This is a genomic window from Mycobacterium sp. TH-M116 (genome assembly GCF_057473685.1).
Genome location: NZ_JBYCLC010000286.1, coordinates 1 through 55,124, shown reverse-complemented (window position 1 = coordinate 55,124; position 55,124 = coordinate 1). Strand labels below are relative to the sequence as shown.

58 protein-coding genes and 3 pseudogenes (1 of these 61 running past the window's edge) are annotated in these 55,124 nt (G+C 70.0%); 34 read left to right on the top strand and 27 right to left on the bottom strand.

Features of this window, described 5'->3' with window-relative positions; genetic code table 11:
* From AC2VOK_RS14700 to trmD, 5 genes are all read left to right on the top strand, one after another.
* On the top strand, positions 1 to 394 hold the 3' portion of the coding sequence (locus tag AC2VOK_RS14700) for a nuclear transport factor 2 family protein (RefSeq protein ID WP_428901140.1). The gene continues 26 nt to the left of window position 1, outside the view; only the last 394 of its 420 coding nucleotides appear in the window; its start codon lies off the left edge, out of view; its stop codon occupies positions 392 to 394.
* A gap of 180 nt (positions 395 to 574) precedes the next feature.
* Positions 575 to 1,084 carry a 30S ribosomal protein S16 gene (gene rpsP, locus AC2VOK_RS14695; protein ID WP_428901139.1) on the top strand — a complete coding sequence of 170 codons (510 nt, stop codon included), beginning with the start codon at positions 575 to 577 and terminating at the stop codon, positions 1,082 to 1,084.
* A 5-nt stretch (positions 1,085 to 1,089) separates the two neighbouring features.
* Positions 1,090 to 1,332, top strand: a complete 243-nt coding sequence (locus AC2VOK_RS14690) for an RNA-binding protein (protein WP_369739544.1) — start codon at positions 1,090 to 1,092, stop codon at positions 1,330 to 1,332.
* A gap of 19 nt (positions 1,333 to 1,351) precedes the next feature.
* Positions 1,352 to 1,897, top strand: a complete 546-nt coding sequence (gene rimM, locus AC2VOK_RS14685; protein ID WP_428901138.1) for a ribosome maturation factor RimM — start codon at positions 1,352 to 1,354, stop codon at positions 1,895 to 1,897.
* Positions 1,894 to 2,601, top strand: a complete 708-nt coding sequence (gene trmD, locus AC2VOK_RS14680) for a tRNA (guanosine(37)-N1)-methyltransferase TrmD (protein ID WP_428901137.1) — start codon at positions 1,894 to 1,896, stop codon at positions 2,599 to 2,601. The genes rimM and trmD overlap by 4 nt, the downstream gene beginning before the upstream one ends.
* On the opposite strand, the gene AC2VOK_RS14675 is transcribed toward trmD, so the two are convergent.
* Positions 2,598 to 3,572: a serine hydrolase gene (locus AC2VOK_RS14675; protein ID WP_428901136.1), complete on the bottom strand. Its 975-nt coding sequence runs from the start codon at positions 3,570 to 3,572 to the stop codon at positions 2,598 to 2,600. The genes trmD and AC2VOK_RS14675 overlap by 4 nt on opposite strands.
* A gap of 245 nt (positions 3,573 to 3,817) precedes the next feature.
* Between AC2VOK_RS14675 and rplS the strand changes: the two genes are divergently transcribed.
* Genes rplS through AC2VOK_RS14655 form a run of 4 tightly spaced genes read left to right on the top strand, consistent with a single transcriptional unit; the run spans position 3,818 to position 6,209 of the window.
* Positions 3,818 to 4,159: a 50S ribosomal protein L19 gene (gene rplS, locus AC2VOK_RS14670; protein ID WP_428901135.1), complete on the top strand. Its 342-nt coding sequence runs from the start codon at positions 3,818 to 3,820 to the stop codon at positions 4,157 to 4,159.
* Between the two features lie 57 nt (positions 4,160 to 4,216).
* Entirely contained in the window at positions 4,217 to 5,107 is an 891-nt protein-coding gene (lepB, locus tag AC2VOK_RS14665) for a signal peptidase I (RefSeq protein WP_428901134.1), read from the top strand.
* 13 nt (positions 5,108 to 5,120) lie between these two features.
* On the top strand, positions 5,121 to 5,849 hold the full coding sequence (locus tag AC2VOK_RS14660) for a ribonuclease HII (RefSeq protein WP_428901133.1): 729 nt from the start codon (positions 5,121 to 5,123) through the stop codon (positions 5,847 to 5,849).
* 54 nt (positions 5,850 to 5,903) lie between these two features.
* The gene (locus AC2VOK_RS14655) at positions 5,904 to 6,209 is read left to right on the top strand and encodes a DUF2469 domain-containing protein (protein WP_007171389.1); all 306 of its coding nucleotides are present in this window, start codon (positions 5,904 to 5,906) and stop codon (positions 6,207 to 6,209) included.
* 43 nt (positions 6,210 to 6,252) lie between these two features.
* Here AC2VOK_RS14655 and AC2VOK_RS14650 read toward each other — a convergent pair whose 3' ends face one another.
* A complete protein-coding gene (locus tag AC2VOK_RS14650) occupies positions 6,253 to 6,984 on the bottom strand; it encodes a GAF and ANTAR domain-containing protein (protein WP_428901132.1) in 732 nt (243 codons plus the stop codon).
* Positions 6,985 to 7,510: 526 nt separating this feature from the next.
* On the opposite strand from AC2VOK_RS14650, the gene fdhD reads away from it, so the two are divergent.
* The 7 genes from fdhD to AC2VOK_RS14615 all read left to right on the top strand — a co-directional run bounded on the left by fdhD (position 7,511) and on the right by AC2VOK_RS14615 (position 14,587).
* On the top strand, positions 7,511 to 8,365 hold the full coding sequence (fdhD, locus tag AC2VOK_RS14645) for a formate dehydrogenase accessory sulfurtransferase FdhD (protein WP_428901131.1): 855 nt from the start codon (positions 7,511 to 7,513) through the stop codon (positions 8,363 to 8,365).
* Between the two features lie 117 nt (positions 8,366 to 8,482).
* On the top strand, positions 8,483 to 8,869 hold the full coding sequence (locus tag AC2VOK_RS14640; protein ID WP_428901130.1) for a YraN family protein: 387 nt from the start codon (positions 8,483 to 8,485) through the stop codon (positions 8,867 to 8,869).
* Positions 8,869 to 10,380, top strand: a complete 1,512-nt coding sequence (locus tag AC2VOK_RS14635; protein WP_428901129.1) for a YifB family Mg chelatase-like AAA ATPase — start codon at positions 8,869 to 8,871, stop codon at positions 10,378 to 10,380. The genes AC2VOK_RS14640 and AC2VOK_RS14635 overlap by 1 nt, the downstream gene beginning before the upstream one ends.
* Entirely contained in the window at positions 10,377 to 11,546 is a 1,170-nt protein-coding gene (gene dprA, locus AC2VOK_RS14630) for a DNA-processing protein DprA (protein ID WP_428901128.1), read from the top strand. Before AC2VOK_RS14635 ends, dprA begins: the two co-directional genes overlap by 4 nt.
* Positions 11,547 to 11,578: 32 nt before the next feature.
* Entirely contained in the window at positions 11,579 to 12,442 is an 864-nt protein-coding gene (locus AC2VOK_RS14625) for a siderophore-interacting protein (protein WP_428901127.1), read from the top strand.
* A gap of 42 nt (positions 12,443 to 12,484) precedes the next feature.
* On the top strand, positions 12,485 to 13,648 hold the full coding sequence (locus AC2VOK_RS14620) for a lactate 2-monooxygenase (RefSeq protein WP_428901126.1): 1,164 nt from the start codon (positions 12,485 to 12,487) through the stop codon (positions 13,646 to 13,648).
* Positions 13,649 to 13,681: 33 nt separating this feature from the next.
* Positions 13,682 to 14,587 (top strand): tyrosine recombinase XerC, encoded by a 906-nt coding sequence (locus AC2VOK_RS14615; protein WP_421529783.1) that lies wholly within the window; start codon positions 13,682 to 13,684, stop codon positions 14,585 to 14,587.
* Between the two features lie 28 nt (positions 14,588 to 14,615).
* On the opposite strand, the pseudogene AC2VOK_RS14610 reads toward AC2VOK_RS14615, so the two are convergent.
* Positions 14,616 to 15,071: pseudogene (locus tag AC2VOK_RS14610) on the bottom strand (M23 family metallopeptidase); the annotation flags it as partial.
* A gap of 342 nt (positions 15,072 to 15,413) precedes the next feature.
* On the opposite strand from AC2VOK_RS14610, the gene rpsB reads away from it, so the two are divergent.
* The 3 genes from rpsB to AC2VOK_RS14595 are packed head-to-tail and all read left to right on the top strand — an operon-like array spanning position 15,414 to position 18,568.
* Positions 15,414 to 16,283 (top strand): 30S ribosomal protein S2, encoded by an 870-nt coding sequence (rpsB, locus tag AC2VOK_RS14605; protein ID WP_428901125.1) that lies wholly within the window; start codon positions 15,414 to 15,416, stop codon positions 16,281 to 16,283.
* 10 nt (positions 16,284 to 16,293) lie between these two features.
* A complete protein-coding gene (gene tsf / locus AC2VOK_RS14600) occupies positions 16,294 to 17,136 on the top strand; it encodes a translation elongation factor Ts (protein ID WP_428901124.1) in 843 nt (280 codons plus the stop codon).
* A gap of 13 nt (positions 17,137 to 17,149) precedes the next feature.
* On the top strand, positions 17,150 to 18,568 hold the full coding sequence (locus tag AC2VOK_RS14595; RefSeq protein ID WP_428901123.1) for an amidase: 1,419 nt from the start codon (positions 17,150 to 17,152) through the stop codon (positions 18,566 to 18,568).
* 79 nt (positions 18,569 to 18,647) lie between these two features.
* On the opposite strand, the pseudogene AC2VOK_RS14590 reads toward AC2VOK_RS14595, so the two are convergent.
* Positions 18,648 to 19,061: pseudogene (locus AC2VOK_RS14590) on the bottom strand (MarR family winged helix-turn-helix transcriptional regulator); the annotation flags it as partial.
* Positions 19,062 to 19,535: 474 nt separating this feature from the next.
* Between AC2VOK_RS14590 and AC2VOK_RS14585 the strand changes: the two are divergent.
* Positions 19,536 to 20,489, top strand: coding sequence for an esterase family protein (locus tag AC2VOK_RS14585; RefSeq protein WP_428901122.1), 954 nt, complete (start codon positions 19,536 to 19,538; stop codon positions 20,487 to 20,489).
* A 132-nt stretch (positions 20,490 to 20,621) separates the two neighbouring features.
* On the opposite strand, the gene AC2VOK_RS14580 is transcribed toward AC2VOK_RS14585, so the two are convergent.
* Positions 20,622 to 21,356: a winged helix-turn-helix domain-containing protein gene (locus AC2VOK_RS14580; protein WP_428901121.1), complete on the bottom strand. Its 735-nt coding sequence runs from the start codon at positions 21,354 to 21,356 to the stop codon at positions 20,622 to 20,624.
* Positions 21,357 to 21,592: 236 nt separating this feature from the next.
* Positions 21,593 to 21,832 (bottom strand): microaggregate-binding protein 1, encoded by a 240-nt coding sequence (gene mbp1 / locus AC2VOK_RS14575; RefSeq protein WP_428901120.1) that lies wholly within the window; start codon positions 21,830 to 21,832, stop codon positions 21,593 to 21,595.
* A gap of 306 nt (positions 21,833 to 22,138) precedes the next feature.
* Here mbp1 and pyrH point away from each other — a divergent pair.
* From pyrH to rlmN, 4 genes and pseudogenes are all read left to right on the top strand, one after another.
* Positions 22,139 to 22,887 (top strand): annotated as a pseudogene (pyrH, locus tag AC2VOK_RS14570) (UMP kinase).
* Between the two features lie 118 nt (positions 22,888 to 23,005).
* Complete coding sequence (gene frr, locus AC2VOK_RS14565) at positions 23,006 to 23,563, top strand: ribosome recycling factor (RefSeq protein ID WP_428901119.1); 558 nt, start codon at positions 23,006 to 23,008, stop codon at positions 23,561 to 23,563.
* Between the two features lie 145 nt (positions 23,564 to 23,708).
* Positions 23,709 to 24,530, top strand: coding sequence for a phosphatidate cytidylyltransferase (locus AC2VOK_RS14560; protein ID WP_428901146.1), 822 nt, complete (start codon positions 23,709 to 23,711; stop codon positions 24,528 to 24,530).
* Between the two features lie 68 nt (positions 24,531 to 24,598).
* Positions 24,599 to 25,702: a dual-specificity RNA methyltransferase RlmN gene (rlmN, locus tag AC2VOK_RS14555; protein ID WP_428901118.1), complete on the top strand. Its 1,104-nt coding sequence runs from the start codon at positions 24,599 to 24,601 to the stop codon at positions 25,700 to 25,702.
* An 11-nt stretch (positions 25,703 to 25,713) separates the two neighbouring features.
* Here the strand turns inward: rlmN and AC2VOK_RS14550 are convergent, their stop codons facing one another.
* Positions 25,714 to 25,980 (bottom strand): DUF2631 domain-containing protein, encoded by a 267-nt coding sequence (locus tag AC2VOK_RS14550; protein ID WP_428901117.1) that lies wholly within the window; start codon positions 25,978 to 25,980, stop codon positions 25,714 to 25,716.
* A gap of 194 nt (positions 25,981 to 26,174) precedes the next feature.
* On the opposite strand from AC2VOK_RS14550, the gene dxr reads away from it, so the two are divergent.
* From dxr to AC2VOK_RS14505, 9 genes are all read left to right on the top strand, one after another.
* Positions 26,175 to 27,389: a 1-deoxy-D-xylulose-5-phosphate reductoisomerase gene (gene dxr / locus AC2VOK_RS14545; RefSeq protein WP_428901145.1), complete on the top strand. Its 1,215-nt coding sequence runs from the start codon at positions 26,175 to 26,177 to the stop codon at positions 27,387 to 27,389.
* A gap of 19 nt (positions 27,390 to 27,408) precedes the next feature.
* Positions 27,409 to 28,632: a M50 family metallopeptidase gene (locus AC2VOK_RS14540; RefSeq protein WP_428901116.1), complete on the top strand. Its 1,224-nt coding sequence runs from the start codon at positions 27,409 to 27,411 to the stop codon at positions 28,630 to 28,632.
* A gap of 22 nt (positions 28,633 to 28,654) precedes the next feature.
* Positions 28,655 to 29,851, top strand: coding sequence for a flavodoxin-dependent (E)-4-hydroxy-3-methylbut-2-enyl-diphosphate synthase (gene ispG / locus AC2VOK_RS14535; RefSeq protein ID WP_428901115.1), 1,197 nt, complete (start codon positions 28,655 to 28,657; stop codon positions 29,849 to 29,851).
* A 56-nt stretch (positions 29,852 to 29,907) separates the two neighbouring features.
* Complete coding sequence (locus AC2VOK_RS14530; protein WP_428901144.1) at positions 29,908 to 30,762, top strand: GNAT family N-acetyltransferase; 855 nt, start codon at positions 29,908 to 29,910, stop codon at positions 30,760 to 30,762.
* 137 nt (positions 30,763 to 30,899) lie between these two features.
* Entirely contained in the window at positions 30,900 to 32,726 is a 1,827-nt protein-coding gene (locus AC2VOK_RS14525; protein ID WP_428901114.1) for a penicillin-binding transpeptidase domain-containing protein, read from the top strand.
* A 204-nt stretch (positions 32,727 to 32,930) separates the two neighbouring features.
* A complete protein-coding gene (gene map / locus AC2VOK_RS14520) occupies positions 32,931 to 33,788 on the top strand; it encodes a type I methionyl aminopeptidase (protein ID WP_428901113.1) in 858 nt (285 codons plus the stop codon).
* Positions 33,789 to 33,813: 25 nt separating this feature from the next.
* Positions 33,814 to 35,313 (top strand): cobyric acid synthase, encoded by a 1,500-nt coding sequence (locus AC2VOK_RS14515; protein WP_428901112.1) that lies wholly within the window; start codon positions 33,814 to 33,816, stop codon positions 35,311 to 35,313.
* Positions 35,314 to 35,385: 72 nt separating this feature from the next.
* Positions 35,386 to 35,937, top strand: coding sequence for an alpha/beta hydrolase (locus AC2VOK_RS14510; protein WP_428901143.1), 552 nt, complete (start codon positions 35,386 to 35,388; stop codon positions 35,935 to 35,937).
* Positions 35,938 to 36,038: 101 nt separating this feature from the next.
* Positions 36,039 to 36,779 (top strand): gamma-glutamyl-gamma-aminobutyrate hydrolase family protein, encoded by a 741-nt coding sequence (locus tag AC2VOK_RS14505; protein ID WP_428901111.1) that lies wholly within the window; start codon positions 36,039 to 36,041, stop codon positions 36,777 to 36,779.
* Positions 36,780 to 36,796: 17 nt separating this feature from the next.
* Here AC2VOK_RS14505 and AC2VOK_RS14500 read toward each other — a convergent pair whose 3' ends face one another.
* The 4 genes from AC2VOK_RS14500 to AC2VOK_RS14485 form a co-directional block, all read right to left on the bottom strand.
* Entirely contained in the window at positions 36,797 to 37,780 is a 984-nt protein-coding gene (locus AC2VOK_RS14500; RefSeq protein ID WP_428901110.1) for a PPE family protein, read from the bottom strand.
* Between the two features lie 256 nt (positions 37,781 to 38,036).
* Positions 38,037 to 38,477 carry a hypothetical protein gene (locus AC2VOK_RS14495; RefSeq protein ID WP_428901109.1) on the bottom strand — a complete coding sequence of 147 codons (441 nt, stop codon included), beginning with the start codon at positions 38,475 to 38,477 and terminating at the stop codon, positions 38,037 to 38,039.
* Positions 38,478 to 38,694: 217 nt separating this feature from the next.
* Positions 38,695 to 39,978, bottom strand: coding sequence for a PPE family protein (locus AC2VOK_RS14490; protein WP_428901108.1), 1,284 nt, complete (start codon positions 39,976 to 39,978; stop codon positions 38,695 to 38,697).
* 2 nt (positions 39,979 to 39,980) lie between these two features.
* Positions 39,981 to 40,127: a hypothetical protein gene (locus tag AC2VOK_RS14485; RefSeq protein WP_428901107.1), complete on the bottom strand. Its 147-nt coding sequence runs from the start codon at positions 40,125 to 40,127 to the stop codon at positions 39,981 to 39,983.
* A 216-nt stretch (positions 40,128 to 40,343) separates the two neighbouring features.
* Here AC2VOK_RS14485 and AC2VOK_RS14480 point away from each other — a divergent pair, with 216 nt between their 5' ends.
* Complete coding sequence (locus AC2VOK_RS14480; protein ID WP_428901106.1) at positions 40,344 to 41,012, top strand: transglutaminase-like domain-containing protein; 669 nt, start codon at positions 40,344 to 40,346, stop codon at positions 41,010 to 41,012.
* Positions 41,013 to 41,082: 70 nt separating this feature from the next.
* Here the strand turns inward: AC2VOK_RS14480 and AC2VOK_RS14475 are convergent, their stop codons facing one another.
* From AC2VOK_RS14475 to AC2VOK_RS14400, 16 genes are all read right to left on the bottom strand, one after another.
* Positions 41,083 to 42,207 carry an alkaline phosphatase family protein gene (locus AC2VOK_RS14475; RefSeq protein ID WP_428901105.1) on the bottom strand — a complete coding sequence of 375 codons (1,125 nt, stop codon included), beginning with the start codon at positions 42,205 to 42,207 and terminating at the stop codon, positions 41,083 to 41,085.
* A gap of 10 nt (positions 42,208 to 42,217) precedes the next feature.
* A complete protein-coding gene (locus tag AC2VOK_RS14470; protein ID WP_428901142.1) occupies positions 42,218 to 42,961 on the bottom strand; it encodes a DUF6390 family protein in 744 nt (247 codons plus the stop codon).
* Between the two features lie 5 nt (positions 42,962 to 42,966).
* Complete coding sequence (gene hypD / locus AC2VOK_RS14465; protein WP_428901104.1) at positions 42,967 to 44,103, bottom strand: hydrogenase formation protein HypD; 1,137 nt, start codon at positions 44,101 to 44,103, stop codon at positions 42,967 to 42,969.
* Positions 44,104 to 44,112: 9 nt separating this feature from the next.
* A complete protein-coding gene (locus AC2VOK_RS14460) occupies positions 44,113 to 44,385 on the bottom strand; it encodes a HypC/HybG/HupF family hydrogenase formation chaperone (RefSeq protein WP_428901103.1) in 273 nt (90 codons plus the stop codon).
* A 30-nt stretch (positions 44,386 to 44,415) separates the two neighbouring features.
* The gene (hypE, locus tag AC2VOK_RS14455) at positions 44,416 to 45,531 is read right to left on the bottom strand and encodes a hydrogenase expression/formation protein HypE (protein WP_428901102.1); all 1,116 of its coding nucleotides are present in this window, start codon (positions 45,529 to 45,531) and stop codon (positions 44,416 to 44,418) included.
* Positions 45,528 to 46,214, bottom strand: coding sequence for a D-sedoheptulose-7-phosphate isomerase (locus AC2VOK_RS14450; RefSeq protein WP_428901101.1), 687 nt, complete (start codon positions 46,212 to 46,214; stop codon positions 45,528 to 45,530). Before AC2VOK_RS14450 ends, hypE begins: the two co-directional genes overlap by 4 nt.
* Complete coding sequence (locus tag AC2VOK_RS14445; protein WP_428901100.1) at positions 46,207 to 46,950, bottom strand: HypC/HybG/HupF family hydrogenase formation chaperone; 744 nt, start codon at positions 46,948 to 46,950, stop codon at positions 46,207 to 46,209. The genes AC2VOK_RS14450 and AC2VOK_RS14445 overlap by 8 nt, the downstream gene beginning before the upstream one ends.
* The gene (hypF, locus tag AC2VOK_RS14440; RefSeq protein WP_428901099.1) at positions 46,947 to 49,325 is read right to left on the bottom strand and encodes a carbamoyltransferase HypF; all 2,379 of its coding nucleotides are present in this window, start codon (positions 49,323 to 49,325) and stop codon (positions 46,947 to 46,949) included. The genes AC2VOK_RS14445 and hypF overlap by 4 nt, the downstream gene beginning before the upstream one ends.
* A 1-nt stretch (position 49,326) precedes the next feature.
* On the bottom strand, positions 49,327 to 49,593 hold the full coding sequence (locus tag AC2VOK_RS14435; RefSeq protein ID WP_421528980.1) for a HypC/HybG/HupF family hydrogenase formation chaperone: 267 nt from the start codon (positions 49,591 to 49,593) through the stop codon (positions 49,327 to 49,329).
* 2 nt (positions 49,594 to 49,595) lie between these two features.
* Positions 49,596 to 50,090, bottom strand: coding sequence for a hydrogenase maturation protease (locus AC2VOK_RS14430; protein WP_428901098.1), 495 nt, complete (start codon positions 50,088 to 50,090; stop codon positions 49,596 to 49,598).
* Positions 50,091 to 50,106: 16 nt separating this feature from the next.
* The gene (locus AC2VOK_RS14425) at positions 50,107 to 50,226 is read right to left on the bottom strand and encodes a DUF6893 family small protein (RefSeq protein WP_428901097.1); all 120 of its coding nucleotides are present in this window, start codon (positions 50,224 to 50,226) and stop codon (positions 50,107 to 50,109) included.
* Entirely contained in the window at positions 50,214 to 51,563 is a 1,350-nt protein-coding gene (locus AC2VOK_RS14420; RefSeq protein ID WP_428901096.1) for a hypothetical protein, read from the bottom strand. Before AC2VOK_RS14420 ends, AC2VOK_RS14425 begins: the two co-directional genes overlap by 13 nt.
* On the bottom strand, positions 51,560 to 52,225 hold the full coding sequence (locus AC2VOK_RS14415) for a DUF6084 family protein (protein WP_428901095.1): 666 nt from the start codon (positions 52,223 to 52,225) through the stop codon (positions 51,560 to 51,562). Before AC2VOK_RS14415 ends, AC2VOK_RS14420 begins: the two co-directional genes overlap by 4 nt.
* Positions 52,222 to 52,857 (bottom strand): DUF5947 family protein, encoded by a 636-nt coding sequence (locus AC2VOK_RS14410; RefSeq protein WP_428901094.1) that lies wholly within the window; start codon positions 52,855 to 52,857, stop codon positions 52,222 to 52,224. Before AC2VOK_RS14410 ends, AC2VOK_RS14415 begins: the two co-directional genes overlap by 4 nt.
* The gene (locus tag AC2VOK_RS14405; protein ID WP_428901093.1) at positions 52,854 to 53,756 is read right to left on the bottom strand and encodes a NifU family protein; all 903 of its coding nucleotides are present in this window, start codon (positions 53,754 to 53,756) and stop codon (positions 52,854 to 52,856) included. Before AC2VOK_RS14405 ends, AC2VOK_RS14410 begins: the two co-directional genes overlap by 4 nt.
* A gap of 9 nt (positions 53,757 to 53,765) precedes the next feature.
* Positions 53,766 to 55,124 (bottom strand): nickel-dependent hydrogenase large subunit (locus AC2VOK_RS14400; protein WP_428901092.1); only part of this gene is annotated, 1,359 nt, incomplete at its 5' end.

Below are 55,124 nucleotides of genomic sequence, written 5' to 3'. Positions count from 1 at the left end.
CCGCCTCGAGATCCAGCAACTTCTGGTGGACTATTCCACCGCCATCGACAACCGCCGTTTCGACGATCTGGATCGCGTGTTCACCCCCGACGCCTACATCGACTACCGGGCGCTGGGCGGTATCGACGGCCGCTACCCCGAGGTCAAGAAGTGGCTGTCGGAAGTGCTGCCGAACTTCCCGGTGTACGCCCACATGCTCGGCAACTTCTCGGTCCGCGTCGACGGTGACACCGCGTCGTCGCGGGTGATCTGCTTCAATCCGATGGTGCTGGGCGGCGAGAGCGATCAGGTGCTGTTCTGCGGGCTCTGGTACGACGACGAGTTCGCCCGCACCCCTGAGGGCTGGCGGATGAACCGCCGGGTCGAGACGAAGGTGTTCCAGAAAGTGATGTGAGCCTCCTCGGACGAATTTCCGGTCGCGGCTCCCGCTCTGGCACAATGGCCTGTTGTCCCTCGTGCGACCCACCCCGACGGGGTGCTCGCGCGCGGGTCACACACGCGAGGCAAAACCGGATCCGGGCGACCCGCCCCGATCGCCGAATTGCAGCGTGACACACCCAGGAGCGCGTAACACATGGCTGTCAAGATCAAGCTCACCCGGCTCGGCAAGATCCGTAACCCCCAGTACCGCATCGCCGTCGCCGACGCCCGCACGCGGCGCGACGGCCGTTCGATCGAGGTCATCGGCCGCTACCACCCCAAGGAGGAGCCGAGCCTGATCGAGGTCGACTCCGAGCGCGCCCAGTACTGGCTGTCCGTGGGCGCCCAGCCCACCGAACCGGTCCTCAAGCTGCTGAAGATCACCGGCGACTGGCAGAAGTTCAAGGGTCTTCCGGGCGCCGAGGGCACCCTGAAGGTCAAGCCCCCCAAGCCCAGCAAGCTCGAGCTGTTCAACGCCGCGCTGGCCGAGGCCGAGGGCGGCCCCACCACCGAGGCCGCCAAGCCGAAGAAGAAGGCCCCCGCCAAGAAGGCGGCCAAGGCCGAGGCCGCCGGAGAGAAACCGGCCGAGGCGCCCGCCGAAGCCGCCGACGCCGCCGCCGAGGGTGACCAGCCCGAGCCGGCCCAGCCCGCCGCGGAAAGCTGACCGGCGTGGGCACTGTCGTCGTCGACGCTGTCGAGCACCTGGTCCGCGGGATCGTCGACAACCCCGACGACGTCCGGGTGGACATGGTGACCAGCCGGCGCGGGCGCACTGTCGAGGTCCACGTCCATCCCGACGACCTGGGCAAGGTGATCGGTCGCGGCGGCCGCACCGCCACCGCGCTGCGCACGCTGGTCGCCGGCATCGGCGGGCGGGGCATCCGCGTCGACGTCGTGGACACCGACCAGTAGCACCGTTCATGGAACTCCCGTGGAGTTGACCGTCGGGCGCGTGGTGAAAGCACACGGGATCGGCGGCGAGGTGATCGTCGAGGTCCGCACCGACGACCCCGCCGCGCGGTTCGCTCCGGGCACCGCGCTGCGGGCCAGAGACGCCCGCCGCGGCGGGCCGGAGCGACGTTACGTCGTCGACAGCGCGCGCGAGCACGGCGGGCGGCTGCTGGTGCGGTTGGCCGGGGTCGCCGACCGGGTCGCCGCCGACGCGTTGCGGGGAAATCTGTTCGTCGTCGACTCCGCGGACCTGCCGCCGATCGACCCGATCGACGAGCCGGACACCTACTACGACCATCAGCTCGAGGGCCTGCGCGTGCGCACGACGACGGGCGCCGACGTCGGCGTCGTCGCCGAGGTGCTGCACACCGCGGCCGGCGAGTTGCTGTCCGTGCGGCCGCAGCCCGCCGACGGGGCGGGTGGGGAGGTGCTGGTGCCGTTCGTCGGCGCGATCGTCACGTCGGTGTCGCTGCAGGATGGCGTCATCGAGATCGATCCGCCCGAGGGTCTGCTCGATCTGGCATGAGAATCGACGTCGTCACGATCTTCCCTGCCTATCTGGACCCCCTGCGGCAGTCGTTGCCGGGCAAGGCCATCGAGTCGGGTGTGGTCGACCTGCGTGTGCACGACCTGCGGCGCTGGACGCGCGACGTGCATCACTCGGTCGATGACGCGCCCTACGGCGGGGGACCCGGGATGGTGATGAAGGCGCCCGTATGGGGTGAGGCGCTGGACGATGTCTGTTCCGGCGATACACTGTTGGTCGTCCCCACTCCCGCCGGCGCACTGTTCACGCAGGCCACGGCCCAGCGCTGGAGCGCCGAGACGCACCTGGTGTTCGCCTGCGGCCGCTACGAGGGCATCGACCAACGGGTCGTCACCGACGCCGCCCGCCGGATGCGGGTCGAGGAAGTCTCGATCGGCGACTACGTGCTGCCGGGCGGGGAGTCGGCGGCGGTCGTGATGATCGAGGCGGTGCTGCGGCTGCTGGACGGTGTCCTGGGCAACCCCGCGTCGCACCGCGACGACTCGCACTCGCCGGGCCTGGACCGGTTGCTGGAGGGGCCCAGCTACACCCGGCCGCCCAGCTGGCGGGGACTCGACGTCCCGGCCGTGCTGTTGTCCGGAGACCACGCCCGGGTCGTCGCCTGGCGGCGGGAACTCTCCCTGCGGCGCACCCGGGAACGCCGCCCCGACCTGTGCCCGCCGGGTGATCCGCGCGGGAGCTAGTCGAACGCGGGACCGACGCGGCCGCCGGGGAAAATCGTTGCGACCGCCCGGGTGATCGTGTCGCGGGCGGTCGCGTCGTCGGAGGGCTGCAACGACTGCACCACCATGATGTAACGCTGGTCGGCGCCGACCAGCCCGGTCGACAAGTGCATCCAGTCGCTGCCGACGCAGCACATCCAGCCCTGCTTGACCGCCACCGGTTCGGCGTAGAGGCCGTCGGGGATGCCGAATCGCTGCGGGTAGCCGTCGACGCCGTTGGGTGTGAACCGGTTCAGGTCGTCCAGGATGATCTTCGCCTGGTCGACGGGCAATCCGCCGGACCCGTCGACCAGCTTCACGTAGTAGCGGATCAGGTCGGTCGCCGAACTGATCGTGTTCCACCAGCGCCCGTCGGGCGGCGACGTGGTCGACGCCAGTCCATACCGGCTCGCGACCGCGGTGATGATGCCGTTTTCCCCGCCCTGACCCCAGAACCGCTCGGCCGCGCCGTCGTCGGAGGACTGCAACATCAGGTCCAAGGTCTGGCGGTCGTCGGGGGTCAGCGCGGTCTGGGCCGCCGCGTCCCGCATCAGCAGGTCGTCGGCGATGAAGAGCTTGGCCACCGACGCCGTCCCCGCGATCCGGTCGTTGCCGTTGGAGACCAGCCGGTTGGTGGCGCGATCCAGCACGGCGACCGACAGCGTGGCGCCGGCTGCGGCGGCCGCGTCGGTCGCCTGCTGCACCCGGGCCTGCAGCAGGCCGAACCCCGTGCCGGGCAGTGCCCGCTCGGGCGGAGGCGGCGGCGCGGCCACCGTGAGCAGATCGGCGAACTGCTGCGGCGACGGGGGCGGCGCCGAGTGGGGCGGCGGGGCCAGCGGGGCGTCGAACACCCTCGCCTGTACCTGCGTGTGCAACTGGGCCACACAGGCCGTCGCGGCGACCAACGTGACCGCCGCCAGGGCGGCCAGCGGCGTCAGGGGCCGTAATCGCATGCCGTCATATCTACCATTGACCTGCGTAGTTGGCCCGCCGGACGGCACAGTCGTTCCCTGTGATTTTCACTGCACGCCAGGTGTCTGGCACAATTGACCAGTTGTCTCCAGCGGTCGTCGGCCGGGCCGGGCCGCTCACCGCCTGCTGCGAGACGCATCGCAACGCTCGAACCCATCGGCTCGGTGACCTCTTCGCACCTGCGTAAGGCAGCCGTGAGCCGCGACTGCAAGGAAGTGTCTTTCGCATGAACAGGCTGGACTTCGTCGACCAGGCGTCGCTACGCGACGACATTCCGGCCTTCGGTCCGGGCGACACGATCAATGTGTACGTCAAGGTCATCGAAGGCGCCAAGGAGCGCATCCAGGTGTTCAAGGGCGTCGTCATCCGCCGGCAGGGCGGGGGCGTCAGCGAGACCTTCACCGTGCGCAAGGAAAGCTACGGCGTTGGCGTCGAGCGCACGTTTCCGGTGCATTCACCCAACATCGACCACATCGAGGTGGTGACCCGTGGCGATGTCCGCCGCGCCAAGCTGTACTACTTGCGCGAGCTCCGCGGCAAGAAAGCCAAGATCAAGGAGAAGCGCTGACGGCCTACCGGCCCGGCGTTCCACCGGGGCGCACATCGCGCTGACTACGCTGATCTCGTGACCGACAGCACGGACTCACCCGAGCCCCGGCCCGACGCTGGTCAATCGGAGCCCAAGGTTTCCACCCGCGACCCGGGCGGCACCGACGACACGGCGACCGCGCAGCCAGGGGCCGCGACGAGCGAACCGCCGGACGCGGCGGAGCCCACGCGCAGCAAGCGGTCCGCCCTGCGCGAGTTCGCGATCCTCGTGGTCGTCGCGGTGGGGCTCTACTACGTCATGCTCACGTTCGTCGCGCGGCCCTACCTGATTCCGTCCGAGTCGATGGAGCCCACACTGCACGGATGTCCCGGCTGCGTCGGCGACCGGATCATGGTGGACAAGGTGACCTACGACTTCGGCGTCCCGCACCCCGGCGACGTCGTCGTCTTCAAGGGGCCGCCGGCGTGGAACATCGGATACAAGTCGATCCGTTCCAACAACACCGCGCTGCGCTGGGCCCAGAACGCGCTGTCCTTCGTCGGCTTCGTGCCGCCCGACGAGAACGACCTGGTCAAGCGGGTCATCGCGGTCGGCGGTCAGACGGTGCAGTGTCGCAACGACACGGGTCTGACGGTCGACGGCAAGCGGCTTCACGAGCCGTATCTGGATCCGGCCACCATGATGGCCAACCCGACGGCATACCCCTGCCTGGGCCCCGAGTTCGGGCCGGTCACCGTGCCCGCGGGACGTCTGTGGGTGATGGGCGACAACCGGACGCATTCGGCGGATTCGCGCGCCCACTGCACGAGCACCCCGACCGACGTGCTGAAGGGCATTCTGTGCACCGGCGATCCGATGTCGGGCACGGTGCCGGTCTCCAACGTCATCGGCAAGGCCAGGTTCATCGTGTGGCCGCCGGGGCGTTGGGGCGTCGTGGATTCGGTGAACCCCCAGCAACATCGGTAGCCATGGCTTTGGCATGAGGGGGTCCTGGCCGCCGCGGACGGTGATCCGCAAGTCAGGGGGTTCGCGGGGGCTGCGGACCCTGGAGTCCGCGCTGTACCGCAGCGGCCTGGGGCCGGTGGCCGGGGTCGACGAGGTGGGTCGCGGCGCCTGCGCGGGCCCGCTGGTGGTGGCCGCCTGCGTGCTCGGTCCGGGGAGGTTGGAAAGCCTCGCCGCACTGGATGATTCGAAGAAATTGACCGGCAAGGAGCGGGAGCGGCTGTTTCCCCTGATCCGCCGTTACGCGTCGGCCTACCACGTGGTGTTCATCCCGTCGACCGAGGTGGATCGGCGCGGCGTGCACGTCGCCAACATCGAGGGCATGCGCCGTGCGGTGGCTGGTCTGGCGGTACGGCCCGGCTACGTGCTGACCGACGGTTTCCGGGTGCCCGGCCTGCCGATGCCCTCGCTGCCGGTGGTGGGTGGAGACGCGGCCGCGGCCTGCATCGCCGCTGCCAGCGTGCTGGCCAAAGTCAGCCGGGACCGGCTGATGGTCGCCCTGGACGCCGCCCACCCCGGCTACGGATTCGCCGACCACAAGGGCTACAGCACTCCCGCGCACAGCACGGCGCTGGCCCGGTTCGGCCCGTGCGCCGAACACCGCTATTCGTTCGTCAACGTCCGGCGCGTGGCGACCGGCGCACAGACCCAGGTGGTGGCCGACTGCGATCCGGACCCTCCGGATGGGCAGGACCAATACCGTTGAGGAAAGATGGGACCCGTTGGCAACAAGAAGGATGTCTGACCAGATGAGTGACAGATGAGTGCAGAGGATCTCGAGAAGTACGAAACCGAGATGGAGCTCTCGCTGTACCGCGAATACAAGGACATCGTCGGTCAGTTCAGTTACGTCGTCGAAACCGAGCGGCGCTTCTACCTGGCCAACAGCGTGGAGATGGTGCCCCGCAACGCAGACGGCGAGGTGTATTTCGAGCTGCGCCTGTCCGACGCGTGGGTATGGGACATGTACCGGCCGGCGCGGTTCGTCAAGCAGGTGCGCGTCGTCACCTTCAAGGACGTCAACATCGAAGAGGTCGAAAAGCCCGAGTTGCGCCTGCCCGAATAGCCGGCCCACCCGGCCGGTCAGGCTCACCCCGGCCGACCGGGAGTTAATCCTCGCCGTCGAGAGGCAGGCGGCCCCGCCGCTCGATGACCGTCCGCGCCACGTCGGCGAGCTTGATGTTGAGGCTCTGCGAATGGTGGCGCAGCAGGTCGAATGCCTGGTTTTCGCTCATGTCGTGCAGCAGCATCAGCATGCCGACCGCTTTGCCGATCTCGCGGTTGCTGAGCAGTCCCCGCCGCAGGCTCGCGGCGTCTTCCCCTTTGGCCGTGGCGTTGATGGCCACGCTGGCGAACGAGGCCAGTACCGCGGCCGCACCGGCCGACTCGGCGTCGAACAGGTTGGGCGTGTCGCTGAACAGGTTGAGCGCGGCGGCCTTGCGTTTGTCGATCAACAGGCGAAACCCCATGGCTCCGCGCACCGGCGTCTCCGCGACCAGGACGGCCGCCAGCCGGGGCCACAGGGAAGGCGAGGTGAGGTCCGTGTCGATCTGCGGAGTCTCCTCCTCGATGGCATCGATACAGGGGCCGTCACCGGTGCGTCGTTCCAGTTCGTCGATCATCTGCGCCAGCCGGTCGCTGGAGCCGACCGTGACATAACGGCCGTTCTCCCGCAGCATCAGGCTGGCGTGGTCGCAGCCGCGCACCGTGAGGGTCGCGGCGATACAGATGGCCGAGTACATCTCACCCGGGTCCGAGCCCTGGTAGATGATCTCGGCGAGTGCGGCGAAAACCGTCGCCGGGTCGGACCTCTCGCCCCCGGTGTTCACGTCGTTTACCACGTTGCGCCTCCCTCAGGGCGGTGTCCGAGCGTTTTCCGGCCCGCCTTCTGGCCGTAGATTATCGGTCGGCAACGTGGCGCACATAGCGTGCGCTGCAGTTGCCGGCTCGTCAGCCAGTCGCTGCGCCGTGAGCCCACGGCGCGCGGGCGGAAATTCCGGCCGTGATCGGTGTACCCGTTTCGGCTGCGCTCCCGCAGGCCAGGACGGTGCCCGTGACGGCTCGGCAGCGCGAGCTCGCGTCCGGCGACCTCGGCGAAGATTCCCTCATCGAGGTGTTCACCCCGGGGCCATGCCTTGTGGCCGGGCACACTGCGCCAGCCCCTGGCCGACATGGTTCCGTGGAACCCCTTGCCGTGCACGGCAAGGTCCCGTCGGTGTTGTCCCCGGTGCTGTCCCCGGTGCTGTCCCCGGTGTTGTCCCCGGTGTTGTCCCCGGTGTTGTGAGGCACGCCGATGTAGTTTGATCCAATGGGGTCCGAGAGCTGCGCCGCGCCCGGCGGCGTCCATGCCGGCGGCGTCAGCACCCGGTGGGGCGCGTAACGGCGCGTCGGCGGGTCCAGCGCCTCACCGCCGACACGTCGACCACCCGGTCGGACACCCTCGTCGTCGAGGAGCCGCTGGAGATCCGGGTCAACGGCGCGGCGGTCACGGTGACGATGCGTACCCCCGGCGCGGACGTCGAACTCGCGCAGGGATTCCTGTTCACCGAGGGGGTGATCGCAGGCCGCGCGGACGTGCGCGGTATCCGGTACTGCGGCGGCCGGGACGCCCGTGGCGACGGCGGCGTCAACAACTACGTCAACAACTACAACGTGCTCGAGGTGACCCTGGCGCCCGGCGTCGCGCCGCCGGGTCTCGACGTCACGCGCAACTTCTACACGACCTCGTCGTGCGGGGTATGTGGCAAGGCGTCCCTGGACGCGGTCCGGCTGGCCAGCCGGTTCGCCCCTGGTGCCGACGGCGCCACCGTCGCCGCGGCCACGCTGCACGCGATGCCCCGCCGACTGCGCGCCGCGCAGAAGGTCTTCCACAGCACCGGGGGGCTGCACGCTGCGGCACTGTTCGCGGCTGACGGCGCGACGTTGGCCGTGCGGGAGGACATCGGCCGCCACAATGCCGTCGACAAGGTCATCGGCTGGGCGCTGGAGCACGAGCGGGTGCCGCTGGAAGCGTCGGTGTTGCTGGTCAGCGGGCGCGCGTCGTTCGAGCTGACCCAGAAGGCCGTGATGGCCGGGATCCCCGTGCTGGCCGCGGTGTCCGCGCCGTCGTCGCTGGCGGTCTCGCTCGCCGAGGAATCCGGGGTCACACTCGTCGCTTTCCTGCGCGGGGACTCGATGAACGTCTACACCCGCGCCGACCGGATCACCCGGGGCAGGTCCTAGCCGGCCCGGCCACCCGGTTGTGGATACGCGCGCGACTGGGGATAACCGGCCGCCGATGCCGCGATTCGCGGCCGGCCGTCACACATTCTGTCGGGGCGGGCGAGCAGGGTGGCCGGTGTGACGACAGACAAGACCATGACCCGGATCGAGCTGGGCGCGATGGGCGAGGCGCTCGCCGTGGACCACCTGACCCGGACGGGATTTCGGATCGTGGACCGCAACTGGCGATGCCGCTACGGGGAACTCGACGTGATAGCCGCCGACGACGCCACCCGCACGGTGGTGTTCGTCGAGGTGAAAACGCGCAGCGGCGACGGGTACGGTGGGCTGCCGCACGCGGTCACCCCGCGCAAAGTCGGTCGGGTGCGCCGGCTTGCCGGGCTGTGGTTGGCCGGGCAGGACGCGCACTGGGCCGCCGTGCGCATCGACGTGATCGGCGTGCGGGTCGGGCCCAGAAATTCAGGCCGCACCCCCGAGATCACCCACCTGCGGGGGATCGGCTGATGGCGCTGGGACGGGCGTTCGCGGTCGCCGTGCGCGGGCTGGACGGGGAGATCGTGGAGATCGAGGCCGACATCAGCTCGGGCCTGCCGGGCGTGCACCTGGTGGGGCTGCCCGATGTTGCGCTGCAGGAGTCCCGCGACCGGGTGCGGGCGGCGGTCACCAACTGCGGCAACAGCTGGCCCCAGGCCCGGCTCACGCTCGCGCTGTCGCCGGCGACGCTGCCCAAGATGGGCTCGGTCTACGACATCGCCCTGGCGGCAGCGGTGCTCTCGGCGCAGCGGAAAACCCCGTGGGAGCTCCTGGACAAGACGGTCCTGTTGGGCGAGCTGTCGCTGGACGGGCGGGTCCGGCCGGTGCGCGGGGTGCTGCCCGCCGTGCTCGCTGCCAAGCGCGAGGGCTGGCCGGTGGTCGTGGTCCCGGTGGACAACCTGGCCGAGGCCAGCCTGGTCGACGGCATCGACGTCTGGGGAGTGCGCACCCTGGGGCAGTTGCAGAGCTGGCTGTCCGGGTCGGCCCGCCTGAGCGAACGGGTCCGTGCGGCCACCACCGGTTCGGGGCCCTCGTCCGACCTCGCCGACGTGTTGGGCCAGGCGCAGGCGCGCTTCGCAGTGGAGGTCGCGGCCGCCGGTGCGCATCATCTGATGCTGACCGGGCCGCCGGGGGTCGGAAAAACGATGCTGGCGCAACGTCTTCCGGGGTTGCTTCCGCCGCTGTCGGAAAGCGAGGCCCTGGAGGTCACCGCGATCCACTCGGTGGCCGGCCTGCTGTCGTCGAACACGCCCCTGATCACCAGGGCACCGTTCGTGGCGCCGCATCACAGCTCCAGCGTCGCGGCGCTGGTCGGCGGTGGCGCGGGGATGGCCCGCCCGGGTGCGGTCAGCCGCGCCCATCGCGGAGTTCTTTTCCTCGACGAATGCGCCGAGGTCAGTGTCGCCGCGCTGGAGTCGCTGCGGACTCCGTTGGAGGACGGTCAGATCCGTCTTGCCCGCCGCGACGGAGTGGCCTGCTACCCGGCCCGCTTCCAGCTGGTGCTGGCCGCCAACCCGTGCCCGTGTGCGCCGGCCGATCCTCAGGATTGCATCTGCGCGGCCGCGACAAAGCGGCGATATCTGGGCAAACTATCCGGCCCACTGCTGGACCGGGTGGACCTGCGGGTGCAGATGAACCCGGTACGGGCCGGAGCGTTCTCGGTCGCCGACGGTGAATCAACCGAGCGGGTCCGCCGGCGGGTGGCGCTGGCTCGTGAGGCGGCCGCCGCGCGGTGGCGCCCCCACGGGTTCCGCACCAATGCTGAGGTCGGCGGGCCGTTGCTGCGGCGCAGGTTCCGCCTCGGCAATGCCGCCATGGAGCCGCTGCGCGGCGCGCTGGATCGCGGGTTGCTCAGTATCCGCGGTGTGGACCGCACCCTGCGGGTGGCGTGGAGCCTGGCCGACCTGGCCGGCCGGGACCTCCCCGGGCTCGACGAAGTCGCCGCCGCGCTCAGCTTCCGGCAGATGGGGGCGCGGCGATGACGGAACCGGTCGACGACCCCACGGCCCTTGCCTGGGCCTACCTGTCACGGGTGGCCGAGCCGCCCTGCCCGCAACTGGCGGCCCTGGCGCGCTCTGTCGGCCCGGTAGAGGCAGCCGACCGGGTCCGGCGCGGATTGGTCGGAGACGACCTGGCGCGGCACACCGCGGCGCGCCGGGAAACCGACCGGGCCGCAGCCGATCTCGCGCTGCTCGCGACCCGCGGCGGGCGACTGGTCACGCCCGGCACCGACGAGTGGCCGCTGCTGGCCTTCGCGGCATTCGGCGCTCGACCCGGCGCGCGGCCGGGCGCAAACCCGCCGATGGTGCTGTGGGCACAGGGCCCGGCGCGTCTGGACGAGGTGAGCGAACGTGCGGCCGCGGTGGTCGGCACCCGCGCTTCGACCGCGTACGGCGAGCAGGTGACGGCCGACCTGGTGGCCGGTCTGACCGAACGAGACATCGCGGTCGTCTCCGGCGGTGCCTACGGCATCGACGGCGCGGCGCACCGCGCGGCGCTGACCTGTGACGGCATCACGGTGGCCGCCCTCGCCGGCGGGCTGGACGTCGCGTACCCGGCTGGCCATTCGGCCCTGCTGCACCGCATCGGCCGACACGGGCTGTTGTTCAGCGAATACCCGCCCGGGGTACGCCCCGCCCGGCACCGGTTCCTGACCCGCAACCGCCTGGTCGCCGCGGTCACGGGCGCGGTCGTGGTGGTGGAGGCAGGCCTGCGCAGCGGGGCGGCGAACACGGCCGCCTGGGCGCGGGCCCTGGGCCGGGTGGTGGGCGCGGTGCCCGGGCCCGTGACCTCGTCGGCGTCCGCGGGCTGTCACGTGCTGCTGCGCCACGGCGCGCAGCTGGTCACCCGGCCCGAGGACATCGTCGAGTTCGTCGGCCGCATCGGCGAGCTGGCACCCGAACAGCCGCGCCCGGCCACCGCCCTCGACGGGCTCAGCCAGGAGCAGCGTCAGGTCTACGAGGCACTGCCGGGGCGCGGCGCAGCCACGGTCGAGGAGGTCGCGGTGGCGTCGGGCCTGCCGGCGGAGCAGGTGCTGGGGCCGCTGGCGATCCTCGAGGTGGCCGGGCTGGTGGAGCGCGCCGACGGCCGCTGGAAAGTCGTGCACGCGAACGCCGCCCGAGCTGGGCGGACGCCGTGGCTCGTATAGTCGTCACCGGCCGGGTCTGGAAGGGAGGGCACGTGGCAGGTCGACCTCTGCAAACCTTTGAAGTCGCCGGTAGGCGACAGCTGTCACCCCACATGATCCGGGTTCTGCTCGGCAGCAGCGAGTTCTCCACCTTCGTGCCCAACAGGTTCACCGACACCTACGTCAAGATGGTTTTCGTCGCGGACGACGTCGACGTCGCCGCGCTGCCGCGGCCGCTGACGCTGGACAGCTTCGCCGAGCTGCCGCCCGCGCGGAAACCCCCGGTGCGAACCATGACAGTCCGCCGCGTCGACGCGGTGAACCAGCAGATCGCCGTCGACATCGCCGTGCACGGTGAGCACGGTGTGGCGGGTCCCTGGGCGACCGCGGCCCGACCGGGCCAGCCGGTGTACCTGATGGGCCCCGGTGGCGCCTACACCCCCGACCCGGCCGCCGATTGGCATCTGCTGGCCGGAGACGAGTCCGCGCTGCCGGCGATCGCCGCCGCGCTGGAGGCGCTGCCCGCCGACTCGGTCGGCAAGGCGTTCATCGAGGTGGCCAACCCCGAGGACGAGATCCCGTTGATCGCACCGGAGTCCGTCGAGGTGCACTGGGTCTACCGCGGCGGTCGCGCCGATCTGGTGCCCGAAGACCGCGCCGGCGACCATGCGCCGCTGATCGAGGCGGTCACCACCACGCCGTGGCTGCCGGGGCAGGTGCACGTTTTCATCCACGGCGAGGCGCAGGCCGTCATGCACAACCTGCGGCCCTACGTCCGTCACGAGCGCGGTGTGGATGCGCGCTGGGCGTCGTCGATCTCGGGCTACTGGCGGCGCGGTCGCACCGAGGAGACCTTCCGGCAGTGGAAGAAGGAGCTGGCCCTGAAGGAAGCGGAGGCGCGGGGGGCACTCCGGTAGGCCCCGGAGGTCGTCCGCCGCGCCGGCTGGCATTCTCATCGCATGCCACATTTCGGGGACTACCAGAACGAGATCTACCTGCAGGGCCTGGCCGGGGTTGTGCCGTCTTTGCCGATGGCCTTCGCCGAGCTCGAAGCCAAGGCCGAAACGGCGCTGCCGCCGTCCGTGTGGTCCTACGTCGCCGGGGGTGCGGGCAACGAACGCACGCAACGGGCCAACTGCGAGGCTTTCGACCGCTGCGGTCTGGTGCCGCGCATGCTGGTCGGCGCCGAACAGCGCGACCTGTCCGTCGAGTTGTTCGGCATGACGCTGCCGACCCCGATCTTCATGGCGCCGATCGGCGTCATCGGCCTGTGCGCCCAGGACGGGCACGGCGACCTGGCCACCGCCCGCGCGGCCGCGCGCACCGGCGTGCCCATGGTGGCCTCCACGCTGTCGGTCGACCCCATGGAGGACGTCGCCGCCGCGCTCGGCAACACTCCCGGATTCTTCCAGCTCTACACGCCGACCGACCGAGAGCTGGCCGCCAGCCTGGTGCAACGCGCCGAGGCCGCCGGCTTCAAAGGCATCGTCGTCACCCTCGACACCTGGGTCACCGGGTGGCGGCCCCGCGACCTGAGCACCTCGAACTTCCCGCAGCTGCGCGGCCACTGCCTGGCCAACTACACCAGCGACCCCGTCTTCCGGGCGGGCCTGGCACGCCCGCCGGAGGAGGACCCCCAGGGCGCGGTGCTGCGCTGGGTGCAGCTGTTCGCGAACGCGCTGAGCTGGGATGACCTCGCCTGGCTGCGCTCGTTGACCGACCTTCCGCTGCTCCTGAAGGGCATCTGCCATCCCGACGACGCCCGGCGCGCCAAGGACGGCGGCGTCGACGGCATCTACTGCTCCAACCACGGCGGTCGCCAGGCCAACGGCGGCCTGCCCGCATTGGACTCCCTGCGCGAGGTCGTGGAGGCGGCCGACGGGCTGCCGGTGTTGTTCGACTCTGGGGTCCGCAGCGGCGCCGACGTCGTCAAGGCGCTCGCGCTGGGCGCGACGGCGGTGGGTGTCGGCCGGCCCTACGCGTACGGCCTGGCCCTCGGCGGTGCCGACGGGGTCGTGCACGTGCTGCGCATGATGCTGGCCGAGGCGGACCTGATCATGGCCGTGGACGGATATCCGACGCGCAAAGATCTCACGCCGGACACGCTGCGGCGCGTCGACTGAGCAATGCGGCGTGCGGTCTGCGAGCGTGGACCAGTGCCGGACAGCGAACACGTCCTCGAGGAGTTCGACGAGTACCTGGCGCTGCAGTGCGGCCGCTCGGCGCACACCCGCCGCGCCTATCTGGGTGACCTGCGCTCGCTGCTGGCGTTCTGCGTCGGGCGCGGGGTCGGCCTGGACGGGTTGAGCCTGCCGGTGCTGCGGTCGTGGCTGGCCGCGGCGGCCGGCGCGGGTGCGGCTCGCACCACGCTGGCCCGGCGCACCTCGGCGGTCAAGGCGTTCACCGCCTGGGCGGCGCGGCGCGGCCTGCTCGACGGGGATCCGGCCGCCCGGCTACAGGTGCCCAAAGCGCATCGCACGTTGCCGTCCGTGCTGCGCCAGGATCAGGCTGCCGACGCCATGGCGGCCGCGAAATCCGGCGCGCAGCAAGGCGATCCGCTGGCATTGCGGGACCGGCTGATCGTCGAGCTGCTGTACGCGACCGGGATCCGGGTGAGCGAGTTGTGCGGCCTGGACGTCGATGACGTCGACACCCGGTACCGGCTGGTGCGTGTCCTGGGCAAAGGCAACAAGCAGCGCACCGTGCCGTTCGGGCTGCCGGCGTCCGAAGCGCTCGGCGCGTGGTTGGCCGGCGGGCGTCCCGCCCTGGTGACCGCCGAGTCGGGTCCGGCGCTGCTGCTGGGAGCCCGGGGCCGGCGGCTCGACGTGCGCCAGGCCCGCACTGTCGTACACCAGACCGTCGCCGCGGTCGACGGCGCGCCCGACATGGGCCCGCACGGCCTGCGGCACAGCGCGGCCACGCACCTGCTCGAAGGGGGAGCCGACCTGCGGGTGGTGCAGGAACTGCTCGGGCATTCCAGCCTGGCGACCACCCAGCTCTACACCCATGTCGCGGTGTCGCGACTGCGGGCGGTGCACGACCAGGCCCATCCGCGTGCCTAGTTTTCGCCGCGAACAAACCTCACCCGCCCAGCGGCTTGAGTCGCACCGGTGTGGACCTCAACAGGCCCAGCGGATCCACGTAGCGGGCGCCCGACGCGGGCCCCCACATGGCACCCCAGTGCAGGCACGCCCCTCCAGCTCCCGAGGCCCGGCACCCCGAGTGCCCCGCCACCAACAAGCCGATCACCGTTGCGGCCGTCACGGTCTGACCTGGGCGCACCGCCGCCCGGACGGGCTCGTAGCTGGTGCGCAATCCGCCGGGATGGGCCAGCGACACGACCGGTCGCCCGGCCAGCAACCCGGCGAACACCACGGTCGCGGTGCCTGCTGCATACACCGGTTGGCCGGGTGAGCCGGCCAGGTCGACGCCCCGATGTCCGGGCTGCCAGTCCGGCGACGGGGCGTCGAATCCGCGGGTGACGGCCGGGGGCGGCCGCAACGGCCAATCCAGCCGCTCGTCGCCGGCTCGCGCCGGCGCGGCGCTGGGCACGCACAACAGGGCCAAACCCAGGAGTAGCGCCCACCGCACACCTCCATTGAGCGCCGCCCCGCGGTTGCGGACACCCATACCAGCGGGTTCTGTGGATGAAGACGCCGCTGGGGAGAACTGGTCAAACCACCCGAGGGACCCGTGTAAACTTCCGGACGCAGCTCGCTTGCGGGCTGACTTCGCGCGCCTGCACCGCGACTCCTGTAGCACGAGGAGCCCGCACCGCATGCCGGGCGGTCCCGTCCGGGTTTTCCTGGCCGGGTCCGGCACGCAGCAGACGCCAGGGCCCGGCCTCACCCGATGCCGGGCGGCAACCGACACACGTAAGGCACATCCATGGCCGTAGTCACCATGAAGCAGCTGTTGGACAGCGGCACCCACTTCGGGCATCAGACCCGTCGTTGGAACCCCAAGATGAAGCGGTTCATCTTCACCGATCGCAACGGCATCTACATCATCGACCTGCAGCAGACGCTGACCTTCATCGACAAGGCGTACGAGTTCGTCAAGGAGACCGTCGCCCACGGCGGCACGGTGCTGTTCGTCGGCACCAAGAAGCAGGCACAGGAATCCGTCGCGGCCGAGGCCACCCGCGTCGGCATGCCGTACGTCAACCAGCGCTGGCTGGGCGGCATGCTGACCAACTTCTCCACCGTGCACAAGCGGCTGCAGCGCCTCAAGGAGCTCGAGGCGATGGAAAAGACCGGGGGCTTCGAGGGCCGCACCAAGAAGGAAATCCTGATGCTTACCCGTGAGAAGAACAAGCTGGAGCGCAGTCTCGGCGGTATCCGCGACATGGCCAAGGTGCCCTCGGCGATCTGGGTGGTCGACACCAACAAGGAGCACATCGCCGTCGGCGAGGCCCGCAAGCTGGGCATCCCGGTGATCGCGATCCTGGACACCAACTGCGACCCCGACGAGGTCGACTACCCGATTCCGGGCAACGACGACGCGATCCGCTCGGCCGCGCTGCTGACCAAGGTGATCGCCTCGGCCGTCGCCGAGGGTCTGCAGGCTCGTGCCGGCGCGGGCCGCGGCGACGGCAAGCCCGAGGTCGAGGCCGCCGAGCCGCTCGCCGAATGGGAGCAGGAGCTGCTGGCTTCCGCAACGGCGACAGCCACGGCAACCGCTGGCGCCGACACCGCCGCCGCTGTCGGCAGTGAAGCCGCAGCGGATGCAACCGAACCGACCGCTGACCCCTCATAGGAAGGCTGATATGGCGAACTTCACCGCTGCCGACGTCAAGCGGCTTCGGGAGCTCACCGGCGCCGGGATGCTCGACTGCAAGAACTCGCTGGCCGACAGCGACGGCGACTTCGACAAAGCCGTCGAAGCGCTCCGCATCAAGGGCGCCAAGGACGTCGGTAAGCGTGCCGAGCGGGCCACGGCTGAAGGCCTGGTCGCGGCCAAGGGCGGCGCGCTGGTCGAGCTCAACTCCGAGACCGACTTCGTCGCCAAGAATGCCGAGTTCCAGGCGCTGGCCGAGCAGATCGTCGACGCCGCGCTGGACGCCAAGGCCACCGACCTCGACACGCTGAAAGCGGCCTCAATTTCTGGAGGGCTCGGCGAGAAGACCGTCGAGCAGGCCATCGCCGACCTGTCGGCCAAGATCGGTGAGAAGCTCGAACTGCGCCGCGTGCAGTACTTCGACGGCAACGTCGAGACCTATCTGCACAGACGGGCCGCCGACCTGCCGCCGGCGGTTGGTGTGCTGGTCGAGTTCGGCCCGGGTCCGGACCCGGACACCAGCGCAGCCGCGGCGCATGCCGCCGCGCTGCAGATCGCCGCGCTCAAGGCGCGCTACCTGTCGCGCGATGACGTGCCCGCGGACGTCGTGGCCAGCGAGCGCCGCATCGCCGAGGAAACCGCCAAGGCGGAGGGCAAGCCGGAGCAGGCGCTGCCCAAGATCGTCGAGGGCCGACTGAACGGCTTCTTCAAGGATGCGGTACTGCTCGAGCAGCCGTCGGTGTCCGACAACAAGAAGACGGTGCAGGCCCTGCTCGGCGAGGCCGGCGTGACGGTGACGCGGTTCGTCCGCTTCGAGGTGGGTCAAGCCTAGCTAGGCTGCCTTCATGCGACGCGTGCACGCTTTCGGTGAGGACGCACTCGGCGAACTCGACGCGGTCGGCCTGGCCGAGGCCCTGCGTGCGGGCCGGGTCGGCCGGGCCGAGGTGATCGAGGCGGCCATCGCCCGCACCGAGGCCGTCGACCCGGTGCTCAACGGCTTGGCGTACGCCACGTTCCGGCAGGCCCGGGCGGCCGCTGGCGAACCGTTGGGTGACGGGTTTTTCGCCGGGGTTCCGACGTTCATCAAGGACAACGTGGACGTCGCGGGCCAGCCGACGATGCACGGCACCGACGCGTGGACGCCATGGAATGCCGTCGGCAACAGCGAGTTCACCGATCTGTACCTGGCCACCGGGCTGACATCGCTGGGCAAGACGCAGTTGTCGGAGTTCGGCTTCAGCGCCTCGGCCGAACACCCCCGACTGGGGCCGGTCCGCAATCCGTGGGACACCGACTACAGCGCCGGCGCGTCGTCGTCGGGATCGGGTGCGTTCGTCGCCGCCGGTGTGGTGCCGATCGCGCACGCCAACGACGGTGGCGGGTCGATCCGAATTCCGGCCGCCTGCAACGGGATCGTCGGGCTAAAGCCGTCGCGTGGCCGGCTGCCACTGGACCCGATGCTGCGGCGGATGCCGGTGGGCATCGTCACCAACGGCGTGGTGACCCGCTCGGTGCGCGACACCGCGGTCTTCTACCGTGAGGCCGAGCGCATCTGGCGCAATCACAGGCTGGCTCCGGTCGGCGACGTCACCGGCCCCGGTCGGCAGCGCCTGCGGATCGCCGTGCTGACCCGTTCGGTTCGGCAGGAGTGCAGTCCCGAGATGCGGGAGCTGACGCTGGAGGCGGCCGGGCTCCTCGAAGGGCTGGGCCACCGCGTCGAACGTATCGACGAGCCGCCCGTGCCGGCCAGTTTCGTCGACGATTTCGTCCTGTACTGGGGTTCCCTGGCGTTGGCGCAGGTACGTGCCGGGCGGCGGATTTTCGGCAGAACGTTCGACCGCGACCGCCTCGACAGCCTGACGCTGGGCTTGGAGCGACACAGCGGCCGCAACCTGCACCGCCTTCCGTTGGCCATCATGCGCCTGCGCAGGCTGCGGAGACGTACCGCGGAATTCTTCGGCACCTACGACGCGGTGCTCACCCCGACCCTGGCCGACCGCACCCCCCGCATCGGTCATCTGGCTCCCACCGACTATCACCGGCTCATCGACCGGCTGATCGACTGGGTGGCGTTCACCCCGACGCAGAACGTCACCGGCGAGCCGGCGATCTCCCTGCCGGTGGCCCAGTCGGCCGACGGTATGCCGGTGGGCATGATGCTCTCGGCGGACATGGGCCAGGAGGCGCTGCTGCTGGAGCTGGCCTACGAGCTCGAAGAGGCCCGGCCCTGGGCACGCATCCAATCCGTCGGTTCGTCCGCCTGAACCACGCCTAGCCGCGACCGATTTCGCGCGCATCCGGCTTGCCGCCGGGGGTTGAGGGCGGCGATAGGGGGAGTGCGCCAGCTCCGAGCTTCTCGAGCATCCGCTTGAACTCGCGCCGCTGAGCATCGGTCAGCTTCGACAAGATGCGGGCGTCGGCAGCGCGCACCGCGTTCTCCGCGCGCTTGAGCAACTCGCGGCCCCGGCCGGTCAGCGTGGCCGGCAGCGCCCGCCCGGACGAGACCGACGCCGGCCGTGTCACCGCCCCATCGTCTTCCAGTTTGCGTAGCACGGAGTTCATTGCCTGCGGCGTGACGTTGGTGTGCCGGGACAACTCGGCGCTGGACAGCCCGGGAGATGTCGAAAGGAGTCGAAGGCATACGAATTCGGGCAGTGTGAGCCCCAGCGGGCCCAAGACCGCGGCAACCTCTGGGCGCAGGACGGCGCCGACCCGGTAGAGCAGGTAACCGAGCGGAGCGTCGTCAGCCTGAACCATGTCAGCGATATTGACATATTCTTGCCGGCGAAGCCGACGACACGCGTTTCCCCGCCCCGATTGCGGGTACAGGGCGTCCATGACGCTGGGGCTTCGTCCATGACGCGGGGGCTTCGTCCATGACGCGGGGGCTGAGGGCGTGCCTCACGCTGAGGCTGTTGCGGGCCCGTCGCGAGGCGGCAGACAAGCCTGCCGGCCGGCCGCGGGATTGCCGGGACCGCTCCGCCCGACGGCCCTTGCTGATCAGAGGAGGCCGCAGCATCGCCGATCGACTCGAAACCGGCAGTGCAACGCCGAAAAGCGTGGTTTGGGAAAGCAATTCGCCTGCCGAGGGACGGGGCCTGGTCGGCACTGCAGGTGGAGGCGATTCGCGCGGCGAGGACGAAGCTTCGCTCACCGGAGCAGGACTGGCCTGGCCCGGCTGATGGCGGTGAAGCAAAAGCGGAGCCGACGACAACGAGGATGGAGACAACGATGAGCAGCATTCGCCGGATGCTTCGATTGACGGTCGCCGGGATTGTGGCGGCGACGATACCGGGACTTGCCGGAGTGAGCGGGGTTGCGGCGCCCGCTCGGGCGGCGGCGCCGGAATTCCTGAAAGTGCCCTCACCCTCGATGGGGCACGACATCACGATCGAGTTCCAACAGGGCGGCGCGCCGGCCGTGTACCTGCTGGACGGGTTGCGGGCCCAGGACGACCGCAACGGTTGGGACATCAACACCAACGCATTCGCCGACTACGCCGGCTCGGGCATCTCGGTGGTCATGCCCGTAGGCGGGCGGTCAAGCTTCTACACCGACTGGTACGGGCCGGCCAACAACAGCGACGGGCCTCCCCAGACGTACAAGTGGGAAACCTTTCTGACCAGCGAGTTGCCCGGCTACCTGGCGAACAGGGGCGTCCGCAGAACCGGTAATGCCATCGTCGGGATCTCCATGTCGGGCTCCTCTGCCCTGATCCTGGCGGCCTATCACCCCCGGCAGTTCACCTACGCAGGCTCGCTGTCGGCCTACCTGACCCCTTCGAGTGGTTCGGGGCCGATGTACATCGGGATGGCCATGGGCAACGAGGGTGGATTCAACCCCCAGGACATGTGGGGACCCGACGGCGGACCCGGTTGGCAACGAAACGATCCCACCGTCCAGGTCGGCAGGTTGGTCGCGAACAACACGCGGCTGTGGGTCTACAGCGGCAACGGGAGGGAGTCCGACATCGGCGAGGGCAGCATCCCGGGCACCGTCATCGAGCAGGTGGTCCTGGACAGCAACCTGGCGTTCAAGGACGCCTACATCGGTGCGGGCGGCCACAACGCGACGTTCAACATCGACCAGAACGGCGTGCACAGTTGGGGTTACTGGGGTGCCCAGTTGGCGGCGATGAAGCCGGACATGCAGCGGACGCTCGGCGCCGGCGGGGCGTCCGGATAACCGTTTCCACCCGGACTCCGTCGCGAACTCCTTCCCGGACTCCTTGGCGTTCGAGCCCGGCGAGCAGATCGGTACCGCGTGTGCGACCCGGGCAGCACTCGCTGACGCCGGAGACATGGTGCAGTGCGACGCTCAGCCGCAGTCCGCGTCCGGGGCGGGCGGCGGGGACGGCAGCCGCGAGGATGCCGTGTCGTCGACGATCCATCGCGGCTGCGGCGGCGTCGCCGCCATGTACCCAACCCCGCGGACGGTGTCGATCATCGACGCGTGTTCGGCTCCGAGCTTGGCGCGCAGCCGCCGCACGTGGACGTCGACCGTGCGGACACGGCCGGTGCTGTCGTAGCCCCACACCTCGTGCAGCAGCCGGGTACGGGTGAACGCGTGGCCGGCGTGCTGCACCAGGAAGATCAACAATCTGAACTCGGTGAGCGTCAGGTGCAGGTCCGCGCCGTCCAGCGAGCCCGTGCAGCTGGCCGGGTGCAGCACCAAGCCGCCGAACTTCAGCGAGCCCTGCAGTGCGCTGCGCCGCCGCGCGATGGCCAGCCGGAGCCGTACCTGCAGTTCGTCGCCCTCCGCCGCGGGCGGCATCACGTCGTCGAAATGCCGGTCGGCGTCGATCCCGGCGAAGTCCGCGGGTGCCACGATGGCCACCGCCGCTGTCGTCGGCGCGTCCGCGGTCAGCCGGCGGCAAACGTCTCGGGCCGCCGCCGGGTCGCTGCGCGCGTCGATGATTGCGACGTCGGCGGCGCAGAGACGCCCGTCGGCGTGTCGGGCAAGTGGCGCGCGTGACAACCTGCCCGCAAAAAATTTCAGCGCCGGCAAGGCCGATTCGAAATCGTCCTCGTCGGTGACCAGTAGAACGTCCAAACGACATCTCCAAAACCGGGGTGTGCTGACGAGGCACCTCGCGCGGAGATGTCTGCCGGCGCGACGTGGATCACCCCTTCGTCAGCAAAATTATGCCAACTCATCGCGGTCTGCGGGCCCGAAGCGTCACAGCCGGGGTTCGCTCGGGAGAAAGTCCTGCTCCTTTGCTCGAGAACCCCCGGTGAAACCGATGAGCCCGGCCCGTGGGAACGGGCCGGGCTCATCGTCGCGACAAGCTACTGGTTGGACTTCTGGCGCTCTTCGGCCAGCGCGGCGCTGCCGCGGGCCGCTTCGGCCTCGGCTTCCTTCTTCGCCGCGTTGCGCTGTGCCTCGGCTTTGTCCTGCTGGGCCTGGCCCTCGCGGGTGAGGTCGTCCTGGCCCGTCAACGCCCCGACGGCCTCCTTGGCCCTGCCTTTGACCTCCTCGACGACGCCCTTCACGGCTTCCGCGGGTCCGGAGTTGTTGGTGTCCGCCATGGATCAGCTCCTCTTTGGTGGCGTACGTGGAAACGAGCGGTTCGCGCTCCTCGCCGATCGGTGAACGATTCGGCAACACAGCAGCCGACGGCCCTACTTCTCAAGACCGTGGTTTCCTGCTGCCCTGCGGTCTGTTCCCGTGCCGGCGCGCGATCAAACATCGCCGGTGAGGCGGGCGCGCACCGGGGGCGCAACCTTTGCCGGTAATCCACCCCGCCCCTGCCGGAGTGTGCTGCGATGAGGCAGGATGTGAAAGGCCGTCCCGGAGGAGTTCGCCCGGGATGGCGCTCTCATGCGAGGAGTCTGATGACGAAGCCGACGGATAGCGCCAACGGCACACCGGCGAGTCGAGCCACGTATTCGAGGGTGCTGCTCAAGCTGGGCGGCGAGATGTTCGGCGGTGGCCAGGTCGGCCTGGACCCCGACGTGGTGGCCCGGGTGGCCAGTCAGATCGCCGAGGTGGTGCGCACCGGCGTTCAGGTGGCCGTGGTGATCGGCGGAGGGAATTTCTTCCGGGGGGCCCAACTGCAGCACGCGGCATGGAACGCACCAGGTCGGACTACATGGGGATGCTCGGCACGGTCATGAACAGCCTTGCACTGCAGGATTTCCTGGAGAAGGAGGGCATCGTCACCCGGGTCCAGACCGCGATCACCATGGGCCAGGTGGCCGAGCCCTACCTCCCGTTGCGGGCCGTCCGTCACCTGGAGAAGGGCCGGGTGGTCATCTTCGGCGCCGGCATGGGTCTGCCGTACTTCTCCACCGACACCACGGCGGCCCAGCGGGCGCTGGAGATCGGCGCCGACGTCGTCCTGATGGCCAAGGCGGTCGACGGCGTGTTCACCGAGGACCCCCGGGTCAACCCCGAGGCGGAGATGCTGACCGTGATCTCCCATCGCGAGGTGATCGACCGCGGGCTGCGGGTGGCCGATGCCACCGCGTTCAGCCTGTGCATGGACAATGGCATGCCGATCCTGGTGTTCAACCTGCTGACCAATGGCAATATCGCCCGCGCGGTAGGCGGTGAGAAGATCGGAACGCTGGTCACCACCTGAGGGGACGACGTGATGATCCGCGCAGGCGACGATGCAGAGCGTGGCGATGAGGAGGAGCGGCGCAGATGATCCGCGCAGGCGACGATGCAGAGCGTGGCGATGAGGAGGAGCGGCGCAGATGATCGATGAGGCTCTTTTCGACGCGGAAGAGAAGATGGAGAAGGCCGTGGCGGTGGCCCGCGACGACTTGTCGACGATCCGGACAGGTCGCGCCAACCCGGGTATGTTCTCCCGGATCGTGATCGACTACTACGGCGCCAGCACCCCGATCACGCAGCTGGCCGGCATCAACGTCCCCGAGGCGCGTCTGGTCGTGATCAAGCCCTACGAAGCCGGTCAACTCGGTGCGATCGAGACGGCGATCCGCAACTCCGATCTGGGCGTCAACCCCACCAACGACGGCACCCTCATCCGGGTGGCCGTGCCGCAGCTCACCGAGGAACGCCGGCGCGAGCTGGTGAAACAGGCCAAGCACAAGGGCGAGGACGCCAAGGTATCCGTGCGCAACATCCGTCGCAAGGCGATGGAGGAGTTGCACCGCATCCGCAAGGACGGCGAGGCGGGCGAAGACGAGGTCGGGCGAGCGGAAAAGGACCTGGACAAGACGACCCAGCAGTACGTCACCCAGATCGATGAGCTGGTGAAGCACAAAGAAGGCGAGCTGCTGGAGGTCTGACGGCCGCTCAGCAACCAATCCCGTGGCAACCCCTGACGCCGGCAACGGACGCGCGCCCGAGGAGCCGGCGCCCGCAGGCGAGGCTCCCGCACTCGGGAGTACCGGGCGACAAGTAGCCAGGAAGACGTCGCGGGCGGGCCGCGACCTGCCCGCCGCGATCGTGGTCGGTGCGACCATCGGCGCGATCCTGGTGGCGACGCTGCTCTTTGCTCCGCGCTACTGGGTGGTGTACGTCGCCATCGCCATCTTCGTGGCCAGTCACGAAGTGGTGCGCCGACTGCGCGAAGCCGGATACGTCGTACCCGCCGTCCCGTTGCTGGCCGGCGGCCAGCTCACCGTCTGGCTGACCTGGCCGTTCCATGCGGCCGGCGCGATGGCCGGTTTCGGTGTCACGGTGGTGGTCTGCATGATCTGGCGGCTTTTCATGCAGGACAACAGCAAACGGCCCGAGCCGTTCACGGGTTCGCCGTCGGCGAACTACCTGCGTGACGCGTCCGCCACCGTGTTCCTGGCCGCGTGGGTCCCGCTGTTCGCGTCGTTCGCCGCGCTGCTCGTCTACCCCGAAGACGGTGCAGGCCGGGTGTTCTGCCTGATGATCACCGTCGCCGCCGCCGATGTGAGCGCCTACGCCGTAGGGGTGCTGTTCGGCAAGCACCTGATGGCTCCCGCGATCAGCCCGAAGAAGTCGTGGGAGGGTTTCGCGGGTTCGCTGGTCTTCGGGACCGCCGCGGCGACGCTGACCGCGACGTTCCTGGCCGACAAGCCGCCGTGGATCGGGGTTCTGCTCGGCGTCGTGCTCGTGTCGACCTGCACGCTCGGCGACCTGGTGGAGTCACAGGTCAAGCGCGACCTCGGCATCAAGGACATGGGCCGGCTGTTGCCCGGCCACGGCGGCCTGATGGACCGGCTCGACGGCATCCTGCCGTCGGCGGTCGCGGCCTGGACGGTGCTGACGTTGCTGTCGTAGTTGTCGTAGTTGTCGTTGCTGTCGTAGTTGTCGGACCCACGCCCGTCGTGACCGATACTGGACAGGTTATGGTCCAACGACTGGTTTTCGACGAACCGCGCCCCGCCCGGCCGCCGCGGCACCTGGCCGACCTGGACGCGGCCGGCCGCGCGTCGGCCGCGGCGGAGCTGGGACTGCCGGCGTTTCGGGCCAAGCAGCTCGCACACCAGTACTACGGCCGGCTGATCGCCGATCCGCGCCAGATGACAGACCTTCCCGTGGCTGTGCGTGAGCGGGTCGCCGAGGAGATGTTCCCGACGCTGCTCACCGCGGCCGCCGAGGTCGCGTGCGATGCCGGCCAGACCCGCAAGACCCTGTGGCGGGCCACCGACGGCACGACCTTCGAATCGGTGCTGATGCGTTATCCGCAGCGCAATACGGTGTGCATCTCGTCGCAGGCCGGCTGCGGCATGGCCTGCCCGTTCTGCGCGACCGGTCAGGGTGGGTTGCGGCGCAACCTGTCGACCGCCGAGATCCTCGAACAGGTACGCGCCGGTGCCGCGGCGCTGCGCGACGACTCCGACCGGGCCGGCCAGCGGCTGTCCAACGTGGTGTTCATGGGCATGGGGGAGCCGCTGGCCAACTACGCCCGGGTGCTGGCCGCGGTGCAGCGCATCACAGCCCCGCCGCCGAACGGCTTCGGCATCTCCGCCCGTGCGGTGACGGTGTCCACGGTGGGCCTGGTGCCTGCGATCCGCACACTCGCCGACGAGCGGCTCGGAGTGACGCTGGCGTTGTCGCTGCACGCGCCCGACGACCAACTGCGCGACACACTGGTGCCGGTCAACACGCGATGGAAGGTCGGTGAGGCTCTGGCCGCGGCCCGCTACTACGCCGATACGACCGGTCGCCGGGTGTCGGTGGAATACGCGCTGATCCGCGACGTCAACGACCAGGCGTGGCGGGCCGACCTGCTGGGAAAGCGGCTGCATCGCGCGCTCGGGCCCCTGGTGCACGTGAACCTGATCCCGCTCAACCCGACCCCGGGCAGCGCGTGGGACGCCAGCCCGAAGCCGGTGGAGCGGGAGTTCGTCCGGCGGGTGCGGGCCCAGGGGGTGTCGTGCACCGTGCGCGACACCCGCGGCCGCGAGATTGGTGCCGCCTGCGGACAGCTGGCCTTCGAGAAGAAGTAGCCGGCGGGTAGCTACCGGAGCCAGCCGCGGCGGCGGCCCCACAGGTCGCGCACCAGCACGAACAGGGCCACCACGGCGAAAGCGACCAGCCAGATGTCCTCGACGCGGCCGACGTGATTGCCGCGCAGCATCGCTAGCAAGAAGATGACGGCGACCACGCCGACGATATGCCACGTGCGGAGGTTGATCCTGCTCCAGCCCCACGCCGCCGATGGCACCTCGGCAGTGTCGACGGCGGTGTCGACGGCGGCGGAGCGTTCCAGCTCGGTACTGGCCACGGCGAGTCCCTCTCGGATCGGATCGGCTTCTTGGAGGTGATTCTGGCATACCCGCTGCGCGGTCCCGAGAGTTCGGTCGCGGTCGCGCACGTCGTGGACCCTGTCGCCGCCGGACGGCACAATGAGTGGGTGACCACCCCGAGGACCACCCCGAGGACCACCGCGAGGACCACCGCGATGGCCGATCCAACCCGATGACCGACGGGCACACCGAAGGCCGCCTGCGGGTGCTGGTGCTGGGCAGCACCGGCTCGATCGGCACCCAGGCACTCGAGGTCATCGCCGCCAACCCGGACCGTTTCGAGGTGGTCGGGCTGGCCGCCGGGGGCGCGAACCCCGCCGTCCTGGAACGGCAGCGCACCGAGACCGGGGTCACCAATGTCGCCGTCGCCGACGAGCGGGCGGCCGAGCGCGTCGGGGGCGTCCGGTTCCGTGGCCCGGACGCGGTGACCCGGCTGGTGCGGGAAACCGAGGCCGACGTCGTCCTCAACGCGCTGGTGGGTGCGCTGGGCCTGCGCCCGACGCTGGCTGCGCTGGAGTCGGGGGCCCGGCTGGCGCTGGCCAACAAGGAGTCGCTGGTCGCCGGGGGCCCGCTGGTGTTGCGCGCGGCGCGGCCCGGCCAGATCGTGCCCGTCGATTCCGAGCATTCGGCGCTGGCCCAGTGCCTGCGCGGCGGTTCCCCCGGCGAGGTGGCCAATCTGGTGCTGACCGCCTCCGGCGGACCGTTCCGCGGCTGGAGCGCCGCCGACCTGCAGGGCGTCACCCCCGCGCAGGCGGGCGCGCACCCGACCTGGTCGATGGGCCCGATGAACACGCTGAACTCGGCGTCACTGGTCAACAAAGGCCTCGAACTCATCGAGACCCACCTGCTGTTCGGCATCCCCTACGACCGCATCGAGGTGGTCGTTCACCCGCAGTCGATCGTTCATTCGATGGTCACCTTCGTCGACGGCTCGACGATCGCGCAGGCCAGCCCGCCGGATATGAAGCTGCCCATAGCGCTGGCGCTGGGCTGGCCGCACCGGTTGCCCGGGGCGGCTGCCTCCTGCGACTTCAGCACCGCTTCCACCTGGGAATTCGAGCCGCTGGACGGCGACGTCTTCCCTGCGGTCGACCTCGCCCGGCACGCCGGGGAGGCCGGCGGGTGCATGACCGCGGTCTACAACGCCGCCAACGAAGAGGCGGCGGAGGCGTTCCTGGCCGGCCGGATCGGCTTTCCGGGCATCGTCACAACGATCGCCGATGTGCTGCACGCCGCCGACCAATGGGCCCCCAAATTCAGCGAAGCACCCGCTAACGTGGAGGAGGTACTGGACGCGCAGCGCTGGGCGCGCGAGCGGGCCCAGCGCGTCCTCGCGGCAGCGGCGACCGCAACCGGCGCCCCTGGCAAAGTCTCGGGAATGGCTTGAGAAAGGTCTGGCAGCGAAGATGATGTTCGTTATCGGCATTGTGCTGTTCGCGCTCGCCATTCTGGTGTCGGTGGCACTGCACGAGTGCGGTCACATGTGGGCGGCCCGTGCCACAGGCATGAAGGTGCGCCGCTACTTCGTCGGCTTCGGGCCGACGCTGTGGTCGACGCGGCGAGGGGAGACCGAGTACGGCCTCAAGGGTGTTCCGCTGGGCGGGTTCTGCGACATCGCCGGCATGACACCGGTCGAAGATCTGGCACCCGACGAGGCCGAGCGGGCGATGTATAAGCAGGCGACCTGGAAGCGCGTCGCGGTGCTGTTCGCGGGCCCCGGCATGAACTTCGTCATCTGCCTGGTGCTGATCTACGGCATCGCACTGGTCTGGGGGCTGCCGAACCTGCACCCGCCCACCAAGGCTGTGATCGGCGAGACGGCGTGTGTCGCGCCGGAAGTGGCGCCGGGCAAGCTCGGGGACTGCAGCGGTTCGGGACCGGCCGCGCGCGCCGGGATCCGCCCGGGCGACGTCGTGGTCAAGGTCGGCGACACCCCGGTGTCCAGCTTCGAGGAGATGGCCGTGGCGGTCCGCAAGCTGCATGGCTCCGTCCCGGTCGTCGTGGAGCGCGACGGCTCCACCCTCACCACGTACGTCGACATCCAGCCCACGCAGCGCTTCGTCTCCGGCGGGGCCAAGGAACAAGGAAGCCGGCCCGAGGCCGCGACGGTGGGCGCCATCGGCGTCGGCGCCGTCCGGGTCGCGCCCACGCATTACGGCGTGCTCTCGGCGATACCGGCGACGGTCGCCTTCACCGGCGAACTCACTGCCGAGGTGGGCAAGGCGCTGGTGGCGATCCCGACCAAGGTCGGCGCTCTGGTGCACGCCATCGGTGGCGGGCAGCGTGATCCGCAGACGCCGATGAGCGTGGTGGGTGCCAGCATCATCGGCGGCGACACCGTCGACCACGGCCTGTGGGTGGCGTTCTGGTTCTTCCTGGCCCAGCTGAACCTGATTCTGGGCGCGATCAATCTGGTGCCGTTGCTGCCTTTCGACGGCGGTCACATCGGCATCGCGGTGTTCGAGAAGGTCCGCAACATGATCCGGTCCGCCCGCGGCCTGGTCGCCGCCGCTCCGGTGAACTACCTCAAATTAATGCCGGCGACGTACGTGGTCCTGGTGTTCGTGGTGGGGTACATGCTGCTGACCGTGACAGCCGATCTGGTCAACCCGATCAGGCTTTTCCAGTGACCAACCGAAGGAATCGATCACAGTGACCGTTGGCCTGGGCATGCCGGACGCTCCGGTGCCTACGCTCGTCCCCCGCCGCACAACGCGCCAGCTGATGGTCCGCGACGTCGGGGTCGGCAGCGACTATCCGATCTCGGTGCAGTCGATGTGCACCACCAAGACCCATGACGTCAACGCGACGTTGCAGCAGATCGCCGAGCTGACCGCCGCCGGCTGCGACATCGTCCGGGTGGCTTGCCCGCGTCAGGAAGACGCCGATGCGCTGGCCCAGATCGCCCGACACAGCCAGATTCCGGTGATCGCCGACATCCACTTCCAGCCGAAGTACATCTTCGCGGCCATCGACGCCGGCTGCGCGGCGGTGCGGGTGAATCCGGGCAACATCAAGGAGTTCGACGGACGGGTCGGCGAGGTCGCCAAAGCCGCGGCGGCGGCCGGCATCCCCATCCGCATCGGGGTCAACGCCGGCTCGCTGGACAAGCGATTCCTGCAGAAGTACGGCAAGGCCACCCCCGAAGCGCTCGTGGAGTCGGCGCTGTGGGAGGCCTCGCTGTTCGAGGAACAGGGTTTCTCACAACTCAAAATCAGCGTCAAACACAACGATCCGGTGGTGATGGTCGCCGCCTACGAAATGTTGGCGGCGAAGTGCGACTACCCGCTGCACCTCGGGGTCACCGAGGCCGGCCCGGCCTTCCAGGGCACCATCAAGTCCGCGGTCGCATTCGGCGCGCTGCTCTCGCGCGGCATCGGCGACACCATCCGCGTGTCGCTGTCGGCGCCGCCCGTCGAAGAGGTCAAGGTCGGCACCCAGATCCTCGAGTCGCTGAACCTGCGGCCGCGTTCGTTGGAGATCGTGTCCTGCCCGTCGTGCGGTCGCGCGCAGGTCGACGTGTACACCCTGGCCAACGAGGTGAGCGCCGGCCTCGAGGGTCTCGACGTGCCGCTGCGGGTCGCCGTCATGGGTTGCGTCGTCAACGGCCCGGGGGAGGCCCGCGAGGCCGACCTGGGCGTGGCGTCGGGAAATGGCAAGGGCCAGATCTTCGTTCGGGGCGAGGTGATCAAGACCGTGCCCGAATCCCAGATCGTCGAGACCCTGATCGAGGAGGCCATGCGGCTCGCCTCCGAAATGGACTCCGCGGTGCCCGCCGAAACGGGTGACGCATCGGGGGACGGGCCGCAAACAACCGCGGGCGGTTCGCCGGTTGTGACCGTAAGCTGATAGGCGCCGGTGTGCTCGCATCGGTCCTCGGCACCCACCACAGGGAGTTCGCCCCGATGTCGGCTCCGCCCATCTTCCGCCTTGTCGGCGAGCGCTGGGTTTCCGTGGTGCGTGATGCCGCCGCGGTGCGGCGCGTTTTCGACGAAGACCCGGTGGGGTCATGCATGGTCGCTGCACGCGTCGCTGATCATGGCGTCGACCCCAACGCGATCGGCGGGGAGCTGTGGACCCGCCGCGGCCCCCAGGAGTCGCTGTGCTTTGCCGGCGCCAACCTGATCCCGCTGCGTGGCGCACCGGCCGACCTCGACGCGTTCGCGGACGAGGCGATGAGTGGGACGCGGCGCTGCTCGTCGTTGGTGGGCAGGGCCGGCCTCGTGCTGCCGATGTGGGAGCGGCTCGCGGCGGCGTGGGGCCCCGCGCGCGACGTGCGCGAGCAGCAGCCGCTGATGGCACTGTCCGCGCACCCGAACTGCGACATCGACGCCGGGGTGCGCCAGGTCCGGCCGGACGAGTTGGACGCCTACCTGGTGGCCGCCGTCGACATGTTCATCGGCGAGGTCGGGGTCGACCCGCGCCTCGGCGACGGCGGTCGCGGCTACCGGCGCCGGGTGGCCAGCCTGATCGCGGCCGGGCGGGCCTGGGCGCGCTTCGAGGACGGTCAGGTCGTGTTCAAGGCGGAGGTCGGGTCGCAGTCCCCGGCCGTGGGCCAGATCCAGGGTGTCTGGGTGCACCCGGAGTGGCGCGGCCGGGGCCTGGGTACGGGCGGCACCGCCACGGTGGCGGCGGTGATCGTCGGCGCCGGGCGGATCGCCAGCTTGTACGTCAATGACTTCAACACGGTGGCACGCGCGGCATATGCGCGCGTCGGCTTCGCCGAAGTCGGCACTTTCGCGACGGTACTGCTGGACTGACGACCCTCGCGCTCCGGGAATACCGGGCATGCACATCCCGGACATGCACATCCCGGGCATGCACATCCCGGACATAACAGTTGCGTCTCGGTGTGTCGACGCGTTCCAACACGCCACAGTTCTTAACATCAGCAACGATGGCAACTCAAACAACATTAGTCTCGTCTGTCACAAGCCTCGTCATCATCGGGGTGATCGGGCTGTCCGGGTGCACCCCGCGGCCTGACGGACCCGGCCCGGCGGCCCAGAGGTTCTTCGCCGCCCTGGGTGTCGGGGACACCGCCACCGCCGCCCAGCTCAGCGACAGCCCCGACGACGCCCGCGAGGCGCTCAACGCGGCCTGGTCGGGACTGCAGGCCACCCATCTGGACGCGCAGGTCCTGAGCGCCAAATATGTCGAGGACACCGGCAAGGTGGACTATCGCTTCGCCTGGCACCTGCCCAAGAACCGGATCTGGACGTACGACGGCGAGCTGAAGATGGCCCGCTACGAGGGGCGTTGGAGGGTGCGCTGGGCCAGCACCGGGCTGCACCCCAAGCTCGGTGAGCACCAGACGTTCGCGCTGCGGGCCGACCGGCCGCCGCGGGCCTCGGTCAACGAACTCGGCGGCACCGATGTGTTGGTGCCGGGCTACCTGTACCACTACACGCTGGACGCCGCGCAGGCCGGCTCGGGGTTGGCACTGAGCTCGACGGCGCACGCGGCGGTGGACGTGCTGCATCCGTTCAACGACACGCTCGACGATCCCCAGCTGCTCGCCGAGCAGGCCAGTTCGTCGACGCAGCCGGTGGACCTGGTCACCCTGCATCCCGACGACAACGACAAGGTATTCCCGCTGATCGGCCGACTGCCCGGCATCGTGATCACACCCCAGCCCGCGATGCTGCCCACCGACCCGCATTTCGCGTCGACGGTCGTGGCCGAGGTGAAGAAGGCGGTCATCGACCAACTCGACGGTCAGCCGGGCTGGCGGGTGGTCGCCGTCAACCAGAACGGCGTCGAAGTCGAAGTGCTGCACGAGGTTCAGGGAGCCCCGGCGCCGTCGGTCTCACTCACCCTGGACCGGGCGGTGCAGAATGCCGCCCAGCACGCCGTCGATACTCGCGGCGGCAAGGCGATGATGGTGGTGATCAAGCCGTCGACGGGCGAGATCCTGGCGATCGCGCAGAACGTCGGGGCCGACGCCGATGGCCCGCTCGCCACCACCGGCCTGTTCCCACCCGGGTCGACGTTCAAGATGGTGACCGCCGGGGCCGCCGTCGAGCGCGACATGGCCACGCCCAACACGATGATGGGCTGCCCGGGCAGCATCGACATCGGACACCGCAGCATCCCCAACTACGGCGGCTTCGACCTGGGCGTGGTGCCGATGTCGCGCGCCTTCGCCAGTTCCTGCAACACCACGTTCGCCGAGCTGAGCAGCAAGATGCCGCCGCGCGGGCTGACCCAGGCGGCCAGCCGCTACGGCATCGGGTTGGACTACCAGGTCGAGGGCATCACCACGGTCACCGGGTCGGTGCCGCCGACGGTGGACCTGGCCGAGCGCACCGAGGACGGCTTCGGCCAGGGCAGGGTGCTGGCCAGCCCGTTCGGCATGGCTCTGGCGGCTGCCACGGTCGCGGCCGGCAGGACCCCGGTGCCGCAGCTGATCGCCGGGCGGCCGACGACGGTGCAGGGCCCAGAAGTCCCAGTCACGCCGATCAGCCCCAAGATGGTCGAGGCCCTGCGACCCATGATGCGGCTGGTGGTGACCAACGGGACCGCCAAGGAGATCTCCGGTTGCGGGGCGGTGTTCGGGAAGACCGGCGAGGCCGAATTCCCGGGCGGATCGCACTCGTGGTTCGCCGGATACCGCGGCGACCTCGCGTTCGCGGCCCTGATCGTCGGGGGTGGCAGCTCGGAATATGCGGTCCGGATGACCAAGGTGATGTTCGATTCGCTGCCCCCGGATTTTTTGGCCTGAGGCCCGGCCGCATGTGGTGCTGACGGGACGCGTGGTGTGCGGAAGGGTGACCATCCGGGGACCGCGCCGGTCGTTGCGGCGCAGGCACCGAGGGTGAATCGCCGGCGGCGGACGACGGCGTGTCGCCGCCCGGTGTTCACAGTGGACGCCGCCGTTTCACACTCGAGGCCGGGCCGGCCGCATGGGGGCGATTAAGCTGGCCGTATGCCTGCACGCACCGTGCTTTCCCCCGGAGTGTTGTCCCCGATGCGACCGGTGCCCGCCCGCATCCCGCGCCCGGAATACGTCGGCAAGCCGACCGCCCGGGAGGGAACCGAGTCGTGGGAGCAGACACCGGAGGTTATCGAGAAGATGCGCGTCGCCGGCCGGATCGCGGCCGGCGCGCTGGCCGAGGCGGGCAAGGCGGTCGCGCCGGGGATCAGCACCGACGAACTGGACCGGATCGCCCACGAGTACATGGTCGACCACGACGCCTACCCGTCGACGCTGGGCTACAAGGGATACCCCAAGTCGTGCTGCACGTCGCTCAACGAGGTCATCTGCCACGGCATTCCCGATTCGACGGTGATCGCCGACGGCGACATCGTCAACATCGACGTCACCGCCTACCGCGACGGGGTACACGGCGACACCAACGCGACCTTCTTGGCCGGCGACGTCTCGGAGGAACACCGACTGCTGGTGGAGCGCACCCACGAGGCCACGATGCGGGCGATCAACGCCGTCAAACCGGGGCGATCGCTGTCAGTCGTCGGCCGGGTCATCGAGTCGTATGCAAACCGGTTCGGCTACCAGGTCGTTCGCGATTTCACCGGGCACGGTATCGGCACCACGTTCCACAACGGGCTGGTGGTGCTGCACTACGATCAGCCGTCGGTGGCGACGATCATGCAGCCGGGCATGACGTTCACGATCGAACCGATGATCAATCTCGGCGGGTTGGACTACGAGATCTGGGACGACGGCTGGACGGTGGTCACCAAGGACCGCAAGTGGACCGCGCAGTTCGAGCACACGCTGCTCGTCACCGACACCGGCGTCGAGATTCTCACGCTCCCATGAGCCGCCCGGCCTTCGCCGCGCGCAGGTGACCGGCGCTCTGCTGGTTGCCGGAACGAGTTCCGACGTCGGCAAATCGGTAGTGGTGGCGGGCTTGTGCCGACTGCTGGCACGCCGCGGGGTCCGCGTCGCGCCGTTCAAGGCGCAGAACATGTCCAACAACTCGGCGGTCACCGTCGAGGGCGGCGAGATCGGTCGCGCCCAGGCCATTCAGGCGCGGGCGGCGGGCCTGGAGCCCAGCGTCCGCTTCAATCCGATCCTGCTCAAACCCGGTGGTGACCGGACCTCACAGCTGGTCATCCGGGGGCAGGTCGACGGGTCGGTCGCCGCGGCCGACTACATGCGACATCGCGACCGGCTCTTTGGCATCGTCTTCGACGAATTGTCGGGTCTGCGCGAGGAATTCGACGCGGTGATCTGTGAAGGAGCGGGCTCGCCCGCCGAGATCAACCTCCGTGAAACAGATTTGGCCAACATGGGCCTGGCCAGGGCTGCTGATCTGCCGGTGCTGCTGGTCGGGGACATCGACCGCGGCGGTGTGCTTGCGCACCTGTTCGGCACGCTCGCCGTGCTCGAGCCCGACGACCAGGCGTTGGTCGCCGGTTTCGTCGTCAACAAGTTCCGCGGTGACCCCGCTCTGCTGGAACCGGGTCTGCGGCAGCTGCACGCCATGACCGGGCGCCCCACCTACGGCGTGCTGCCCTACGCCGAGGAGCTCTGGCTGGACGCCGAGGACTCGCTGTCGGTCCTCGCCCAACGCGTCCTGGGCAGGCCCGCACCACCGTGCGGCCACGAGTGGTTGCGGGTGGCCGCGATTCGGCTGCCCCGCATCTCCAACTCCACCGACCTCGAGGCGCTGGCGTGCGAGCCGGGCGTGCTGGTGCGCTGGGTGAGCGACCCCGGCGACCTGGCCGACGCCGATCTGATCGTGCTGCCGGGCAGCAAGGCCACCGTCGCCGACCTCTCCTGGCTGCGGGACCGCGGACTGGCCGACGCCATCGCCGGCCACGCCCGCGCCGGCAAGCCGGTCCTCGGGATCTGCGGCGGATTCCAGATGCTGTGCCGACGCATCGCGGACCCGGTGGAATCCGGGGCGGGGGAGGTCGCCGGACTGGGGTTGCTCGACGCCGACATCTCCTTTGCCGCGGCCAAGGTCCTGCGGCGCTGGGTGCAACCGCTCACCGGCTACGAGATCCATCACGGGCGCCTGTCCAGGTGCGCCGAAAAAAGCTGGTTCGAAGCCGAGTCCGAACCGCAGGGCGTCGAGCGCGCCGCCGTTTTCGGCACGCACTGGCACGGCCTGTTCGACAACGACGAGTTCCGCCGCGCGTGGCTGACCCGTGTCGCCGATGCGGCCGGCCGCCGCGGATTCGTCGCCGGAGACGTCGATGTCGCCGCCCGGCGCGACACCCAGCTCGACGCCGTCGCCGGGTTGCTGGCGTCACATCTGGACCTCGACGCCGTTCTCGGACTGCTCGAGTCGCCGCCGCCGCGACGGCCCCACATCGCCACCGGGTTGCGGGTCTGAAATGGGGGGGACGGAGGGGGAAAAATCTCGCGACCGCCTGCCGGTCGGCGGTAGCGTGCGTGAGTGACCTCGATGATGACCACCCTCGACGGATTCCCTGTCCCCGTGGGGATCGCCGGTCCGGAGAAGGGCGTGGTCGTGGTCGTCGTGAGTGACGTGCAGCAGCCGCCGGCGTCCTACGACGCGGTGTGTGCGCGGCTGCACACCGCCTCGCTGCGCACGGTCGTCATCGGCTTCGACCCGCGGCTGACGCCCAAATCGGTGCTCGGCCTCCTCGACGCGGTGGGTATCGGCTGGGCCGCGGTGGTCGGTGACCGCGCCGGGGGAGAACTCGCCTGGGAGCTGGCGGCAACCAGGGCGGGCCGGTTCGTGGGCCTGGTGGCGATCGACCGGGGGCATCCGCGAGTCGCCGATGCCCGCGGCGTGGTGCGCGACGATCATTGCCCGCCGGTGGAAATCGGGACCACCGTACTGGTCAGCACGCCGGCCGCCCGCGCGGTGGCGCACGACAGCCAGCGGTTCGTCTATTCCGATTACCGCGTCGTGGACCTTGCCCGACTCACAGCGCAGGAGTCGACCGCTGCGCTGGCCACCGAGATCGTGCTGCGCACCAGCACCTGGTAGTGCCGGACCACCTGGTAACGCCGGTTGTGTCACTGCTGCAAGCGATGTGCCGACGGCAGCCGCGCGGCGCGGCTCGTCGGCGGTGACCGAGGAGAAGATGCGTGGGAGACAACGTCGCTGCGTCCGGCCCGATCGTCGGCCTGACCACCTACCTGGATCGGGCACGCACGGGCGTCTGGGATGTGGCCGCGGGTTTCCTGCCCGCCAACTATTTCCGGGGCGTCGCCATGGCCGGCGGTGTCGCGGTGCTGCTGCCGCCGCAGCCGGTGGGCCCCGGCGTCGCCGAACGGGTGCTCGGGGGCCTCGACGCTCTGGTGATCACCGGGGGCAATGACATCGATCCCGCGTCCTACGGTGCGGCTGCTCACCCGGACACCGACGTGCCGGTACCCGTGCGCGATGCCTGGGAGTTCGCGTTGCTGCGGGCCGCGCTGCGGCGCGGGCTGCCGGTGCTCGGCATCTGCCGGGGCGCGCAGGTTCTCAACGTGGCTTTCGGCGGGACGCTGCATCAGCACTTGCCCGACGTCCTCGGCCACCACGGGCACCGGGCCGGCAACGGGGTGTTCACCTCGCTGGCGGTGCGCACGGTGCCCGGTACGCGGCTGGCGGGTCTGCTCGGTGACTCAGCCGAGGTGCGCTGTTACCACCATCAGGCCGTCGCGACCGTCGGTGTGGGACTGAAGGTCAGCGCGTGGGACTCCGACGGGGTGGTCGAAGCGCTGGAGGTGCCGGGCGAGCATTTCGTGCTGGCCGTGCAGTGGCATCCGGAGGAGTGCCTGGACGACCTGAGATTGTTCTCGGCGCTCGTTGAGGCGGCTCGCGCATACGCGCAGCGCCGGTGACGGCGGGTGCACCGGGTTCAGCTCGGCCGGCGCCGTGACGGTTGCCCCGGCGGATCGTTCTCGGCGACCAGGCGGATCGGCTCGCCGACGCGGCCCTGGCGCAGCGGTTGGGAGGGGCCACGGGTTGTCGCCTCGGGCTCGGTCCAGGCGCGCGGCACCGTCAAAAACCCGACCGAGGCGCCGTGACCGATTCGCGCGGCGACCGTCGTGCCGGCGGTGTCGCCCGGAGCCGGAATCAGCCGTCGCAACGCCGCCGCCTTGTTGAGGGAGTTGAGGTTTCTGATCGCGACATCCAACGGCGCCGACAGCGAGCTCAGCTTGGACAGGGACGCCGTCACCGGCAGCAGGGACGCGTCCAGACTGCTCAGCGGTGAGCGGGACAGCCCGGCCAATCCCTCGGGGATCGCCGACATAACCTGGCCGCCGGCCGCGACGACCTCCGGTGCGGCTTTGAGGCGCCATGCGCGGGACGCCGTCGACGGCCCGCAGGGATGAGCCGGCGGCGGGACGAAGGGCGTCAACGCCGCCGCATCCGCCGACGCGGCGGCGTAGGCGTACATGGCGGCGGCGTTCTGGGCCCACATCTGCTCGTACTCGGCCTCGGTGTCCGCGATCTCCGCGCTGCTGTTGCCCAGGAAATTCATGGCGGCCAACGACGCTCGCCGCGTACGGTTGGCCTCGACGGTCGGTGGGGGCACCGTCGCCGTGAACGCCGCCTCGTAGGCGCTCGACGCTGCCTCGGCTCCATGGGCCGTCTGCCGGGCCTGATCGGCGAGGGCCTGCAGCCATTGGCGGTGGTGGGCCAGGTCCCGGACCGTCGCCGCCGGGCCGTGGCAGCCCCGCCCGAGTTGCCCGATCGCCGTGGCGTATCCCGCCGCCGCCTGGTCCAGGGTGTCGGCCAGCGTGTCCCACGTGGCGGCGGCGATCGTCAGCAAGTCCGAACCTGGGCCCGAATACAGGTGCGCGGAGTTGAACTCCGGAGGTCGCCTTCCGACGTCCATGGCTATCTCGCTCGACGGAGGGATCGGGCGGTGTCAAGGGTGCACGAGAACATGAATCTCCCTCTGAGACTGGGTTGCACTGAGACTGGGTTGCACTGAGACTGGGTTGCACTGAGACTGGGTTGCATACGGGCGTGCCGGTGCCGGGAGAGTTATCCGGGTAGGTCGTCGGAAGCTCTATCGGCGCGAATCGCGGTGATCGTCAACGGCGGTGATCGTCAACGGCTAGGTGCGCAGCCGGTCCGATGCCGGCCTGTCAGCAGCGTGCAACGCAGAGCTGAGTGAGAATGTCGCGATGCTCGGCGGTGGCCGTGGGTGCGCGCGCGTTGATGTAGCCCGGCCGGCAGTACGGTGCCACGGCAGGCAACGGGGACCGCACCACTTGGGTGGCGGTGCGGGTTCCGGTCGGCGGCCGGTCGCGGGTCATCCAGGCATTCTTTTTCTGATGCATCGGCGATCGGTCGCTGGAGAAGCCGTCGTCGACGACGGCGTGGGCCCGCTGGTCGCGGTGCAGCTGGGCGTCGACGGCGCGGTGAGTTCCCTGGGAAGTGGATGCCGGCTGCGGGACGATGGCAGCGGCAACCGCGGTGCCGCGGGCTGCCCAACCGGTCGTGACGGCAGCCAGGACGCACAGTGCGATCAGGGCCGCGGCCGCCGGCCACCACCGTCGACCCTTACCGCCACACCCAAGCCTCACAGTGGCATTGATTTTAGTGGGGGGCGCCCCCGCCGACCTGTGAGAACGATCAAAGTCCGGTGTGCGTTCCCCAATCGGAGATGCCGGTGCGCGTCCATGCCGTGAGCCAACGGCCGGAACGCGAGGTATCAAACGCGGGGTATCTGGGGGTATCTGGGGGACGAAGCCGCACTGTCCGGCGCGCAGGGGGGTATACCCACCAGGCTGCTCGAGGTTCTCAGACGCTCCAGCTGGGGATCATGGCCGGCCGGGCGAGAAACCGGTTGTCGGGCAGGACGATCGTGGGTCCGCCGCGCCCGAGCGCCATGGGTGGTACGAATGCTGGCGGGCCTTGCGCGCCGGGCGCGGCCAGTGCGCCGGCGCCCGGCGCGGTCAGCGGGACGTTTCCCAGGGTCGCGCCCAGCGTCGGCGGGATAACCGGCGTCCACGCGGGCGGTACCGACAACGGCCCAATCGTCGCGGCCTTACCCGCCCCTGCCGCAATCGCACTACCCAAACTGCCGAGCCCACCCGCCGGAAAGGTCAAAACACCCCCGAGCCCGCCGGAGGCGGCCTGCCCGGCAGCATTGAGGGCTTCGGCCCCACCGGAATCCGCAGCCATGCCGACCAGGGCCAGCAGATCACCGGCGGCGAAGTTGCCGGGCATGTAAAAACCGGACGAGAAGACCGTGTTCCAGAGGTTGGAATTCAAACCCAGACCGTTGCTGCTGAAAATGTCATTGAACATTCCGGCCCACCCCGTGGTCGAGGTGCTGTTGCCGGCCAGCAAGCTCAACAACCCCGACGACGCCGACGACGCCGACGCGCTGATGCTGCTGGCCGCACTCGAGGTGCCGGCTGTCGCGGAGGCGGCGGGCGAGGCCAGCGTTTGCAGGGTGGTGGGTACCGCGGAGATCAACTGCGTCAACGCGACCTGCGTACTCGTGCTGGCGGTCTGCGCCGTTGCGGCGGCCTGACTCGCCGCCGCAGACGGATTGGTGGCCTGCGGGGCCGCGGTGAACGCGCTCAGCCGCGTGGCGAGCGCCGAATCACCCGCGTAGCCATACATCGCGGCCGTATCCTGGGCCCACATCTCGGCGTAGTGGGCTTCGGTGGCCGCGATCGCCGGGGCGTTTTGACCCAGCAGGTTCGTCGCCACCAACGACGCGAGTTGGGCTCGGTTTGCCGCGATCACCGGCGGTGCCACCGTCGCGGCGAACGCTGACTCGAACGCCGCGGCGGCCGTCCTGGCCGCACCGGCGGTCTGCTCGGCCTGCGCGGCCACGGTATTGACCCACCCCACGTGCGCGGCCGCCGCGGCCGTCATCGACACCGACGCGGAGCCCTGCCATCGGTGACCGGCCAACCCCGACACGGTCGACGTGAACGCCGCCGCAACCGAATGCAATTCGGCTGCCAATGAATCCCAGGCCGACGCGGCCGACATCATGGACTGCGACCCGTCGCCCGAATACATCCGGCCGGAGTTGATCTCAGGCGGCAACGCCCCGAAGTCCATCATGCTCACACTCCCTTGATCAGCGCCGCGATGACGCGACTGAGTTCATGCAAAAGATTCGCATCAAAACTGCAAATAGTTTGCAACAGCATCCCTTGGGTAGCAACAATCTCCAATCTCCCCGCCGCTGGTCGCTCCGGAACAACGGACACGATCAAAAAGTTGCTTAGCCTATCCTAAATAAAATTCTCTCCCTGAGATGCCCAGATGCTGGAACGCTGTTGCCGCCAGGGCCGGCCGACGCCGCGGGAATCCCTGCGGGATCGCAGCATCGCGGCCACCGAGCACTAACCTGTCGAGCACTAACCTGTCGATGACGAACCTGTCGATGACGAACCTGTCGATGACGAGATGAGGAGGGGGCCGCTGTGACGAGTGAATCGACCGATCCCGACGCGGCATTCCTGGGGACCACCGAGTTCTTGGACTGGCACCACGACAACGTCCAGCGCTTCACCCAGGCGGCGGTTGGCGATAGCGCCGATCCGGTGACAAGAGCCCAACGACTTTTCCGTGCGGTCCGTGACAACATCTGGTACGACCCCTACAGCGCAGACGACGATCGCGGCCACTACCGCGCCAGCTACGTCGCGACCGCGGCGAGCGCCTACTGCGTCCCCAAGGCGGTCCTGCTCACCGCGGCTGCTCGCGCCGCGGGTATCCCCGCTCGGCTCGGGTTCGCCGACGTGCGCAACCACCTGCAAACCGACACGCTGCGAAACCGGATGGGCGGCACCGACGTGTTCGTCTACCACGGCTACAGCGAACTGTTCGTCAACGACCGTTGGGTCAAGGCGACACCGGCGTTCAACGCCGAACTGTGCGCCCGATTCGGCGTCCCGCCGATCGATTTCGACGGTGAACACGACGCGCTGCTGCACGCCTTCGACAGCGAGGGCCACCAGCACATGGAATACCTCCACGACCGCGGCTGGTACCACGACCTGCCCTTCGCCGAGATCGTCACCGAGCTCCGGCAGCGTTACGGTCCGCTGCTGCGGCCACCTTCGACCGAGCGCGACACCTTCACCAAATAGACTGCTGGACAATAGAATTGACCACGAACCGAAAGGGCTGCGCCCGTAACCGCCGCCGGTGCCGACGGCGTCAGCAGCGCCAGACGATGAGCGGGATGTCAATCTCGGCGGGTGTGGCCGCGCCGTGAAAACCGATGAGCCGAGCCGTTTGCGGAGGCTCGTGGGCGGTCGCCAGGACGGCCAGGTCGCCGGCACAGACCACCACGACGTCGCCGATCCGCGCCGCATGGCGGGGATCGACCGGTCCGAACATGCCCGTGGCCACGGCCTCCGCGCGGCTGTGCACGCTGGCGCGGTCACCCAGGATCTCGGCCCAGGCCGCCTGCACGTCGGCCGCGGCGCCCGGTTCGGTGTGCAGGTAGCGCACCCGCGGCTCGCCGGCGACCACCCGCAGCCCCGCGGCCAGGCGTGGGTCGGCGTCGAGGTCGATGCGGGCGTCCGGCGAGACGTTGAGCCCGCCGTGGTCGGCGGTCACCAGCAGCACGGCATCGGCGGGCATCGCCTCGACCAGCCGGGTCAGCAGCGCATCGACGCGGGTCGCCGCCTCGTGCCAGCCGGGTGAACCGATGCCGAACACGTGGGCCGCGGTGTCGAGGTCGGCGGTGTAGCCGTAGACGAGGCCCGGCGCCGATGCCAGCGCGGCGGTCACCGCCGCGGCGTAGTCGTCGTCCGGAAGGGTCGCGACGAAACGCGCCCCGCGGTAGGCCGCGTCGGTCAGGCCGCTGCCGAGAAACGCTGCGGGCAGCACGACGCGTGCGGCGACGCCGGCGCGCTCGAGACGGGCAAACCAGGTCGGCAACGGCTGCCAGGCGGCCGGCGGCGGGTCGTCGCGCCAGTGGATGTGGTTGACCACCTGGTCAGCGCCCGGGACCTTGAGGGTGAAGCCCAGGATGCCGTGTTCGCCGGGGCGCGCGCCGGTGCCCAGGGACACCAGGCTGGTCGGCGTGGTCGACGGAAACGTGCACGCCAGCCGGGTGAGCCGCCCGGACCCACCACCCAGCACCGAGGCCAGCAGCGGCGCGCTGGCGGCCAGCTCCGGCATCAGGTGCCAGCCCAGCCCGTCGACCAGCACCACCAGCACGCGCTCGACGCGGTCGGCCCCGACGGCCTCCGTCAGCGCCAGGGCGTCGGTCCCACCGGGCACACCGAGCAGCGCGGCCGCAGCGGGCAGCACCTCGCAGAGGGAACCGGTCACGACAGCCACGTTAGACGTGCGCGAGCCGCCGGCCGGTCACCTCCAGCTGGCGGTCCGTACCCTCGGCCAGCGCCCGGACCTGCGCGGGCCGCAGCCGCCCGCACAGCCTGCCCCAGTGCACCGCGACCTCGTCGCCGACGGCCACGTCGGGCACCGCGCTGTACCCGTCGGCCCAGATGCCGAGGGAATACACCGACGGCTCGGCCAGCACCAGCGACCGGCCGTCCCGGGCCAGTGCGCGGCGCGACAGCTCCACGGCGTCGCCGTCACGGGAAACCACGGTGCCCCAACTGATGCGGCAGCTGTCGAGCACGCTCAGCGGGTGCTCGCCACGGCCCAGGAACCGTGTCCAGGGATACACGCCCAACACGTGGAAGCAGTGGTTGGGCGCCGCTTCGGAGGCCAGGCCGGGGGTCAGATGCGACCAGTAGCGGCCCGCCTGCGGCCCGATGATGTCCAGCAGCGCGGCAAGGAATTCGGCGGAGTCCACGCCGGCGCCGACACCACCGCCGAGCCAATAGGATTCGACGAGCCGGCGATCGAGCGGGTCGGTGATCCCGGTCAGCGTCGACAGGACGCGCAGATAGGGCCACGCCCCGGAGAACCGCGCCGCCGCGGCGCGCACCTGCGCGACGGAGCCGTCGCGCAGGGTGGCGCCCAGCGGCGGGCCGCAGTAGCCCAGCGCGTTGGGGGCATAGGCGTAGCGGGCGAACATCTCCACGCCGTCGCCGGAGCCGGGAGCATCGGGCGTCACGTGCGTCACGTGCGTCCCGCGAGCTTCACGGCGTCACGGTGCATGCGCCCGAAGTTGTAGTAGGCCGCGCAGGCCCCCTCGGGGGACACCATGCATGTCCCGATCGGGGTTTCCGGGGTGCACGCGGTGCCGAAAACCTTGCATTCCCAGGGCTTGAGCACACCTTTGAGGACCTCGCCGCACTGGCAGGCCTTGGGGTCGGCCACGCGCACGCCGGGCATCGCGAAGCGCAGCTCGGCGTCGAAGGCGGCGAAGTCGTCGTGCAGCCGCAGCGCGCTCTGCGAGATGAACCCCAAACCCCGCCACTCGAAGTGGGGGCGCAACGCGAACACCGTGCCCAGCAGCGCCAGCGCCGCCGGATTCCCGTGTTCGGGGACGACGCGCTTGTACTGGTTTTCCACCTCGCAGCGTCCCTCACGGATCTGGGTCAGCAGCATCGCGACCGCGGCCAGGATGTCGAGCGGCTCGAAGCCCGCCACCACCAACGGTTTTCGGTAGACGTCCGGCACGAAGCGGTAGGGCCGGTTGCCCACGACGGTCGACACGTGGCCGGGGCCGATGAAGCCGGACAGTCGCAGATCGGGCGACTCGAGGATCGCCTTGATGGGCGGCACGATCGTGACGTGGTTGCAGAACACGCTGAAGTTGCCTACGCCCAGCTCGCGGGCGCGCACCAGCGTGACCGCGGTCGACGGCGCGGTGGTCTCGAAACCGATGGCGAAGAAGATCACCTGCTTGTCCGGGTTGTCGATCGCGATCTTCAGCGCGTCCAGCGGCGAATAGACGAAGCGCACGTCGGCGCCCTTGGCCTTGGCGTCCAGCAGGCTTCCGCCCGAGCCCGGGACGCGCATCATGTCCCCGAAGCAGGTGAAGATCACGCCGGGCTGGGAGGCCAGCCACATCGCATCGTCGATGCGGCCCATCGGGATCACGCACACCGGACAGCCCGGCCCGTGCACCAGTTCGACGTTGCCGGGCAGCAGGTGCTCGATACCGTGCCGGTAGATGGTGTGGGTGTGTCCGCCGCACACCTCCATGAACTTGAACTCCTCGCCGTCGCCGGCCAGGCACGCCAACCTTTCAATGGCGGCGAGCAGCTTGCGGGCCGCCGCCGGGTCGCGGAATTCGTCAACGAATTTCATTGCGCCTCCTCAGATTATCGCTGACGAGTCGAAGGCTTCCAGCTCCGTGCTGTAGGCGTCGCCGAGCTTCTGGATGGCGGCCAGGGTGAGCAGTGCCTCGGACTCGTCGATCTTGGCCATCGCGAACCCGACGTGGACCAGCACCCAGTCGTCGGGGGCGGGTAGGTCGTCTTCGAGCAGGCGCACGCTGATCGTGCGCTGCACCCCGCTGACGTCGACCTTCGCCAGATAGTTGGCAGCGTCGGTGATCTCGACGATCCGAGCCGGAATACCAAGGCACATCGCATGTTCTCCTCTCAGCAGATACGGCTCTCAACAGATTCGGGGCAGCGGGTCCCCGACGAGCATGTCGACGATCCGGGTGCCGCCGAACCCGGTGCGCAGTACCACGGTCTCGCCCGGCTCGGCGATGATCTCCCCGACCTCGGCGGCCTGGGCCCCCAGTGGATGCGACCGCAGGGCGGCGAGCCCGCCGGCCGCCTGCTCGGGGGCGACGACCGCGACGAGCTTGCCTTCGTTGGCGACGTAGAGCGGGTCGATGCCGAGCAACTCGCAGGCGCCGTTCACCGTGGGCGACACGGGCAGTCGCTCCTCGTCGAGCAGCACGCCCAGCCCGCAGGCCTGCGCAAGCTCGTTGCACACGGTGCCCACCCCGCCGCGGGTCGCATCGCGCAGCCAGCGGGTGGCCGGGGCGGCCGCCATGAGCGCCTCCACCAGGGGGCTGAGCGAGGCGGTGTCCGAACAGATGTCGGCCTCGATGGCCAGGTCGCCCCGGGCCAGCATCACGGCCATGCCGTGATCGCCCATCGGGCCCGACAGCAGCACCTTGTCGCCGACGCGCACCGACGCCGGCGACAGCGCGCGCCCGGCGGGAATGACGCCGGCCCCGGTGGTGGTGACGAACAGCCCGTCGGCGGCGCCCCTGGGTACCACCTTGGTGTCGCCGGTGACGATCTGCACTCCGGCGTCCGCTGCGGCGGAGGCCATGTCGGCGACGATCTCCTTGAGCTCGGCGATGCCGAATCCTTCTTCCAGGACGAACGCCGCCGAAATCCACGACGGGACCGCACCGGCCATTGCCAGGTCGTTGCAGGTGCCGTGGACGGCCAGCGTGCCGATCGAGCCGCCCGGAAAGCGCAGGGGCTGCACCACGAACGAGTCGGTGGACATCGCGATCCGCTCGCCGCTGGGCAGGGTGAGTACCGCACCGTCGCCGAGCGGCTCCAGCGCCGGGTTGCGGAACGCCTCCACGAACACCGCGTCGACGAGTGCCGCCGATGCCTTGCCGCCCGCTCCGTGTGCCAGGGTCACCTGGTCGTCGAGCAGTCTGGGGCGGCGCCGCCGGAACGACTCGATGCGCTCGATCACCTCACCCTCGGCGAAGTGCGGCCCCGGCGAGAGGTGTTCGCCGCCCGCCGTCGTGTTCATGCGGCCCCCACATCGGCTGCCACATCTGGGTCGCCGGACCGTTCGTGGGTGGCCGACCACAGCGAATAGCCGAGCAGCGCCTGGGCCTCCTGAATGCGGTGCACGCTCTGCGAGCGCACGACGAAGCAGCAATCGACATCCGCATTGTCCACGAAGGCCCCGCCGTCGTAGCCGGCGAAGCCGACGGTGTAGAGGCCGCGCCGCCGGGCCTCGGCCAGCGCGGTGAGCAGGTTCGGCGAATTGCCGCTGGTCGACATCGCGATCGCGATGTCGCCGGCCCTCGCGTGGGCGATCAACTGGCGCGCGAACACCAGCTCGAACCCGACGTCGTTGCCCAGCGCGGTCAGAATGGCCGGGTCGGCCGTCAGGGACCAGGCCGCAAGGGGCCGCCCGATCGGCGGCCGGGCGAACAACCGCGCCAGGGTGGTGGAATCGGTGCAGCTGCCGCCGTTTCCGAAGGTGAACAGCCGTCCGCCGGCCGCGAAGCGGCGGGCCAGCTCGGCGGCGGCGCGGTCCAACAGGTCCGCGTTGGCGTGCAGTGTCGCGCGCCGCAACGCCAGGCTTTCGGCGGCTTTGGCCTGCGCGGAGGCGGCCAGGTCGGCGAGCAGGGAGGCCGGGTCGTTCGCCCCGGAAGCCGGCCCGTCGATGAACGGGTACAGGAAGTTGGTCGGCTCGTCAGTCATCGTCCTGCCCGTCGCGCTCGTCGTCGTCGAGGCGGCTGATCGCCGTCCCGGCGTGCAGCACCACCAGATCCCCGGCGGCAACCGGTTCGACGAGCGTCGTCGCCACGGTCTCCACGCCTCGCGCGGTGCGCACCGGGGCCAGCCCGTCGACGGGCGCGGCCACCACCTCACCGAGGCGGCCCTCGTCACCGCACGTCACGCAGACCGCCTCGGCGCGTTCGGGTGCCAGCAGGTTCGAGTGCTCGAAACACACGTGCGTCAGCTCCCACAGCAGGTGGTAGAACAGCACGAACCCACCGGTCGCGGGCACGCACGGGTCGGGGTCGTCGAGCCACAGCACGTGGTCGGCCGCACCGGCCGCCGGTCGTCGGCCGCTGCCGATCCAGATCGTGCTCGCGCCCCACGCCGGGGCGCGGCGCAGCACCGACCGGACCCGCGCGTCGTCGGTGCGCGACACCGCGACCACGATGTCGCCGGGCCGCACCGAGACCCTCGAGAGGTCGACGATGTCCGGTCCGGTCAGGGCCACCGCGGGCAGCGCGCGCTTGCCCATGATCACCGGGTGGACGAACTCGACCGCGATGTGCAGCGCGTGTGGTTCCCACGACGGCGCGATCGACCACATCGTGGCGCCCGCGGCGAACCGCCTGGCCAGGGTCAACGCGGTGGCGGCCAGGTCCCGGGCCAGCTCCGCGCCGAGCCCGCGATCGACCGCCGTGGCGGGGTCGGCGGTCACGGCCCGCCCTCCTCGAGCGCGATCAGCATCGAGATCGCGGCCTGCCCGAGCGCCAGCCCGCCGTCGTTGGGCGGAACCGCGCGGTGGGTCAGCACCTCGAACCCGTTGCGTTGCAACCGGGTACGGCAGGCGCGCAACAGCAGCACGTTCTGGAACACGCCGCCGGTGAGGCCCACGAGCCGGGTCTGGCCGGCGATGAGGCCGACCGCCGTGGCGACCGCGTGCGCGACCGCCCGGTGAAACGACGCGGCCAGCAGTGCCGGCGGGGTGCCGGCGGAAAGCGCCGAGACCAGCGTCTGCATCAGGGGGGTGGGGTCGATCAGCCCGTCGGCCCGTACCGCCAGGCGCAGCGACGGCCCGGGCGCGGCGCCGGCGGACTCGGCCAGCGCCTCGAGTTCGACGGCGGCCTGGCCCTCGTAGTCGATCCGGTGCCGCACGCCCAGCAGCGAGGCGACGGCGTCGAAAAGCCGGCCCATGCTCGAGCACGGCACGCATGCCGTGCCGGTCTCCAGTTGCGAACGGACGAGCGCCAATTCCGGCGCACTCGCCGCCGCGACCGGTGCCAGGTCCGGGGCCCAGTCGAGGTCGGCCGCCCACAACTGGGCCAGCGCCATCCGCCACGGGTTGCGCACCGCGGCGTCGCCGCCGGGCAGCGGCACCGGCAGCAGGTGGGCGGCCCGCACGAAGCGGTGGCTGTCGCGGCCGAGCCGCAGGATCTCGCCGCCCCAGATGGTGTGGTCGCAGCCGTAGCCGGTGCCGTCGAACGCGACCCCGATGATGGGTTCGCCGATGCGCCCGTGCTCGGCCAGCAGCGACACCACGTGGGCGTGATGGTGCTGGACCAGGTCCAGCGGTCGGTCGCCCGCGTGGCGTTCCGCCCAGGCGCGGGTGTGATATGCCGGGTGCAGGTCTGCGGCCACACGCGCCGGGGCGCTGCGTATCTCGCTGAGCTGTCCGACCGTGCGGTCGAACGCGCGCAGTGTCTCCCAGGTGCCCATGTCGCCGATGTGCCCGGACAGGTAGGCGCGGGACCCGTCGGTGAGGCAGCAGGTGTTCTTCAGTTCCCCGCCGACGGCCAGCACCGCGGGGCCCCGGTGGCCGAGGTCCACCGGCAGCGGCGCATAGCCGCGGGAGCGCCGGATGGGCAGCTCCGCGGCCCCCGCTTCGTCTCGGACGACGCGCACCACCGAGTCGTCGCACGGCACGTGGATGGGCCGGTTGTGGTCGAGCACGGCGTCGCACAGGGCGGGAAGCCGCTGTGCGGCATCGGCGGCGGTGAAGCAGAGGGGCTCATCGCAGCGATTGGCGCTGGTCAGCACCAACGCGTCGGGCACGCGCGCGCCGGCCCCGGGGACGGGCGCCAGCAGCAGGTGGTGGATCGGGGAGTACGGCAGCATCAGCCCGAGCAGCGGGCTGCCGGGCGCGACCGCGCCGGCGACCGGCGCGCCGGCCCGGCGCGGGAGTAGCACGATCGGTGCGGCCGGGTCCGAGAGCACGGCGGCCTCGTCGTCACCGATCGGGGCGTAGCGGCGCGCGACGTCGAGGTCGCGGACCAGGATCGCGAAAGGCTTGGCGCCCCGGGCTTTCCGGGTTCGCAGCGCCGTCACCGCCCGCTGGTCGTCGGCGAGGCAGGCCAGGTGGTATCCGCCGATGCCCTTGATGGCCACCACCGCGCCGCCGGCCAGCGCGCGTTGGGTGGCGGCCAGCGCGGCGTCTGTTCCGTCGACCCGGCCTTCGGATGAGGATGGGTGCGCGCAGAACCACAGCGAGGGGCCGCAATCGGGGCACGCGATGGGCTGTGCGTGGAACCGCCGATCGGCGGGATCGGCGTATTCGCCGGCGCACCGCGCGCACATCGCGAACGCGGACATCGTGGTCGCGGGGCGGTCGTAGGGCAGTGTTCGGATGATGGTGTGGCGCGGGCCGCAGTTGGTACACGTGATGAACGGGTGGCGGTGGCGTCGGTCGCCGGGGTCGAACAACTCGGCCACACAATCGTCGCAGACCGCGATATCGGGTGGGATCGGCGTCCTGGCACCGGCGGCCACCTCGCTGGCGGTGATGGCGAACCCGCGGACGGTGTCGGTGTCGGCGATGGCGTCGATTTCGACGGCGCAGATGGTGCTGATGCGCGCCAGCGGCGGGGCCTCGGCGCGCAGCCGGCGCCTGAACTCCCGCACGTGCGCGGGGTGACCTTGCACCTCCAGGAAGACCGCACCCGAGTCGTTGCCGACGAATCCGGCCAGTCCGAGTTCGGTGGCCAGACGATGGACGAAGGGACGGAAGCCGACCCCCTGGACGACACCGTTCACCGTGAGGCGCTGCCGCACCTGGGTGCCGGGCGGGCCGGATCGCAGCATCAGGGACCCGGTCATCTCAACCGCCCTGCGCGCCGGATCCCGGGTCGCCACCGCCGCGGCCCATCAGCTCCAGGCCGGCCATCGCCTGGTCGGCCCCGGCGCGGTCGGTCTTCTCCACGACGAAGCCCAGGTGAATGATCACCCAGTCGCCGGGGGCGAACGTCTCCTCGGGCAGCATGCCGACGTTGACGCGACGCTGCTCGCCGGCGACGTCGACCAGCGCGAGCTGTCCCGCGTAGCCGTTCAGCATGCCGATCACCCGGCCGGGTATCCCCAGACACATGCTCAACGCTCCCTCGGCGCCGAAGACACCGGACTTCGCAGCGCCGCGACGATGTCGGCGACCGCCCGGGCCGCTCGCGCAACAGCATTGGCGACGGGTTCGCTCAGGCCGATCCCCTCGTCGACGCTGCCCGCTTCGCACCCCACCACCACCGTGTAGGGCGGGCTGCCGCCCAGCGCGCGCAGACTGGCGAACACCGCCGCCGGGTCCATGCCGTGCGCGTCCACCGCTGCCGCTTCGGCCGGTGCGTCGTGGTCGGCCTGGAACACGTGCAGGGTGCCCGGGCTGCCACGGTTCGGTATCGCGTCGACGAGAACCAGCGTGTCCCAGCCGTCGAGCAGGTCGTAGGCCAGGTGCATTCCCCCGATGCCATAGTCGACGACGCGAAGACCCGGGTCGTCACGCGGGATCTCGTTGTGACGGACCACTTCCGAGCCGAATCCGTCATCCCCCAGGAAGATGTTGCCGACGCCGGCCACCAGGATGCGCGCTGTCATCACAGTGCCCGGCCGGCTACATCCGCCTCAGTTTGAGGTAGCGGCGGGCATCCGGCAGTGACATCACCCCCATCGCCACCGCGGCCGCGGCCACCAGCGCGATGATGGCGAGGAAGATCCACCCTAGAACTGCCATGTCGAACTCCTTTCCGTGCTGCTGTTCTCCGCCTCCAGCGGCTCGATTTCGTCGGGGGAGAAGTACAGATAGCGCCCGTACCAGTCGTGCAGGTCGGCGGCCGGGTCGTCGTCGACGACCACCCCGACGTGCGTGTTGCCCTCGACGTCTTCATGCACCGACGTGACGCGGGCGGTCTTACCGGCCACGAAGATGTCCTGGGCGTCGGCGTTGCGGTTCGGGTGCAGCCGGACCCGGCTGCCGCGTGCCACCCGGATCCCGTTCACCGGCACCGCATCGATCTCGGGGCGGACGGCGCCGTCGGCCTGCGGATCCCACCAGTCGGCACCCTCGGGGATCCCGGGCACCAGCCCCGCGGGCGCGTGCGGATCGCGCAGCACACCGTGCAGGCGCGCCATCGCCGCGGGCGACATGGCATCGCAGCGGTCGATGATCTGCGCGGCCCGCGGGTCGGTGGCGCGGGCCTGCGCCTTCTCCTCGTCGGTCATCGTCATCACGCGCAGGGTGAGGATCTCGTCGATCTCGGTGCAGTCGTACAGGGCGGTGTTGCTCTGATCGGCAACCTCGGGATGGTCGTAGAGGATGATCGGGGAGATCAGCAACACGTCGCAGGTGCCCGGTGGGCCGGCCAGCACGGGGAAGCAGCGGTGCCGACCGCACCGCGACACCGCGGCGGCAGCGTCGGGGGGCGGTTCCAGCAGCGAGACGAACTGTCCGCCGGCCACGTCGGCGATCAGGTGGGTTCCGATCATGGACCGCGCGATCGCGTCAGCCTTGTCGGCGGCGCCGGCGCCGGTGTTGGCCACCCGCACCGAGACCCGACGCAGGTCCCCGTCCGGCCGGGCGGTCACCGTCAGCTCGCCGCGCACCTCCCGGCGTCGACGGACCAGCCGCCCGCCGTCCAGCGGTTCGATGTCGGTTGCCGCATGCGCCACCAGCGGAAGGATCCGTGATCGGCCGTCCAATGGGATAGGGCCGAAGGACCTCTCACACTCGATCGCCTCGTCCCAGGTGAGCCACGACCCGGCCGGCGTGGTCAACTCGTCGACGGGCACGAAGTCGCCGCCCCCGACGTCGCGTTCGGCGCGGCGGTGCTGCAGCTGCAGGAACCGCACCACCACGGTGATCGCCCGCGCCCCGTCGACCAGGAAGTCCGCCGCCATGGCGTCGTCCTCGCCGAGGCCGGAGTCCACCGCACCGGGCGGTCCCAGAACCCCGAACTGCCACCGCGACTGGTTCTTGCCGGACGTCCCGCGGTAGGGGTAGAGCAGGTAGCCCTCGTAGAGCACCGCGTCGGCGACGGCGCGGGCCCGGGCCGAGGTTTCGGGTGCGCTCACCGCGCGGCCTCCTTCTCGGCGTCCAGCAGCGAGGCGACCGCACGGTCGAGGTCGAGCAGTCCCTGTGCGGCCTTGTAGCGGGCCAGCGCGGCGACGGTTTCGTGGCTCAGCCGCACCCAGCCGGTGTCGGGGTAGTGCTGCGCGATCAGCGCGCGCCACACCGCGGCCGGCATGTCGTAACGGCATTCGCAGTCCCAAGGCACCTGCTGAACCGAGAACCCGTGGTCGGAATTGACGAAAATTGTTCCACTGAACAGGAATTGGAGGGGAATTTCCCCGGCCTGCAGGGCGTGCACGTATTTGGCGGCCGTCACTTCGAAGTCGTAGGTGCATTCCAGCGGAAGCATCACCGTCGTGTGCCCGGCGAATCCCGGCACCATCGCGGCGCAATGCTGCCACAGGAACGTGCGCTGGGTGTTGGCCCAGCGCTCGCGGCCGCCGAACAGGTCGAGCAGTCCGGCGGCCTCGTCGTCGGAGTAGGAGCGCCGGAGCGGTTCGATGCGGACCTGGCAGCGCAGCGCGATGGCGTGCACCGCGCCGGTGTGACCGGCCGGGCCGCCGGCGGTGATGCCGATGCGCGCGGTGAGCACCGGCGTGACGCTGTACGGCTCGGGCGCCACGTCGTGAACCGCGAACGCCATGTCGATCGGCTGCCCGGTCATCGCGGCCTCGCCACGGCGCGGGCGGCGAGCCGGGCGAAGAAGTCGTCGATGAACGCACGCGCGTGCTGTCCGCCGTCGAAACCCCGCCACAGCATGCGCAGGCGCCCGACGAACTCGTAGCAGGCGTCGATCGGGACCAGGAAGCTCTGCGGCTCAGCAGTTTCGGGCCCGTCCTCGACCCGGACCAGCAATGCTTCCACGTCGTCGACCGGCAGCCTCGCCCGCGGGTCCGCGCCCGCGAGGGCGGTCCAGGCGTCCAGGTCGAGCTCGGACTCGCACGCGCCGGCCGGGCCGGGGTAGAAGGCGACGGTGCGCCCGAGGGCGGAGTTGGTGAAGAAGAACGCCACGCCGACCGGGATCTGCAGCGCTTCCCAGGTCCGGCGGTCCAGCGCGAAACCCGGGAAGGCGAGGTACCGATCGGGTACCGCCCGGTAGCGCAGCTCGGCCGCAGTGTCGCTGAACAGCAGGTAGCACGCGCGGCACACGCACATCAGTTGCCGCGCGGCCACGCTCACCACGTGCTGGTGTTCGTCGGCGATCGGCTCGGCGCACATCTCACAGCGCTCGCCGCCGTCTTCGGGGAGCGGCCGGTCGGCGCTGATGCGGGCCAGCACGTCGTAGGGGCTGGTCATATGCCGGCCCCCAGCGGTTCGCCCCGCAGCGCCACCGACAGCGCACCGTCGCGAAGCAGCACCGGAATCGGTTGCAGGTGGGTGCCGTTGGTGCCGGCGCCGGCGTGGACGGCGTCGAATTCGGTCGTGCAGCGCGGGCATTCCAGCATCCCCGCGTGCAGTCGCGCCCCGGCGAGCGTGTCGTCGCACACCGGGCAGTGATCCCGGTAGGCGAACAACCGATCGCCGACCCGGCAGGCCAGCAACGTGGTGCCGTCGACGGAGAAACCTGCCACCTCGCCGGGGGCCAGCTCGGCCAGTTCGGGCGCCGGACGCCAGGCCGTCGCGCCGGTGCCTCGCGAACGGACTTGGGCCAGCAGGGATTCAGCGGGGATCGTGCCGGCGGCGGGTGCGGCCGCCGCCACCTCGATCGTGCAGATCTCCGGCGCGGCGGTCAGGATCGCATCCTGGACCGCGAGCTCCAGCGTCACCGCCGAGGACGGGCAGCTCTTGCAGCTGCCCGTGAAGGCCAGGCGCACGGTGTCGCCGTCGATTCCGATCAGGTCGACGTCACCGCCGTGCGAGCCCAGGTAGGGCCGCACCCGGTCCAGCGCGTCGCAGACCCGGCGCCGCACGTCGTGCGGGTGCAGCCCGTGCACCAGGAGCAGGCTGGCCACCAGGTCGTCGGTGGCCAGCCGTTCGGCGAACCCGGGGTCGCCGGCCAAACCCATGATCCGCGCCAGCCCGGCTCCGTACAGCTCGACCACCTCGCGGACCAGCAGCTGGGCGCGGTCATACGCGGCCGCCCCACCCGCCGCGCAGGAATCCAGCAGTGTCTGGATCCGCTCACCCGCGCTGCGCCACTGCGCGTCGTTCTCGGAGAGTTCAGAGGTGGTTCCCGGGCGATCCGGCGTTGTCATTCCGCGGGTCTACTCCATTGATGGTGATGACCCGCTGCGCCCGGCTTCGCCGAGCTTGCGATCATCACCGCCGGCGGGTGACTGCGTGGGCGTGTGCAGTCTTTCCAGCGTCTTGCCCTTGCCCAGGTACATGTGCACACCGCAGGGCAGGCACGGGTCGAAGCTGCGCACCGTGCGCATGACGTCGATGCCCTTGAAGTCCTCCCTGCCGTTCTCCTCGAAGATCGGCTGACCCTGCACCGCGTCCTCGTAGGGTCCCGGAGTGCCGTAGCTGTCGCGCGGGTTGGCGTTCCACGGCGTCGGCGGATACGGGTGGTAGTTGGCGATCTTGCCGTCCCGGATCACCAGGTGATGGCTGAGCACCCCGCGCACCGCCTCGGTGAAGCCGCAGCCGATGCCCTCGTCGGGCACCTCGAAGCGCTCCCAGGTCTTGGTGCGCCCGGCGCGGATCTCGGCGAGCGCCTTCTCGGCGAAGTGCAGCGCGCACGCCGCCGCGTAGGCCTGGAAGTAGGTGCGCGCCCGGTCGCGCTCGATCGTGTTGCTGCCGTACTTGGGAATCTGCCATTCGAACTCGACCGGTCCCTTCAGGGCGGTCTTGGGCAGGTTGATCTTGACGCTGGTGCCCGTCGCCTTGACGTAGCCGATGTCGACCAGCCCGGCGAGCGCGGTCGCCCACAGCCGGGCCAGCGGACCGCCACCGGTGTCCAGCGCCAGGTGGTCGCGGCCGTCGAACCAGCGCGGCGACATCACCCAGCTGTACTTGCCGCCGTCCATGTCGCGCTTTTGCGGGTGCGGGTTGGTGTGCTGGTTCCACGGGTGGCGCCGGTCCACGGCGTTGCCCAGCGGGTCGGTGTGTACGAACATCTCCTGTTCGGTCCAGTCGTCATAGTAGGAGCTGCCCAACAGGATCCGGATTCCCAGGTTGATGTCGACCAGCGAGTGGGTGACGAGCTTGCCGTCGACCACCACCCCCGGGGTGACGAACATCGCGTTGCCCCAGCGCTCCATGTCCTTGTATTCGAAGTTGCACACTTCGGGGTCCTGGAAGGAGCCCCAGCAGCCGAGCAGGGTCCGGCGCAGCCCGACCTTCTCGTAGCCGGGCAGCGCGTCGTAGAAGAAGTCGAACAGGTCGTCGTGCATCGGCACGACCTTCTTCATGAACTCGACATAGCGCATCAGCCGTGTCATGTAGTCGGTCATCAGCTGGATGGTCGCGACGGTGCCGACCCCACCGGGATACAGCGTCGACGGGTGCACGTGGCGTCCCTCCATGAGGCAGAACATCTCTCGCGTCCAGCGGCTGACGACGAGGGCTTCGCGGTAGAACTCGCCGCTGAACGGGTTGAGCGAGCGCATGATGTCGGCGAT

Excerpts from the sequence above, each read along its gene's own strand:
- rpsP (WP_428901139.1), top strand. The coding sequence starts at position 575 with ATGGCTGTCAAGATCAAGCTCACCCGGCTCGGCAAGATCCGTAACCCC.
- trmD (WP_428901137.1), top strand. The coding sequence starts at position 1,894 with ATGAGAATCGACGTCGTCACGATCTTCCCTGCCTATCTGGACCCCCTG.
- AC2VOK_RS14675 (WP_428901136.1), bottom strand. The coding sequence starts at position 3,572 with ATGCGATTACGGCCCCTGACGCCGCTGGCCGCCCTGGCGGCGGTCACG.
- rplS (WP_428901135.1), top strand. The coding sequence starts at position 3,818 with ATGAACAGGCTGGACTTCGTCGACCAGGCGTCGCTACGCGACGACATT.
- AC2VOK_RS14660 (WP_428901133.1), top strand. The coding sequence starts at position 5,121 with ATGAGGGGGTCCTGGCCGCCGCGGACGGTGATCCGCAAGTCAGGGGGT.
- AC2VOK_RS14655 (WP_007171389.1), top strand. The coding sequence starts at position 5,904 with ATGAGTGCAGAGGATCTCGAGAAGTACGAAACCGAGATGGAGCTCTCG.
- AC2VOK_RS14635 (WP_428901129.1), top strand. The coding sequence starts at position 8,869 with ATGGCGCTGGGACGGGCGTTCGCGGTCGCCGTGCGCGGGCTGGACGGG.
- dprA (WP_428901128.1), top strand. The coding sequence starts at position 10,377 with ATGACGGAACCGGTCGACGACCCCACGGCCCTTGCCTGGGCCTACCTG.
- AC2VOK_RS14620 (WP_428901126.1), top strand. The coding sequence starts at position 12,485 with ATGCCACATTTCGGGGACTACCAGAACGAGATCTACCTGCAGGGCCTG.
- rpsB (WP_428901125.1), top strand. The coding sequence starts at position 15,414 with ATGGCCGTAGTCACCATGAAGCAGCTGTTGGACAGCGGCACCCACTTC.
- tsf (WP_428901124.1), top strand. The coding sequence starts at position 16,294 with ATGGCGAACTTCACCGCTGCCGACGTCAAGCGGCTTCGGGAGCTCACC.
- AC2VOK_RS14595 (WP_428901123.1), top strand. The coding sequence starts at position 17,150 with ATGCGACGCGTGCACGCTTTCGGTGAGGACGCACTCGGCGAACTCGAC.
- AC2VOK_RS14585 (WP_428901122.1), top strand. The coding sequence starts at position 19,536 with ATGAGCAGCATTCGCCGGATGCTTCGATTGACGGTCGCCGGGATTGTG.
- mbp1 (WP_428901120.1), bottom strand. The coding sequence starts at position 21,832 with ATGGCGGACACCAACAACTCCGGACCCGCGGAAGCCGTGAAGGGCGTC.
- frr (WP_428901119.1), top strand. The coding sequence starts at position 23,006 with ATGATCGATGAGGCTCTTTTCGACGCGGAAGAGAAGATGGAGAAGGCC.
- rlmN (WP_428901118.1), top strand. The coding sequence starts at position 24,599 with ATGGTCCAACGACTGGTTTTCGACGAACCGCGCCCCGCCCGGCCGCCG.
- dxr (WP_428901145.1), top strand. The coding sequence starts at position 26,175 with ATGACCGACGGGCACACCGAAGGCCGCCTGCGGGTGCTGGTGCTGGGC.
- AC2VOK_RS14540 (WP_428901116.1), top strand. The coding sequence starts at position 27,409 with ATGATGTTCGTTATCGGCATTGTGCTGTTCGCGCTCGCCATTCTGGTG.
- AC2VOK_RS14530 (WP_428901144.1), top strand. The coding sequence starts at position 29,908 with ATGTCGGCTCCGCCCATCTTCCGCCTTGTCGGCGAGCGCTGGGTTTCC.
- AC2VOK_RS14525 (WP_428901114.1), top strand. The coding sequence starts at position 30,900 with ATGGCAACTCAAACAACATTAGTCTCGTCTGTCACAAGCCTCGTCATC.
- map (WP_428901113.1), top strand. The coding sequence starts at position 32,931 with ATGCCTGCACGCACCGTGCTTTCCCCCGGAGTGTTGTCCCCGATGCGA.
- AC2VOK_RS14510 (WP_428901143.1), top strand. The coding sequence starts at position 35,386 with ATGATGACCACCCTCGACGGATTCCCTGTCCCCGTGGGGATCGCCGGT.
- AC2VOK_RS14500 (WP_428901110.1), bottom strand. The coding sequence starts at position 37,780 with ATGGACGTCGGAAGGCGACCTCCGGAGTTCAACTCCGCGCACCTGTAT.
- AC2VOK_RS14490 (WP_428901108.1), bottom strand. The coding sequence starts at position 39,978 with ATGATGGACTTCGGGGCGTTGCCGCCTGAGATCAACTCCGGCCGGATG.
- hypD (WP_428901104.1), bottom strand. The coding sequence starts at position 44,103 with ATGAAATTCGTTGACGAATTCCGCGACCCGGCGGCGGCCCGCAAGCTG.
- AC2VOK_RS14460 (WP_428901103.1), bottom strand. The coding sequence starts at position 44,385 with ATGTGCCTTGGTATTCCGGCTCGGATCGTCGAGATCACCGACGCTGCC.
- hypE (WP_428901102.1), bottom strand. The coding sequence starts at position 45,531 with ATGAACACGACGGCGGGCGGCGAACACCTCTCGCCGGGGCCGCACTTC.
- AC2VOK_RS14450 (WP_428901101.1), bottom strand. The coding sequence starts at position 46,214 with ATGACTGACGAGCCGACCAACTTCCTGTACCCGTTCATCGACGGGCCG.
- hypF (WP_428901099.1), bottom strand. The coding sequence starts at position 49,325 with ATGACCGGGTCCCTGATGCTGCGATCCGGCCCGCCCGGCACCCAGGTG.
- AC2VOK_RS14435 (WP_421528980.1), bottom strand. The coding sequence starts at position 49,593 with ATGTGTCTGGGGATACCCGGCCGGGTGATCGGCATGCTGAACGGCTAC.
- AC2VOK_RS14430 (WP_428901098.1), bottom strand. The coding sequence starts at position 50,090 with ATGACAGCGCGCATCCTGGTGGCCGGCGTCGGCAACATCTTCCTGGGG.
- AC2VOK_RS14425 (WP_428901097.1), bottom strand. The coding sequence starts at position 50,226 with ATGGCAGTTCTAGGGTGGATCTTCCTCGCCATCATCGCGCTGGTGGCC.
- AC2VOK_RS14415 (WP_428901095.1), bottom strand. The coding sequence starts at position 52,225 with ATGACCGGGCAGCCGATCGACATGGCGTTCGCGGTTCACGACGTGGCG.
- AC2VOK_RS14410 (WP_428901094.1), bottom strand. The coding sequence starts at position 52,857 with ATGACCAGCCCCTACGACGTGCTGGCCCGCATCAGCGCCGACCGGCCG.
- AC2VOK_RS14405 (WP_428901093.1), bottom strand. The coding sequence starts at position 53,756 with ATGACAACGCCGGATCGCCCGGGAACCACCTCTGAACTCTCCGAGAAC.